Annotated in this window: 54 protein-coding genes (2 of these 54 running past the window's edge); 33 read left to right on the forward strand and 21 right to left on the reverse strand. The window is 71.9% G+C overall.

The features are described 5' to 3' along the window. From ACLQ3B_RS20465 to ACLQ3B_RS20480, 4 genes are all read right to left on the reverse strand, one after another. Nucleotides 1–3,074 carry the 5' portion of a multifunctional oxoglutarate decarboxylase/oxoglutarate dehydrogenase thiamine pyrophosphate-binding subunit/dihydrolipoyllysine-residue succinyltransferase subunit gene (locus tag ACLQ3B_RS20465; protein ID WP_425782307.1) on the reverse strand. Its footprint begins 685 nt before the window's first position, so the window shows 3,074 of its 3,759 coding nt (coding positions 1–3,074); it begins with the start codon at nucleotides 3,072–3,074; the stop codon falls past the left edge of the window. A gap of 237 nt (nucleotides 3,075–3,311) precedes the next feature. Beyond that, on the reverse strand, nucleotides 3,312–4,136 hold the full coding sequence (locus ACLQ3B_RS20470) for an ABC transporter permease (RefSeq protein WP_425782308.1): 825 nt from the start codon (nucleotides 4,134–4,136) through the stop codon (nucleotides 3,312–3,314). After that, on the reverse strand, nucleotides 4,133–5,068 hold the full coding sequence (locus ACLQ3B_RS20475; protein WP_425782309.1) for an ATP-binding cassette domain-containing protein: 936 nt from the start codon (nucleotides 5,066–5,068) through the stop codon (nucleotides 4,133–4,135). Before ACLQ3B_RS20475 ends, ACLQ3B_RS20470 begins: the two co-directional genes overlap by 4 nt. A 141-nt stretch (nucleotides 5,069–5,209) precedes the next feature. After that, nucleotides 5,210–5,854 carry a hypothetical protein gene (locus ACLQ3B_RS20480; protein ID WP_425782310.1) on the reverse strand — a complete coding sequence of 215 codons (645 nt, stop codon included), beginning with the start codon at nucleotides 5,852–5,854 and terminating at the stop codon, nucleotides 5,210–5,212. 159 nt (nucleotides 5,855–6,013) lie between these two features. On the opposite strand from ACLQ3B_RS20480, the gene ACLQ3B_RS20485 reads away from it, so the two are divergent. The 9 genes from ACLQ3B_RS20485 (at nucleotide 6,014) to ACLQ3B_RS20525 (ending at nucleotide 15,367) form a co-directional block, all read left to right on the forward strand. After that, nucleotides 6,014–6,787, forward strand: a complete 774-nt coding sequence (locus ACLQ3B_RS20485) for a GNAT family N-acetyltransferase (RefSeq protein ID WP_425782311.1) — start codon at nucleotides 6,014–6,016, stop codon at nucleotides 6,785–6,787. Further along, nucleotides 6,784–7,722 (forward strand): lysophospholipid acyltransferase family protein, encoded by a 939-nt coding sequence (locus ACLQ3B_RS20490; RefSeq protein WP_425782312.1) that lies wholly within the window; start codon nucleotides 6,784–6,786, stop codon nucleotides 7,720–7,722. Before ACLQ3B_RS20485 ends, ACLQ3B_RS20490 begins: the two co-directional genes overlap by 4 nt. 125 nt (nucleotides 7,723–7,847) lie before the next feature. Then, entirely contained in the window at nucleotides 7,848–8,672 is an 825-nt protein-coding gene (locus ACLQ3B_RS20495) for a DUF4097 family beta strand repeat-containing protein (protein ID WP_425782313.1), read from the forward strand. Continuing rightward, entirely contained in the window at nucleotides 8,669–9,280 is a 612-nt protein-coding gene (locus tag ACLQ3B_RS20500) for a PadR family transcriptional regulator (protein WP_425782314.1), read from the forward strand. The genes ACLQ3B_RS20495 and ACLQ3B_RS20500 overlap by 4 nt, the downstream gene beginning before the upstream one ends. Before the next feature lie 72 nt (nucleotides 9,281–9,352). Continuing rightward, nucleotides 9,353–10,054, forward strand: coding sequence for a response regulator transcription factor (locus tag ACLQ3B_RS20505; RefSeq protein WP_110561683.1), 702 nt, complete (start codon nucleotides 9,353–9,355; stop codon nucleotides 10,052–10,054). Beyond that, complete coding sequence (locus tag ACLQ3B_RS20510; protein WP_425782315.1) at nucleotides 10,051–11,595, forward strand: sensor histidine kinase; 1,545 nt, start codon at nucleotides 10,051–10,053, stop codon at nucleotides 11,593–11,595. The genes ACLQ3B_RS20505 and ACLQ3B_RS20510 overlap by 4 nt, the downstream gene beginning before the upstream one ends. Nucleotides 11,596–11,657: 62 nt before the next feature. Further along, nucleotides 11,658–13,298 carry a trypsin-like peptidase domain-containing protein gene (locus ACLQ3B_RS20515; RefSeq protein WP_425782316.1) on the forward strand — a complete coding sequence of 547 codons (1,641 nt, stop codon included), beginning with the start codon at nucleotides 11,658–11,660 and terminating at the stop codon, nucleotides 13,296–13,298. Nucleotides 13,299–13,482: 184 nt separating this feature from the next. Then, nucleotides 13,483–14,154 (forward strand): BON domain-containing protein, encoded by a 672-nt coding sequence (locus ACLQ3B_RS20520; RefSeq protein ID WP_425782317.1) that lies wholly within the window; start codon nucleotides 13,483–13,485, stop codon nucleotides 14,152–14,154. A gap of 157 nt (nucleotides 14,155–14,311) precedes the next feature. Then, a complete protein-coding gene (locus ACLQ3B_RS20525) occupies nucleotides 14,312–15,367 on the forward strand; it encodes a glycosyltransferase family 4 protein (protein WP_425782543.1) in 1,056 nt (351 codons plus the stop codon). 18 nt (nucleotides 15,368–15,385) lie between these two features. Here ACLQ3B_RS20525 and ACLQ3B_RS20530 read toward each other — a convergent pair whose 3' ends face one another. Then, nucleotides 15,386–16,885: a serine/threonine-protein kinase gene (locus ACLQ3B_RS20530; protein ID WP_425782318.1), complete on the reverse strand. Its 1,500-nt coding sequence runs from the start codon at nucleotides 16,883–16,885 to the stop codon at nucleotides 15,386–15,388. A gap of 166 nt (nucleotides 16,886–17,051) precedes the next feature. On the opposite strand from ACLQ3B_RS20530, the gene ACLQ3B_RS20535 reads away from it, so the two are divergent. The 10 genes from ACLQ3B_RS20535 to ACLQ3B_RS20580 all read left to right on the forward strand — a co-directional run bounded on the left by ACLQ3B_RS20535 (nucleotide 17,052) and on the right by ACLQ3B_RS20580 (nucleotide 26,953). Continuing rightward, the gene (locus ACLQ3B_RS20535; protein ID WP_425782319.1) at nucleotides 17,052–17,885 is read left to right on the forward strand and encodes a patatin-like phospholipase family protein; all 834 of its coding nucleotides are present in this window, start codon (nucleotides 17,052–17,054) and stop codon (nucleotides 17,883–17,885) included. Further along, entirely contained in the window at nucleotides 17,885–18,889 is a 1,005-nt protein-coding gene (locus ACLQ3B_RS20540; protein WP_425782320.1) for a 1-acyl-sn-glycerol-3-phosphate acyltransferase, read from the forward strand. Before ACLQ3B_RS20535 ends, ACLQ3B_RS20540 begins: the two co-directional genes overlap by 1 nt. Before the next feature lie 142 nt (nucleotides 18,890–19,031). Continuing rightward, a complete protein-coding gene (cutA, locus tag ACLQ3B_RS20545; protein ID WP_091406014.1) occupies nucleotides 19,032–19,352 on the forward strand; it encodes a divalent-cation tolerance protein CutA in 321 nt (106 codons plus the stop codon). A 48-nt stretch (nucleotides 19,353–19,400) separates the two neighbouring features. Further along, nucleotides 19,401–22,862: an SCO7613 C-terminal domain-containing membrane protein gene (locus ACLQ3B_RS20550; protein WP_425782321.1), complete on the forward strand. Its 3,462-nt coding sequence runs from the start codon at nucleotides 19,401–19,403 to the stop codon at nucleotides 22,860–22,862. A gap of 137 nt (nucleotides 22,863–22,999) precedes the next feature. Then, nucleotides 23,000–24,049 carry a fatty acid desaturase family protein gene (locus ACLQ3B_RS20555; RefSeq protein ID WP_425782322.1) on the forward strand — a complete coding sequence of 350 codons (1,050 nt, stop codon included), beginning with the start codon at nucleotides 23,000–23,002 and terminating at the stop codon, nucleotides 24,047–24,049. A gap of 470 nt (nucleotides 24,050–24,519) precedes the next feature. Further along, nucleotides 24,520–24,804, forward strand: coding sequence for a hypothetical protein (locus tag ACLQ3B_RS20560; protein WP_425782323.1), 285 nt, complete (start codon nucleotides 24,520–24,522; stop codon nucleotides 24,802–24,804). 4 nt (nucleotides 24,805–24,808) lie between these two features. Beyond that, a complete protein-coding gene (locus tag ACLQ3B_RS20565; RefSeq protein ID WP_425782324.1) occupies nucleotides 24,809–25,171 on the forward strand; it encodes a hypothetical protein in 363 nt (120 codons plus the stop codon). Between the two features lie 15 nt (nucleotides 25,172–25,186). Beyond that, nucleotides 25,187–25,576, forward strand: coding sequence for a MafI family immunity protein (locus ACLQ3B_RS20570; RefSeq protein ID WP_425782325.1), 390 nt, complete (start codon nucleotides 25,187–25,189; stop codon nucleotides 25,574–25,576). Then, on the forward strand, nucleotides 25,509–25,802 hold the full coding sequence (locus ACLQ3B_RS20575; protein WP_425782326.1) for a 4a-hydroxytetrahydrobiopterin dehydratase: 294 nt from the start codon (nucleotides 25,509–25,511) through the stop codon (nucleotides 25,800–25,802). Before ACLQ3B_RS20570 ends, ACLQ3B_RS20575 begins: the two co-directional genes overlap by 68 nt. Next, the gene (locus ACLQ3B_RS20580; protein ID WP_425782327.1) at nucleotides 25,799–26,953 is read left to right on the forward strand and encodes an FHA domain-containing protein; all 1,155 of its coding nucleotides are present in this window, start codon (nucleotides 25,799–25,801) and stop codon (nucleotides 26,951–26,953) included. The genes ACLQ3B_RS20575 and ACLQ3B_RS20580 overlap by 4 nt, the downstream gene beginning before the upstream one ends. A gap of 148 nt (nucleotides 26,954–27,101) precedes the next feature. Here ACLQ3B_RS20580 and rocD read toward each other — a convergent pair whose 3' ends face one another. The 3 genes from rocD to ACLQ3B_RS20595 form a co-directional block, all read right to left on the reverse strand. Beyond that, nucleotides 27,102–28,316, reverse strand: a complete 1,215-nt coding sequence (gene rocD, locus ACLQ3B_RS20585; RefSeq protein ID WP_425782544.1) for an ornithine--oxo-acid transaminase — start codon at nucleotides 28,314–28,316, stop codon at nucleotides 27,102–27,104. Then, nucleotides 28,316–29,131, reverse strand: coding sequence for a dimethylargininase (ddaH, locus tag ACLQ3B_RS20590; RefSeq protein WP_425782545.1), 816 nt, complete (start codon nucleotides 29,129–29,131; stop codon nucleotides 28,316–28,318). The genes rocD and ddaH overlap by 1 nt, the downstream gene beginning before the upstream one ends. A 528-nt stretch (nucleotides 29,132–29,659) precedes the next feature. Beyond that, nucleotides 29,660–30,565, reverse strand: coding sequence for a thrombospondin (locus ACLQ3B_RS20595; protein ID WP_425782328.1), 906 nt, complete (start codon nucleotides 30,563–30,565; stop codon nucleotides 29,660–29,662). 257 nt (nucleotides 30,566–30,822) lie between these two features. Between ACLQ3B_RS20595 and ACLQ3B_RS20600 the strand changes: the two genes are divergently transcribed. Further along, nucleotides 30,823–31,632, forward strand: coding sequence for an Fpg/Nei family DNA glycosylase (locus tag ACLQ3B_RS20600; RefSeq protein WP_425782329.1), 810 nt, complete (start codon nucleotides 30,823–30,825; stop codon nucleotides 31,630–31,632). Between the two features lie 67 nt (nucleotides 31,633–31,699). Here the strand turns inward: ACLQ3B_RS20600 and ACLQ3B_RS20605 are convergent, their stop codons facing one another. After that, entirely contained in the window at nucleotides 31,700–32,566 is an 867-nt protein-coding gene (locus tag ACLQ3B_RS20605) for an aminoglycoside phosphotransferase family protein (RefSeq protein WP_425782330.1), read from the reverse strand. 19 nt (nucleotides 32,567–32,585) lie between these two features. Next, nucleotides 32,586–33,044 carry an Lrp/AsnC family transcriptional regulator gene (locus ACLQ3B_RS20610; RefSeq protein WP_425782331.1) on the reverse strand — a complete coding sequence of 153 codons (459 nt, stop codon included), beginning with the start codon at nucleotides 33,042–33,044 and terminating at the stop codon, nucleotides 32,586–32,588. Nucleotides 33,045–33,137: 93 nt separating this feature from the next. Here ACLQ3B_RS20610 and ACLQ3B_RS20615 point away from each other — a divergent pair, with 93 nt between their 5' ends. From ACLQ3B_RS20615 to ACLQ3B_RS20635, 5 genes are all read left to right on the forward strand, one after another. After that, the gene (locus ACLQ3B_RS20615; RefSeq protein WP_425782332.1) at nucleotides 33,138–33,989 is read left to right on the forward strand and encodes an LLM class flavin-dependent oxidoreductase; all 852 of its coding nucleotides are present in this window, start codon (nucleotides 33,138–33,140) and stop codon (nucleotides 33,987–33,989) included. Next, nucleotides 33,986–34,411: a nucleoside deaminase gene (locus tag ACLQ3B_RS20620; RefSeq protein ID WP_425782333.1), complete on the forward strand. Its 426-nt coding sequence runs from the start codon at nucleotides 33,986–33,988 to the stop codon at nucleotides 34,409–34,411. Before ACLQ3B_RS20615 ends, ACLQ3B_RS20620 begins: the two co-directional genes overlap by 4 nt. 196 nt (nucleotides 34,412–34,607) lie before the next feature. After that, nucleotides 34,608–34,772 (forward strand): hypothetical protein, encoded by a 165-nt coding sequence (locus ACLQ3B_RS20625; protein WP_425782334.1) that lies wholly within the window; start codon nucleotides 34,608–34,610, stop codon nucleotides 34,770–34,772. A 265-nt stretch (nucleotides 34,773–35,037) separates the two neighbouring features. Further along, nucleotides 35,038–36,303 carry an AGE family epimerase/isomerase gene (locus ACLQ3B_RS20630; RefSeq protein ID WP_425782335.1) on the forward strand — a complete coding sequence of 422 codons (1,266 nt, stop codon included), beginning with the start codon at nucleotides 35,038–35,040 and terminating at the stop codon, nucleotides 36,301–36,303. Beyond that, nucleotides 36,300–37,253, forward strand: coding sequence for a carbohydrate kinase family protein (locus tag ACLQ3B_RS20635; protein WP_425782336.1), 954 nt, complete (start codon nucleotides 36,300–36,302; stop codon nucleotides 37,251–37,253). Before ACLQ3B_RS20630 ends, ACLQ3B_RS20635 begins: the two co-directional genes overlap by 4 nt. A gap of 103 nt (nucleotides 37,254–37,356) precedes the next feature. On the opposite strand, the gene ACLQ3B_RS20640 is transcribed toward ACLQ3B_RS20635, so the two are convergent. From ACLQ3B_RS20640 to ACLQ3B_RS20650, 3 genes are all read right to left on the reverse strand, one after another. Beyond that, a complete protein-coding gene (locus ACLQ3B_RS20640; protein WP_425782546.1) occupies nucleotides 37,357–38,328 on the reverse strand; it encodes a LacI family DNA-binding transcriptional regulator in 972 nt (323 codons plus the stop codon). Between the two features lie 72 nt (nucleotides 38,329–38,400). Then, nucleotides 38,401–39,780, reverse strand: coding sequence for an FAD-dependent oxidoreductase (locus ACLQ3B_RS20645; protein ID WP_425782337.1), 1,380 nt, complete (start codon nucleotides 39,778–39,780; stop codon nucleotides 38,401–38,403). A gap of 23 nt (nucleotides 39,781–39,803) precedes the next feature. Beyond that, nucleotides 39,804–40,946: a carboxylate-amine ligase gene (locus ACLQ3B_RS20650; RefSeq protein WP_425782338.1), complete on the reverse strand. Its 1,143-nt coding sequence runs from the start codon at nucleotides 40,944–40,946 to the stop codon at nucleotides 39,804–39,806. 155 nt (nucleotides 40,947–41,101) lie between these two features. Here ACLQ3B_RS20650 and ACLQ3B_RS20655 point away from each other — a divergent pair, with 155 nt between their 5' ends. Together ACLQ3B_RS20655 and ACLQ3B_RS20660 are read left to right on the forward strand one after the other, a co-directional pair. Further along, nucleotides 41,102–41,395, forward strand: a complete 294-nt coding sequence (locus tag ACLQ3B_RS20655) for a DUF6412 domain-containing protein (protein ID WP_425782339.1) — start codon at nucleotides 41,102–41,104, stop codon at nucleotides 41,393–41,395. 101 nt (nucleotides 41,396–41,496) lie between these two features. Further along, a complete protein-coding gene (locus tag ACLQ3B_RS20660; protein WP_425782340.1) occupies nucleotides 41,497–42,231 on the forward strand; it encodes a YidC/Oxa1 family membrane protein insertase in 735 nt (244 codons plus the stop codon). 11 nt (nucleotides 42,232–42,242) lie between these two features. On the opposite strand, the gene ACLQ3B_RS20665 is transcribed toward ACLQ3B_RS20660, so the two are convergent. Further along, entirely contained in the window at nucleotides 42,243–42,914 is a 672-nt protein-coding gene (locus tag ACLQ3B_RS20665) for a DedA family protein (RefSeq protein WP_425782341.1), read from the reverse strand. 69 nt (nucleotides 42,915–42,983) lie between these two features. Further along, nucleotides 42,984–43,598, reverse strand: a complete 615-nt coding sequence (locus tag ACLQ3B_RS20670) for a DUF1349 domain-containing protein (protein WP_425782342.1) — start codon at nucleotides 43,596–43,598, stop codon at nucleotides 42,984–42,986. A gap of 78 nt (nucleotides 43,599–43,676) precedes the next feature. Here ACLQ3B_RS20670 and ACLQ3B_RS20675 point away from each other — a divergent pair, with 78 nt between their 5' ends. Next, nucleotides 43,677–45,329 carry an alpha-amylase family protein gene (locus tag ACLQ3B_RS20675; RefSeq protein ID WP_425782343.1) on the forward strand — a complete coding sequence of 551 codons (1,653 nt, stop codon included), beginning with the start codon at nucleotides 43,677–43,679 and terminating at the stop codon, nucleotides 45,327–45,329. Between the two features lie 43 nt (nucleotides 45,330–45,372). After that, nucleotides 45,373–46,131 (forward strand): 3-oxoacyl-ACP reductase FabG, encoded by a 759-nt coding sequence (gene fabG, locus ACLQ3B_RS20680; protein WP_425782344.1) that lies wholly within the window; start codon nucleotides 45,373–45,375, stop codon nucleotides 46,129–46,131. Nucleotides 46,132–46,322: 191 nt separating this feature from the next. Here the strand turns inward: fabG and ACLQ3B_RS20685 are convergent, their stop codons facing one another. Both ACLQ3B_RS20685 and ACLQ3B_RS20690 read right to left on the reverse strand, forming a co-directional pair. Continuing rightward, on the reverse strand, nucleotides 46,323–46,739 hold the full coding sequence (locus ACLQ3B_RS20685; protein WP_425782345.1) for a hypothetical protein: 417 nt from the start codon (nucleotides 46,737–46,739) through the stop codon (nucleotides 46,323–46,325). After that, nucleotides 46,732–47,124 carry a hypothetical protein gene (locus tag ACLQ3B_RS20690; protein ID WP_425782346.1) on the reverse strand — a complete coding sequence of 131 codons (393 nt, stop codon included), beginning with the start codon at nucleotides 47,122–47,124 and terminating at the stop codon, nucleotides 46,732–46,734. Before ACLQ3B_RS20690 ends, ACLQ3B_RS20685 begins: the two co-directional genes overlap by 8 nt. A gap of 943 nt (nucleotides 47,125–48,067) precedes the next feature. Between ACLQ3B_RS20690 and ACLQ3B_RS20695 the strand changes: the two genes are divergently transcribed. Then, on the forward strand, nucleotides 48,068–48,970 hold the full coding sequence (locus ACLQ3B_RS20695) for a Gfo/Idh/MocA family protein (RefSeq protein ID WP_425782347.1): 903 nt from the start codon (nucleotides 48,068–48,070) through the stop codon (nucleotides 48,968–48,970). Nucleotides 48,971–49,088: 118 nt separating this feature from the next. On the opposite strand, the gene ACLQ3B_RS20700 is transcribed toward ACLQ3B_RS20695, so the two are convergent. Continuing rightward, nucleotides 49,089–49,280 (reverse strand): DUF2795 domain-containing protein, encoded by a 192-nt coding sequence (locus ACLQ3B_RS20700; protein ID WP_091405965.1) that lies wholly within the window; start codon nucleotides 49,278–49,280, stop codon nucleotides 49,089–49,091. A gap of 128 nt (nucleotides 49,281–49,408) precedes the next feature. Between ACLQ3B_RS20700 and ACLQ3B_RS20705 the strand changes: the two genes are divergently transcribed. Then, entirely contained in the window at nucleotides 49,409–50,665 is a 1,257-nt protein-coding gene (locus ACLQ3B_RS20705; protein WP_425782348.1) for an erythromycin esterase family protein, read from the forward strand. A 109-nt stretch (nucleotides 50,666–50,774) separates the two neighbouring features. Here ACLQ3B_RS20705 and ACLQ3B_RS20710 read toward each other — a convergent pair whose 3' ends face one another. From ACLQ3B_RS20710 to ACLQ3B_RS20720, 3 genes are all read right to left on the reverse strand, one after another. Then, nucleotides 50,775–52,994, reverse strand: coding sequence for an MMPL family transporter (locus ACLQ3B_RS20710; protein WP_425782349.1), 2,220 nt, complete (start codon nucleotides 52,992–52,994; stop codon nucleotides 50,775–50,777). Further along, complete coding sequence (locus ACLQ3B_RS20715; RefSeq protein WP_425782350.1) at nucleotides 52,994–53,581, reverse strand: TetR/AcrR family transcriptional regulator; 588 nt, start codon at nucleotides 53,579–53,581, stop codon at nucleotides 52,994–52,996. Before ACLQ3B_RS20715 ends, ACLQ3B_RS20710 begins: the two co-directional genes overlap by 1 nt. Nucleotides 53,582–53,683: 102 nt before the next feature. Next, nucleotides 53,684–54,118 carry a winged helix-turn-helix transcriptional regulator gene (locus tag ACLQ3B_RS20720; protein WP_425782351.1) on the reverse strand — a complete coding sequence of 145 codons (435 nt, stop codon included), beginning with the start codon at nucleotides 54,116–54,118 and terminating at the stop codon, nucleotides 53,684–53,686. A 74-nt stretch (nucleotides 54,119–54,192) separates the two neighbouring features. Between ACLQ3B_RS20720 and ACLQ3B_RS20725 the strand changes: the two genes are divergently transcribed. Continuing rightward, nucleotides 54,193–55,656: an MFS transporter gene (locus ACLQ3B_RS20725; RefSeq protein ID WP_425782352.1), complete on the forward strand. Its 1,464-nt coding sequence runs from the start codon at nucleotides 54,193–54,195 to the stop codon at nucleotides 55,654–55,656. A 31-nt stretch (nucleotides 55,657–55,687) separates the two neighbouring features. Next, nucleotides 55,688–55,912: the start of a DNA polymerase domain-containing protein gene (locus ACLQ3B_RS20730; RefSeq protein WP_425782353.1), read on the forward strand. It continues 735 nt past the right edge of the window; the window shows 225 of its 960 coding nt (coding positions 1–225); the start codon lies at nucleotides 55,688–55,690; its stop codon lies beyond the right edge, outside the window.

Here is a 55,912-nt window from a genome sequence, read left to right on the forward strand (position 1 = left end):
TCACCGGACGAGATGAACTCGTCGATCACCGACTGGGCGCCGTTGACGAAGTCGCCGAACTGGGCCTCCCAGGCGACGAGGGCGTTGATGTTCTCCACCGAGTAGCCGTACTCGAAGCCCATCGCCGCGTACTCGCTGAGCAGCGAGTCGTGCACGAAGAACCGCGAGCGGTCGCCGTCGCCGGTGAGTGACTTCAGCGGCAGGTAGTCGTCGCCGGTGCGGGAGTCGACCACCGAGGCGTGCCGTTGGACGAACGTGCCGCGACGCGAGTCCTGGCCGGCGAGCCGGACGGTGACCCCGTCGTGCAGCAGCGCCCCGAGCGCGATGATCTCGCCGAAGCCCCAGTCGATGTTGCCCTCGACGGACATCTTGGCCCGCCGGTCCAGCAGTTGCTGGATCCGCTTGTGCGGGGTGAAGCCCTCCGGCAGGTTGATGTGCGCCTCGCCGACGGCCTTGACCACCGACGCGTCGGTGGCGGTGTCGACCTGCGGCTCCGGCTCCTCCTCGCGGCGCGGCCGGTTGAGCTGGCGCGGTGCCGAGGCGGCGTCCCGGGTGGCCTTGAAGACCTTCTCCAGCTGCGCCTGGTAGTCGCGCAGCAGCTCCTCCGCGTCCTCCACGGTGATGTCGCCGCGACCGATCAGCTCCTCGGTGTAGAGCTTGCGGACCGAGCGCTTCGAGTCAATGATCTTGTACATCTGAGGGTTGGACATCGACGGGTCGTCGCCCTCGTTGTGCCCGCGTCGGCGGTAGCAGACCATGTCGATCACGACGTCCTTGTTGAACGTCTGCCGGTATTCGAAGGCCAGCCGGGCCACCCGGACCACGGCCTCCGGGTCGTCGCCGTTCACGTGGAAGATCGGCGCCTGGATCATCCGGGCCACGTCGGTGCTGTAGAGGCTGGACCGGCTGTACTCCGGGGCGGTGGTGAAGCCGACCTGGTTGTTGACCACGACGTGCACGGTGCCACCGGTGCGGTAGCCACGCAGCTGCGACAGGTTGAGCGTCTCGGCGACCACGCCCTGCCCGGCGAAGGCGGCGTCACCGTGCACCGCCAGCGGCAGCACGGTGTAGCCCTCCAGCTTGAGGTCGATCCGGTCCTGCTTGGCCCGGACGATGCCCTCCAGCACCGGGTCGACCGCCTCCAGGTGCGACGGGTTGGCCACCACCGACACCTTGACCGCGTGCTCGCCGTCCGGGGTGGTGAACTTGCCGTTCTGACCCAGGTGGTATTTCACGTCCCCGGAGCCCTGCGTGGAGCGCGGGTCCAGGTGGCCCTCGAACTCCGAGAAGATCTTCTCGTACGGCTTGCCGACGATGTTGGCCAGCACGTTGAGTCGACCCCGGTGGGCCATGCCGATGACGACCTCGTCCAGCCCGTTCTCGGCGGAGGACTCCAGCACCTCACCGAGCAGCGGGATCAGCGACTCGCCACCCTCCAGCGAGAAGCGCTTCTGGCCGACGTACTTCGTCTGCAGGAAGGTCTCGAACGCCTCGGCGGCGTTGAGCCGGTTGAGCACGTGCTTCTGCTCGTCGGCGGACGGCTTCTCGTACTTGCGCTCGATGCGTTCCTGGACCCAGCGTCGCTCTTCCGGGTCCTGGATGTGCATGTACTCGATGCCGACCCGGCGGCAGTACGAGTCGCGCAGCACGCCCAGGATCTCGCGCAGCTTCATCCGCTGCCGGCCGGCGAAGCCGTTGACCGGGAACTCGCGGTCCAGGTCCCACAGGGTGAGCCCGTGCTGGAGGACGTCCAGGTCGGGGTGCTTGCGGATCTTGAATTCCAGCGGGTCGGTGTCGGCCATCAGGTGACCGCGCACCCGGTACGCGTGGATCAGCTCGTGCACCCGGGCGGTCTTGTTGATCTGACCCTCGGAGTTGACCGCCACGTCGCGCATCCAGCGCACCGGCTCGTACGGGATGCGCAGCGCGGTGAAGATCTGGTCGTAGAAACCGTGCTCGCCCAGGATCAGCTCGTGCATCACCTTGAGGAACTCGCCGGACTGCGCGCCCTGGATGATCCGGTGGTCGTACGTGCTGGTCAGCGTGATGATCTTGCTGACCGCCAGCTCGGCGAGGGTCGCCTCGGACATCCCCTGGTAGGGGGCCGGGTACTCCATCGCGCCGACGCCGATGATCGCGCTCTGCCCCTGCATGAGCCGCGGCATCGAGTGCACCGTGCCGATGCCGCCCGGGTTGGTCAGCGAGATCGTGGTGCCGGAGTAGTCGTCCATGGTCAGCTCGTTGCGCCGCGCCCGTCGGACCACGTCCTCGTACGCCTGCCAGAACTGCCGGAAGTCCATCTGCTCGCAGCCCTTGATGGAGGGGACCACCAGGTTGCGGCTGCCGTCCGGCTTGGCCAGGTCGATCGCGATGCCGAGGTTGACGTGCGCCGGGCGGACCACCGCCGGCTTGCCGTTGGCCTCGGCGAAGGAGTTGTTCATCTCGGGGTGCTGGACCAGCGCCCGGACCATCGCGTAACCGACCAGGTGGGTGAAGCTGACCTTGCCGCCTCGCCCGCGGGCGAGGTGGTTGTTGATCACGATGCGGTTGTCCACGAGCAGCTTGGCCGGGACCGCGCGCACGCTTGTCGCGGTGGGCACGCTCAGCGAGGCGTCCATGTTCTGGACGATCTTGGCGGCGACGCCCCGCAACGGCGTGGTCTGCGGGCCGTCGGCGCTCGGCGCGGCGGCCTTGGCGGCCGGCTTGGCCGGGGCGGTCTTCTCCGGCGTGGCCTTGGGCGCGGCGGCCGGGGCGGCGGGCTTGGCCGGCGCCGACTGGGCGGCGGCCGGCTTGCTCGCGGTCGCCGGCTTGGCCGGGGCGCTCGGCTGGGCGACCGTGGCCGCTGCCTCCGGCTGGCCGTCCGGCTCGGGAGCGGCGCCGGGCTTGCCCGACGATTCGGCGCCGCGCGGGGTGGCCGCGCCAGGTGCCGGTCGGTAGTCGGCGAAGAAGTCGTGCCAGGCCGAATCGACGCTCGATGGGTCAGCGAGGTAACGCTGGTACATCTCCTCGACGATCCACTCATTCGGGCCGAAACCCGCCAGTGGGTTCTCCTGCGAAGTCTGCTGGGTCGACACGGCCGGTAATCGCCTCTTTCACGCGGGTTTGTGTGGCACGCGGTGTGTCCCGTCGCGCCCGATTAGGAGCACGCACTGGACGACTCCCAGGCTACGCCGTACCGATCCCGCAGGCATTTCCGCCTCGGTGCCGTGGCCGGTTTCACAGAAGATGCCAGAAGTTCGGCAACGCCTGCGTGCTCCGTCGACGACTGCTAAGGGTTCCGGGGTGGCGGGCGTGCCGCCACCCCGGAACGGTCAGGAGATGTCGCGTCGACGCATCAGCAGGGTGCCGACCACGCCGGTCACCACCGCGTACCCGATGAGCACGGCGGCGCCGGCCCAGCGGGGCGGGTTGCCGGGGATGTCCGCCCCGGTGACCATCAGCGACGAGGCCAGCGACGGCACCAGCAGTTGCAGGTTGTTGATCCAGTCACCCCAGCGCTCGGCCAGGATGCTGATCACCACGATGGCGCCGATCGAGCCGCCCAGGTAGAGCAGGATGCCGGTCACGGTGGCGCCGATCTGGCTGCGGATCAGCACGCCGATGCCGACGCCGAACACCGCCCAGAGCAGGTACGCGAGCAGGTTCAACCCGATCGCCCGCCAGGCCGCGTCGTTGCCCAGTTGCGAGTCCATCCCGATCGCGCTCAGCACCGCCGAACCGGCGACCAGGTTGAACGCGGTGGTCACCAGCCAGAACAGCAGCGCCAGCACGCCGGCCGCGACCAGCTTGGCGCTCATCACGGCGGTGCGGTGCGGGTTGGTGAGGAACGTGGTGGTGACCGTCTGGTGGAAGAACTCGCTCGTCACCACGATGATGCCGAGCAGCATCACGATCAGCAGACCGAAGAACTGCCCGGTGGTGAACAGGTTCGACGACAGGGCGTCCGGTTGGGCCGCCGCCGCCAGGGTGTCGGCCTGGTCGGCCGGCACGTCGCTGAGGCTCCCGTTGGTCAGGGTGTCGGCCTGCAACCAGTTGATGAGCAGGGTGAGCGCCCAGAGCGGCAGGCTGATCAGCGCGAAGATCCACCAGGTGTTGGTGGTACGGATCTTGAGTAGCTCGGATCGGACCAGGTTCATCGGATGCCCGCCTTTCCGGCCGTCAGCTCCAGGAAGACCCGTTCCAGATCGGGCCGTTCGGTGGTCAGTTCGTGCAGCTCGACCCCGGCCGCGAGGGCGGACCGACCGATCGTCGGGGCGTCCACCCCGCCGACCAGCAGCACGCCGTGCTCGTCGGTCTCGATGGTCGCCGACTGCGCCTTCAGGGCGGCGGTCAGCGCCTCGGCCTGCGGGGTGCGGACCCGGACCCGGGCGCCCTGCGCCATCGACCCGAGCACCTGCTCGACCGGACCCTGCCGGACCAACTGACCGGCCGCGATGATCACCACGTCGTCGGCGAGCAGCTGCATCTCCGACAGCAGGTGACTGGAGACCAGCACCGTACGGCCCTCGTGGGCGAGGTTCTTGAGGAACCCACGCATCCACCGGATGCCCTCCGGGTCCAGCCCGTTGGCCGGCTCGTCGAGGATCAGCACGCGGGGGTCACCGAGCATCGCGGCGGCGATGCCGAGCCGCTGCTTCATGCCCAGCGAGTAACCCTTGAACTTGCGCTTCGCCGCCGGGGTCAACCCGACCAGGGCCAACGCCTCGTCGGCCCGCTGCTTGGGCAGCCCGGCCGCCGCGCAGATGACCCGCAGGTGGTTGATGCCGGTGCGGCCCTTGTGCGCGCTGGACGCCTCCAGCACCGCGCCGACCTGCCGCAGCGGGTCGCTGAGGTCGGCGTACCGCTGGCCGCTGATGGTGGCCGTGCCGGCGGTCGGCGTGACCAGGTTCAGCAGCATGCGCAGCGTGGTGGTCTTGCCGGCGCCGTTCGGGCCGAGGAAGCCGGTCACCCGTCCCGGCGCCACGGTGAAGGACAGGTTGTTCACCGCCCGGACGCTCTTGTACTGCTTCGTCAGACCGGACACCACGATCTGACCGTCGCTGGTGGGGCTTCGCTGCCCGTCAGTCATCGTTCTCCTCCCGTGTGTGGCGTAGAGGTACGCCGTGGCACAGCGTGACGGCCCGTGGCAACAAGGTCAATCAGGCGCGATCGGTACGTTCGCCTCCGTCGCGGGGTGGAGGCCTGTCATCCCTGCGGACGACGGCCCGGTTCAGCTGGCGATCCAGGTTGCCCGAGCCGCGCCGAGCAACGCGCCGTCCGGGGCGTACAGGCTGGTGTGCACGAGCGCCTTGCGTCCATCGACGCGCAGCAACGCGCCGGTCACCACGCACTCGTCGCCCGGCCGGGGCAGCGCCGTGACCACGGCGGCGATCCGGCCCAGCAGGTACGGGCGGCCCGGCGCGAGCACCGCCCAACCGCCGGGGCAGTCCAGCGCCGCCCAGACCGTGGCGCCGCTGACCTGCGCGGGCGCGCGGAACGGCGCGGCCGTCCGGCCATCGGGCAGCCGGCCGGGGAAGATCCGCAGCCCGTCGGCCCGCTGCGGCCCGCAGACGTAACAGTCGGGGAACGGATGCTCGACCAGGCCGGGGTAGCGGGTCGCGGCAGCCACCGCCGTGTCCAGGTCCACAGGGGGTACGACGGCATCGATCACCCCGGCCGGGCGCACCTCGGCCACCAGTTCGCCGGCCGGGTCCCGGACCTCGCCGTCGAGCAGGGTCAGGTCGGTCTCCAGCGGTGGTGGCCGACGCAGCGTCACCTCGACCGGCCCACCGCCCGCCTCGGCGGCGAAGACCCCCGCGCTCCAGCCACCGTTGCCGGAGCCGGCGGGCCCGTTGTAGCGGGACTCGATGCGCATCGTCGACCTCCGATGGTGCGTGTCGGCGCCTTCGCCAGCCTGCCCGGGCAGCCTCGCACGGTCGCCGCCGGGCCTCGCCAGCGGTCTCGCCTGCCGCCGTTCATCCGATCGACACCAGTGGTCCCCGTGGATGGCAACCCGGGCACCTACACAGATCCCATGGCCGTTCTGCATGCCGCTGGCACACCCCTGAAGACCAGCGGATACACCCTGCTGATCGCCGACGACCCCACCCAGGTCGCGGCCGCGCAACGCCTGCGCCACGAGGTGTTCGCCACCGAGCTCGGCGCCACCCTCCTACCCGGCGAGGCCGGATTGGACGTGGACCCCTTCGACGCGTACTGCGACCACCTGATCGTCCGCGAGGACAGCACCGGCGAGGTGGTCGGCACGTACCGGCTGTTGCCGCCGGGGCGCACCACCCGACGCTACGCCGAGGACGAGTTCGACCTGAGCCCGCTCGACCCCCTCCGCGACGACCTGGTCGAGGCGGGTCGGTCCTGCGTGCACCCGGACCATCGCTCCGGCGCGGTGATCAACCTGATGTGGGCGGGCATCATCCGGTACCTGCACCTGCGCGGCTCCCGCTGGCTCGGCGGCTGTGCGTCGGTGCCGGTGGCCGACGGCGGGCGCACGGTCGCCGAGGTGTGGACCCAGGCCCGCGACCGGCACCTGTCGCCGCCGCCGCTGCGGCTTCACCCGTTGCGGCCCTGGTTCACCGAGGCGGCTTCCGCCGGCCCGGTCGCCGCCGCCCCGGCCGGACGGGTCGCGGTGCCGCCACTGTTGCGTGGCTACCTCCGGCTCGGCGCGTGGATCTGCGGCGAGCCGTCGTACGACAGCGATTTCGGGTGCGCGGACTTCTACGTCCTCTTCTCCCTGGACCGGATGAACCCGCGCTACCTGCGGCACTTCCTGGGCGGGGAGCAGCGGTGACCGCCGTGCCGCGCGACCTGTGGCGGCCCTCCTCGGGCTGCGACGACGACTGCCTGCCGGCGGCCGGCGAGGTGCCCACGGTGCCGATGGCTCGTCGGGTGCTCCGGCTGGTCGCCGCGTTCGGCATGCTGCTGGCCGGGATCGCGGTGGTGGTCCTGCTGCCCGTGCTCCCCAGCCGGGAACGGCAGGCGCTGGTCAGCGGCTGGGCGCGAGGCACCGCCCGCGCCTTCGGCGTCCGCCTCGTGGTCCGGGGTCGGCTGCCCCGCCGGCGCGCGCTGCTGGTCGCCAACCACGTCTCCTGGCTGGACATCCTCGCGGTGCTGGCGGTCGCGCCAACCCGGATGGTCGCGAAGCGGGAGATCCGTTCCTGGCCGGTGGTCGGTCTGCTGGCCGCGGCGGCGGGCACGGTCTTCGTGGACCGCTCCCGGCCGCGGGCGCTGCCGAGCACCGTGGGTCGGGTCGCCGACGCGCTGCGCGCCGGGCGGTCGGTGGCGGTCTTTCCGGAGGGTACGACGTGGTGCGCCGGGACCGACGCCACCGACTGTCGCCCCGGCGGCGGTTTCCGGCCCGCGACGTTCCAGGCGGCCATCGACACGGGCAGCCCGGTGGTGCCGTTGCGGCTCACCTATCGATGCGCGGCCACCGGGTCGACGACCACGGCGGCGGCCTTCCTCGGTGCGGACACCCTGCTGCGCTCGGTGGCCCGGGTGGTCGCGGCGCGGGAGCTGGTGGTCTCGGTGACGATCGCCGGCGCGCTGCACCCGGCCCGTGACGCCGATCGGCGGTTGCTGGCCCGGGCCGCCGAGTCGGCCGTACACCTGGTGCCGACGGCGGGTGCCGTGGCGCGGGCCCGGCTGCGGCCGGTGCGGACGGTGACCCCCGCCGTTGCCGTGCCGACGCCGCTCGCCGATCGGGAGCTGGACCTGGCCGCCTGAGGGGAGTCACGCCGAACGCCGAGCCGGGCGCCCACTCGCGACCTGTCTTGTGCTGTCGCGATGTATCGCGTTACATTCTCCTCCTGTTCGGCGTGCGTCCCGCGCGTCGACGAGAGGGGGACGCCATGGCCGGATGGACGGTCGAGAGCCCGCAACGGCTCACCCTGGACGATCCGGTCGCCCAGCTGGACGTTCGATTGATCAGTGGGCGACTCAACGTGGTCGCCACCGACGGACCGACCCGGATCGACGTGACCCAGGTCGGCCGTCGGCCGGTCCTGATCGACCACGCCGACGGCCGGCTCAGCATCCGTCAGGAGCGCGGTCGGGGCTGGTCGGACGTCCTGCGCTGGTTCCGGATGATCCACCGCTATCCCCGGGTGGACGTCTCCATCGCCGTGCCCGCCGACGTCCTCGCCGACCTGGGTCTGGTCGCCGGCTCGCTGGTCGTCTCCGGCCTGCGCCAACAGACCACCGTGCACGTCGTCGCCGGCCAGATCACCCTGATGGGGTTGCGCGGCAGCACCTCCGCGAAGCTCACCTCGGGGCCGGTGGAGGCGCTCGGCGTCCGTGGCGACCTCACAGTGGAGACGGTCTCCGGGGAGGTGATCCTCGCCGACAGCGCCGCCGACCGGGTGCGGGCGCAGACCGTCTCGGGCGCCATCACCTGTGATTTGGACAATCCGCGGCGCAGCGAGATCCGGTTGTCCACCATCTCGGGCAGCATCACCGTCCGGGTCCGCGCGGACAGCGACCTCGCCGTCCAGCTGAACACCGCGTCCGGCCGCATCACCAGCGGCTTTCCGCAGCTACGCACCTCGACGTTCCCACTGCCCAGCAGCGAGGGGGTGCTCGGCGCCGGCGAAGGTAAACTCTGGGCTTCCGCGACCTCGGGGAGCATCGCCCTGCTCGCCCGAGCGGTCGACGACGACGGGGAGGAGCTGCCGTGACTGCCGTGTTCAGCCACGGGCGGCTCCGGCTCTACCTGCTCAAGCTCCTCGACGACGGTCCGAAGCACGGCTACGAGCTGATCCGCCTGCTGGAGGACCGGTTCCTCGGGTTGTACGCGCCCAGCGCCGGCACCATCTACCCCCGCCTGCAACGGCTGGAGGTCGAGGGTCTGGTCAGCCACACCGCGGCCGGCGGCCGCAAGACGTACGAGATCACCGACGCCGGCCGCGCGGAGCTGCGCCAGCGGGCCGGCGAGTTGACAGCGCTGGAAACGGACATCGCCGCCTCCGTGGCGGACCTCTCCAGCCTGGCCGGCGAGATCCGCAGCGAGGTACGCGGATCGGTGCGCGACCTCAAGCGGGAGCTGAGCGAGGCCACCCGGCAGACCCGACGGGTCCGGTGGGAGTCGCCCGCCCCGCCGCCCCGACCGGAGCCGACCACCGGCCCGCAGGCCGAGCTCCTCGACGAACTCGACGGGCGGCTGGCCGCGTTCACCGCCGAGGTGAGCCGGCTGATGCGCGCCCGACAGTTCAGCGACACCCAGCTGCGCACCGCGATCCGGCTCCTCGACGGCGCCCTCGACGGGCTACGTCGCCTGCTGCGCTGATCGGCGGCGACTCACAGGGTTTTTGCAGGAAGCGTCCAGCGCTGGCGCAGCGATGTCACCGATGATGGGCGCATGCCCGCTACCCAGACCGAGGCGCGACTGCTTGTCGTCGAGGACGACCCCAACATCCTCGAACTGCTCTCCGCGAGCCTGCGGTTCGCGGGTTTCGACGTGGCCACCGCGACAAGTGGGAGCGCGGCGCTGCACGCCGCCAAGGACCACCGCCCCGACCTGGTGGTGCTCGACGTGATGCTCCCCGACCTGGACGGCTTCGAGGTCATCCGGATGCTCCGCGAGGGCGGCACGCGCACCCCCGTGGTGTTCCTGACCGCCCGGGACGCCACCGACGACAAGATCCGTGGGCTGACTCTGGGCGGCGACGACTACGTCACGAAGCCGTTCAGCCTGGAGGAGTTGACCGCCCGGATCCGCGCCGTGCTGCGCCGCACCACGACCGGCGAGCAGGCCCCGTCCCGGCTCACCTTCGCCGACCTGGAGTTGGACGAGGAGACCCACGAGGTGCACCGGGCCGGCCAGCGCGTGCAGCTCTCGCCGACCGAGTTCAAGCTGCTGCGGTACCTGATGCTCAACGCCAACCGGGTGCTGTCCAAGGCGCAGATCCTCGACCACGTCTGGAACTACGACTTCCGTGGCGACGACAACATCGTCGAGTCCTACATCTCGTACCTGCGGCGCAAGGTCGACACGACCCAACCCCGGCTGATCCACACGCTTCGTGGCGTCGGGTACGTCCTGCGCAAGCCGGCGGCGTGAACCCGATCCAGCAGGCGAAGGGACGGGTGCGCAGCGTTCCACTGCGGGTCAAGCTCGTGACCGCAGTGCTGCTGCTGGTCGCTGCGGCACTGGTGGTGATCAGCTCGCTGACCACGTTCTTCCTCCGCAGCTACCTGGTCACACAGGTCGACAACGAGCTGAGTGGCTCGGCGCGCACCGTCGAGATCGCCGCCGCGCAGCAGGGGCGTGTGGGCGTTCCGACCGACTACCTGGTGGTGGTCGCCGGCCCGACTGGCGTCCGGGTCACCGTCTACGACGACAAGCGTTTCGCCACGGCCGACCTGCCGCCCTGGCCGACGGACGCTGCGGGCTTCGAGAAGCTCGAGGGCGAACCCTTCACTGTCCGGGCGCGAGACAGCAAGGTGCGCTGGCGGATGCTCTACACCGAGCTACCCACCGGCGAGCTTGCGGCCATCGGTCAGCACCTCACCGACGTCGACCTGGCCGTCAAGCGGCTGGTCTGGATCGACCTGCTGGTCGGTGGTGCGGTGCTGATCATGCTGGCCTCGGTGGGCGCGGCGATTGTCCGGACGAGCCTCAAACCGCTGGTGGAGATCGAGCGAACCGCCGCCGCCATCGCCGGCGGCGACCTGACCCGCCGCGTGCCCGACCCGGAGGAGGGCCAGGCGGTGCCCACCTCTGAGCTGGGCCGGCTCTCCCGTGCGCTGAACGCGATGCTCACCCAGATCGAGGCGGCGTTCACCGCCCGAGCCGCGTCGGAAACCTCGGCGCGCTGGGCGGAGAGCGCCGCCCGGGACGCCGCCGCCTCCGCTCAGGCGTCCGAGGCGCGGGCCATCCGCTCCGAGGAACGGATGCGGCAGTTCGTCGCGGACGCCTCCCACGAGCTGCGGACTCCGCTCACCACCATTCGCGGCTTCGCCGAGCTGTACCGGCAGGGCGCGGCCCGGGAGCCGGAGCAGATTGCCGGCCTGCTGCGCCGGATCGAGGACGAGGCCGCCCGGATGGGGCTGCTGGTGGAGGACCTGCTGCTGCTCGCCCGGTTGGACATGGAACGGCCGCTCTCGCTGACCCCGGTGGAGCTGCCGGTGCTCGCCTCCGACGCGGTGCAGGCCGCCCGGGCGATGGCACCGGACCGGCAGATCGAGCTGGAGATCGCGCCCGAGTCGGGCCCGCTCGTCGTCTCCGCCGACGACGCGCGGCTGCGACAGGTGATCGGCAACCTGGTCACCAACGCGCTCACCCACACCCCGCCGGAGGCCGAGATCCGGGTACGGCTGCGCGCCGAACCGGGTGGCTTCGCCGTCGTGGAGGTGGCCGACACCGGCCCCGGCCTCTCGGCCGAGCAGGCGGAACGGGTCTTCGAACGGTTCTACCGGGCCGACGCTGCCCGCACCCGGCGGGCCGACGGCAACACCGGCACCGGCCTCGGCCTGGCCATCGTGGCGGCGCTTGTCGCTGCCCACCACGGCTCGGTCGAGGTGGCCGAGACGCCCGGCGGTGGAGCCACCTTCCGGGTTCGGCTGCCGCTGCTGCCGCAGGTCGACGGAGCGGGCGAGTGACTTTCAGCCAACTTCCAGGACGGTCCCAGGTTGATTGCAGTGCGGGGGGAGAAGGTAGTGCCATGACCGAGTTCGAGTCCGACCCGCAGCGCCGGCCGGCCCCCACCGACGCCGAGCCGTCGCACCCCACCGCCGAGCTGCCGCGCGACGAGCGCGTGCAGTCCGACTCCCCGACCACTCCCGTACAGGCCGTCTCGACCAGCGGTGACCCGACGGTCGTCTCGACCGCTGGTGACCCGGAGACCACCGCCGTCACCCCGGCCGCAGCCCCGGACGGGTACGCCGGCTCCTCGACGCCCGCCGGCCCGCCGGCTCAGCCCACCGGGTACGAGCCGTCGACCGGCTACGAGCGCCCGGCCGCCACTCCCTCCGCCCCGCCGTACCCGGTCTCCGGACACCCGGCGCCCGGCCAGCCCGGCTACCCACAGCCGGCCGCCGGCCACTACCCCGGCGCCCCCTGGTATGCGGGGCAGCAGTCCGGCTGGGCCGGCGGGGGCCAGCCGGGCATGGCGTACGCCCAGCACCAGCAGCACCCCGGGCAGCACGCCCAGCACCCTGGACAGCACCCCCAGCACCCCGGGCAGCACCCGGGCCAGCCGGTTCCGCCGTGGGGCCCGCAGGTCGCGCCGCCCGGCAGTGGTCCCCGGCCGGGCCGGATCGCCAAGTTCGCAGGTGCCGGCGTCGCGGTGTTCGCCCTGATGCTCGGTTCCGGCGTGGCCGGTGGGGCACTCGCGCTCGCCCTCGATGGCGACGGCGGCGGTATCACCCGCACCTACTCCGCAGCTCCCGTGATCAATGGCGCAGACCTGCCGAAGATCGCCGCGGCGGTGCAGGACAGCGTCGTCTCGATCACCACCGACAGTGGTGAGGGCTCCGGGGTGGTGCTCAGCGCCGACGGGTACGTGCTGACCAACAACCACGTGGTCGCGACCGCCGCGGGCAACGCCGTGCGGGTGGTCTTCGCCGACGGTAAGACCGCCGACGCGAAGATCATCGGCACCGACCCGAAGACCGACCTGGCCGTGGTGAAGGCCAACGGGGTCAGCGACCTCAAGCCGGCCAAGTTCGGCGACAGCGACGCCATGCAGGTCGGCGACCAGGTGCTCGCCCTGGGCAGCCCGCTCGGCCTGCAGGGTTCGGTGACCTCGGGCATCCTCAGCGCCCGGGACCGCACCATCCGGGCCGGCGAGGGTCAGCAGCAGGACCCGACCCAGCAGAGCCAGCCGGTCAGCTCGATCTCCGGCCTGCTCCAGACGGACGCGCCGATCAACCCCGGTAACTCCGGTGGCGCGCTGGTCAACACCCGGGGTGAGGTGATCGGCGTCAACACCGCCATCGCGACCTCCGGGCAGAGCACCGGCAACATCGGAGTCGGGTTCGCCATCCCCAGCAACAAGGCCAAGGACGTCGCGGGCAAGCTCCAGCGTGGCGAGAAGGTCAGCCACCCGTCGCTCGGGGTCGGTGTCAACCAGGCCGAGGGCGGCGGCGCGCTCGTCGCGTCGATCACCCAGGGCAGCCCGGCGGAGAAGGCCGGCCTCCAGCGCGGCGACGTCGTCACCCGGTTCGGCGACAAGCCGGTCAACGACTCGGACGACCTGGTCGGCGCCGTGCAGGCCGGCAAGGTCGGCGACCGGGTCGAGGTGCAGTTCAAGCGCAACGGTGTCGAGAAGTCCGCGACCGTGACGCTCGCCGAGACGTCCTGATCGCATATCTGAACCTGCTTCCTCCCTCCGGCGGCGGGTGGCGGGGCCGAGGGGGTCGGCTCCGTCACCCGCCGCTTCTTTCCGCCCGACGGCGGTTCACCCGGATCGGGTGAACCGCCGTCACCCGTCTTCCCGGCAGGTTCGGAGGGCGAGTGTCAGCGACCGGAACCGGGGGTGGGGTGCCGTGATCGAGGTGGTGGGTGTCCGCGACGACCAGCGGATCCAACGCGACGTCCTGGCCGAGCTGGCCTGGGACGCCCGGCTGCAACCGAACGAGATCGGTGTGACAGTCGACCAGGGCGTGGTCACCCTGACCGGGTTCGTGGATGGTGCCGCTCGCGGTTGGGCCGCGACGCGATGCGCACAGCGGGTTCGCGGCGTACGGGCGGTGGCAGACGAGATGGAGGTGCGGCTGCCCGGCACTCCGGGGCGTACCGACGCCGAGGTCGCCATCGCCGCCACCAGGGCGTTGGAGTGGGACAGCTTCGTGCCCGCCGAACGGTTGGACGTGACAGTGGCCAACGGCTGGCTGATGCTGCGTGGTGCTGTCGAGTTCGGGTGGCAGCGGCGTGCCGCGGAGGGCGAGGTGCGTCGACTCGACGGCGTCCGGGGAATCACCAACCTGATCGAGGTACGACCCGCGGCGCCACCGGACGCCGAGCGGCTGCGTCGGGACGTCCAGCGGGCGTTGCTGCGCACGCTCGGCGGCGAGCGGGTGACCGTCGAGGTGGACGGCGACACGCTTGTCCTCGCCGGGGTGGTCCGTTCCTGGTGGGAACGCGACCAGGTCGAGCGGGTGGCGTGGTCCGCGCCCGGGGTGCGGGCGGTCCACGACCAGCTCTTGGTGGGCGGGTGATCGTCCGCCGTGTCCGGTTTACCCGGGACGCCACCGGGAAACCGCCGCCGACCGGCTCGACCGCCGGTGCCGCCGCACCGGGGATCAACGGGGAGGACTCGTGGCCGTGAACCACCCGCCTGCGGGCCGCCCCGAGGAGCGGTCGCTGCGCATCGCGATGGTGGTTCCGCCGTGGTTGTCCGTGCCGCCGCCCGGATACGGCGGCCTTGAGCAGGTCGTGGCCGCCCTGGTGGACGCGCTCTGCGGGCAGGGGCACACGGTGACCCTGTTCGGCGCCGGCGGTGACCACGGCACAGCGGCCGACGGCTTCGTCTCCACCGTCGCCGAGGTCCAGTACGAGCGGCTCGGCGAGTCACTGCCCGAGCTGGCTCACCTGGCCCGGGTGAATCGGTTGATCAGCGCCGCCGACTTCGACGTGATCCACGACCACACCACGATCGGTCCGCTGGTCGCCGGCCGCCGGGCCGTGCCGACGGTCGCGACAGTGCACGGGAACCCCGTGGGGGAGTACGGCGACGTGCTGAGCGACATCGACTCGGGCGTCGCCCTGGTGGCGATCTCGCACGCCCAACGCCTGTTGAACCAGGGTCTGCCCTGGGCCGGCACGGTGCACAACGCGCTGGACATCCGCGGTTTCCCGCGAAAGCACACGCCCGGTGCGGGGCCGGTGCTGTGGTTGGCCCGGTTCAGCCCGGACAAGGGCCCGGACACCGCCATCCGGGCGTGCCGGGCGGCCGGGTTGCCCCTGCTGCTGGCCGGCAAGTGCAACGAGCCGGCCGAACGTCGCTACTACGAGCAGGTCGTCGCGCCGATGGTCGACGAGGATGTGACAGTCGTGCTCAACGCGGACCGGGCGACGACGCTGCGGATGTTGGTCGACGCCCGTTGCCTGATCATGCCGATCCAGTGGGACGAGCCGTTCGGCATGGTGATGCTGGAGGCGATGGCGACCGGCACACCTGTGGTCGCGCTCAACCGGGGCGCGGTGCCGGAGCTGGTTCGGCCGGGGCTGACCGGGCTCGTCGTCGACCGGTCGGAGGAGCTGCCCGCCGCGTTGCTCGCGGCGGAGCGACTCGACCCGGAGGACTGCGTGGCGCACGTCGGCCGGAACTTCTCGGTCGAGCGGATGGCGAGCGGCTACGCGGAGGTCTATCGGCGCTTCGCCCTCGGCCGGCGCGACGTCCGTGCACCGGCCCGGGTGCCGGTGCGCTGACCCACAGGTGTCGCCGGGTCAGGCGCCTGTCGCGCCCAGCTCGGCGATGGCGGCGTCGAGTCGGGACGCGTACGCCGGGCTGATGCCGCCCTCGCCGAGGCGGACGGTGACCTTGTTGCGCAGCCGGGCCACCGGTGGCGCCAGGTCTTCGCGGCCGGAGCTGACCGCCACGGTCAGGTTGCGCAGCTCGTTGCGCAGGTCGAGGGCCACGTCGTCGCGGATCTCGCCGGCGCTCAGCCCGGCGCTGATCAACCCGTCGACCCGGGTCGCGGCCTCGGTCAGGGTGCCCGGGTTCGAGGTGGGCGCGCTGGTGGTCGGCTTCCTCGACGGTGGCGTGGTGGGCGCGCTCGGCGTGGTGGGCGCGGGCGCCTCGGTGCCCGGCGGGTCGGTCGACGGGGTCGTCGTCGGGCCGGCGGAGGGCTGCGCCCGGCGGGCCGGCTGCTGTTCGGGCAGCAGGGCCACCCCGGCCAACGTCAACCCGATGGCCAGCACCAGCAACAACACAAGCCTCCGCCGGGACCAGGGCGACCCGGTGGTCGGTTCGCCCGCGCCGGGGGAGGCCCCGCCGTCCGAGGTGTCGTCGTCCAGTCGCGCCGCCGCCGGGACGCTGGCCGTCGCCACGGCGGGCGACTGCGGCGGCAGGGGCTGGGTGGGCACCCGGATGGTCGCGGTCGGCGGCTCGGTCGGCAGCGAGTGGTCGCGCAGCGCGGTGGCGACCTGCCGGGCGGTCGGTCGATCGGCCGGGTTCCGGGCGAGGCTGCGCAGGCAGATCTGGGCCACCGGTGCGGGCAGGTCCGGTAGCTCGGCCAGCGTCGGCGGCGGACCACTTGCCAGCGCGGCGCTGAGCTGTTCCCAGGTGTCCGCCGGATACGGGACCCGACCGGTGAGCGCCTCGTGCAGCAGCACGCCGAGCGAGTAGACGTCGGTGGACGGCTGGGCCGGCGCACCGTCGAGACGTTCCGGGGCCACGTACGCCGGGGTGCCGAAGGTCTCGCCGTCCTCGTCCTCGTCGGGCGCGCCGATCCGGGTGGCGATGCCGAAGTCGAGCACCTTGACGCCCGTCCCGGTCATCATCACGTTGGCCGGGGTGATGTCCCGGTGCACGATGCCGAGCCGGTGCGCGGCGGCCAGCGCGTCCGCGACCTGAGCGCCCACCTGGACCGCCTCGGCCCACGGCAGCGGCCCCTCGGTGAGCCGAAGCTTCAGCTCCTCGCCGTTGAGCAGCTCCATCACCACGAACGAGGTGATCGAGCCGTCCGGGTCGACCGTCTCGCCGTAGTCGTGCACGGAGGTCAGATGCGGGTGCACCAGCTGGGCGGCGGCCCGTGCCTCCTCACGCACCATGCCCCGAAACCGCGCGTCGGCGGCCAGTGACGGGGCGAGCACCTTGAGCGCGACGACCCGGTCCAGTACCTCGTCCCGGGCACGCCAGATGACCGACATGCCGCCGGCGCCGATCTGGTCCAGAAGTCGGTATCTGCGAGCCAGCAATCGGCCCGGATGCAGCGCTGCCTTCACGGATCGCACCTGCCTCAGGGGTGGGAGCGGTATCAGGTTGCGCGAATGTGCCCTGCCTGTCAACGCCGATGCCACCGGCCGTCGGCGGACGGTGCCTGCCGTGCGCCCGACCGCCGGTCGACGGCGGCCAAGTTGTCGGCGGCCGGCCCGTGCCAGGATGAGAGACATGGCGGCGGGACCTGTGGCGTTCGTGCTCGGCGGCGGGGGAGTGCTCGGCGCGGTCGAGGTGGGCATGTTGCGAGCGCTGTTCCGCGCCGGCATCCAACCCGACATGGTGCTCGGCACCTCGATCGGCGCGGTGAACGGCGCGCTGGTCGCCGCCGACCCGTCGGAGGCGGTGACCGACCGGCTGGTCCGGCTCTGGGCCTCACCGGAGGCGAGCGAGGTGTACGGCGACTCGGTCGCCCGGCAGTTGCGCCGTTTCGCCGCCCGCACCCACCTGCACTCACCCCGGCCGCTGCGCCGCCTGCTGGAGACCGAGTTGGGGGTGGACACCACCTTCGCCGACCTACGGGTGCCGTTCCGTTGCTGTGCCGCCCACATCGAGCGGGCCGCCGAGCACTGGTTCGACAGCGGTCCGGTGGTGCCGGCGGTGATGGCGTCGGCCTCGGTGCCGGGTCTGCTTCCGCCGATGCAGATCGACGGTGCGCACTACGTGGACGGCGGGATCGTCAACTCCATCCCGATCGGCGAGGCGGTGGCCGTCGGCGCCCGCCGGATCTACGTCCTCCAGGTGGGTCGGATCGAACGGGAGCTGACCCCGCCCCGCCGGCCGTGGGAGATCGCACAGGTCGCGTTCGAGATCTCCCGGCGGCACCGCTTCTTCCGGGAGATGGCGGCGCTGCCCGAGGGGGTGGAGGTGCACGTCCTGCCGACCGGCGGGCTCAACCCACGCGACGACACGCCGTGGGCGTACCGGGACATGGCGGCGGTGGGACGGCGGATCAGCCGCGCGTACACCGCCTCCCGGCGTTACCTCGCCACCCACCTGGAGCGGTGATGCCGCTGCCTCCCCGGTGGTTGCGTCGGCTGCTGCTCGCCCCCGTCGTCGTGCTGCTCGCCTTCCTCGTGGTCACCACGTTGCCGGTCTGGGCGCTGCTCGCCGCTGCCGCGTCCCCGCTGGTCCCGGGCCGGTTGCGCCCGCTGCGACTGCTCTGGATCGGCTGCTTCTACCTGGTCTGGGACGCCGCCGCGCTGCTCTCGCTCTTCGTGCTCTGGGTCGTCTCCGGCTTCGGCTGGCGGACCCGGTCGCCGGCCTTCCAGCGCGCGCACTACGTGCTGGCCGGCTGGTTCCTGCGGGCGCTGTTCTGGCAGGCACATTGGACACTGCGGTTGCGCATCGACGTGGTGGGCACCGACCCGGACACCGCGCTGCCCGGCCGGCCCGAGCTGGTGCTCTGCCGGCACGCCGGGCCGGGCGACTCGATCATCCTGATCCACGGTCTGGTCAACTGGTTCCACCGGGAGCCACGGATCGTCCTCAAGGACAGCCTCCAGTGGGACCCGGCGATCGACGTGCTGCTCAACCGACTGCCCAACCGGTTCATCGCGCCGACCCCGGAACGCGGCGAGGAGACGGTACGCCAGGTCGGGCACCTGGCCACCGGCCTGGACGACAACGACGCGTTCGTGATCTTTCCCGAGGGCGGCAACTTCACCCCGAAGCGACGGCTGCGCGCCATCGCCCGGTTGCGCTCCCTCGGGTTGGAACGGATGGCCCTGCGCGCCGAGCGGATGCGCCACGTGCTCGCCCCGCAGCCCGGTGGGATGCTCGCCGCGCTGGACGCCGCACCGGACGCCGGGGTCATCTTCGTCGCCCACACCGGACTGGACCGGATGCTCACCGTCGCCGACGTGTGGCGGGAACTGCCGATGGACAAGCGGATCGTGATGCGGTTCTGGTCGGTGCCGCCGGAGGACGTACCGACCGGACGGCAGCAGCGCATCGACTGGCTCTTCGACTGGTGGGCGCGGATCGATGCCTGGATCGCCGCGAACCGGTGAGCGCGAGGAGTGCAGCGAAGCGGAGCCCCGCAGTCGCGAGCGAAAGGCGGGCCCGGTGAGCGCGAGGAGTGCAGCGAAGCGGAGCCCCGCAGTCGCGAGCGAAAGGCGGGCTCAGCGGCGTATGTCCGCGTAGGGTGCGGGCGTGGACGAGATCTGCGTGGTGACAACGGTGGTGGACGCGCGTTCGGTCGCCGACGTGTTGGCGGCTGCGGCCGTCGCCGGCAGGCTCGCCGCCTGCGCCCAGGTGGGTGGCCAGGTGGACAGCACCTACTGGTGGCGGTCCGGGATGGAGACCAGCACCGAGTGGTCGGTGCAGTTCAAGACCGCACCGGATCGGCTCACCGCGTTGCTGGACCAGATCCGGGTCAGCCACCCCTACGAAGTGCCGGAGATCCTGGTGTCCAGGGTGGAGAGCGGAAACCCCGACTACGCCACCTGGGTGTACGAGCACACGCGATCCTGAGTACGCGCACTCTGGGTCGTACCCCGGTCGGCTGTCGATGATGACCGGGTGGACGACACCCGTTACCCCTGCCCCGCCTGCGGTGCGCCGGCCGATCTGAGCACCGGTTGCTCCGGCTGCCGGCGTGCGCCCGACCCGATCGCCGCCGAGGTGGTTCGGCTGAGCCGCGAGGTCGCCGAGCTTGAGCCGGAGGTGGAGCGGGCTCGCCGCGCGTACACCGAGCTGGCCGGACGCCTGACGGCCGTGTCGCGACGGCGGGCCGAACTGGCGGCGGTCGTCCGTGCGGGGTTGGCGACCTCGGTCGGGGCGCGCCCGACGTCTCTGCTCGGGCCGGCGCCGTCGATCGGCCCAGGCCCCGGGGTGGCGGCGGATGTGCCGCCGGGTGCGGCGGAGACCTCGACCCGGACGGTCCAGGGTCTGCTCTTCGTCCTCGGTGGACTCCTGCTGGGCACCGCGGCGGTGGTGTTCACCGCGGTCGCCTGGGCGGCGGTGGGGGTTGGCGGGCGGGCGTTGATCCTGGCGGCGTTCACCGCGCTCGCTCTGGGCGTGCCGCTGCTGGCGGTTCGTCGAGGGCTGCGCGGTACGGCGGAGACGTTCGCCGCGGTGGGGTTGCTGCTGGTGGTGCTCGACGGTTACGCGGCCTGGTCGGTGGACCTGGCCGGGGTGGCCGGCTGGCCGGGCAGCCGGTACGCCGCGCTGGTCGGGGGGGCCAGCGCGGCGGTCGCCGTTGCGTACGGCCGGTGGAGTGGGTTGACGGGGCCCTGGTTCGCCGCCCTGGTGGCCGCCCAGCCGGCGTTGCCGCTGCTCGCCGCCGAGTCCGGGCCGGGTGCGGCCGGGTGGGCGTTGGTCCTGCTCGGGGTGGCGTTGCTGAACCTGGCTGTGTTGGCCGCGCTGCGCGGCCGGGCAGGGGCGGCGCAGCTCGTCGGCCGGGTGCTGGCCGGCGTCGGCCACGTCGCCGCGTTGGTCGGCGCCGCGGCCTGCGCGGTGGTGCCGTTGGTCGCTGGGCGGGCGGGGGGCTCGCCACTGCTGGCCGGGTTGCCGCTGTTGCTTGTCGTGCTGACCGGGCTCGGTGCGGCCTGGCTCGTCGGGGGGCGGGCGCTGCGGGCGGTGGCGGCCGGGTTTGTGGTGCCGGTGCTCGCCGCCGCGCTGCTGCGTCCGGTGGCCGAGGTGCGGCCGTCCCTGCTGCTGCTCGCGGCGGCGACGGTGGCGATCGGGCTGGCCGCTGCGGTGCGGCTACTACCGGTGGCGGCGGACGGTGGCCGCGGTTGGCGCGGTGGCCCGCGGGCCGGTGCGCTGTTCGTCGCGGCGAGCACGGCGCAGGTCACCGTGCTGATCACCATCGGGCTGGCGGTCGCAGCCGTCGGCCGGTCGCTGCCTCCCTGGGGCGGGGCGGGGACGGGGCCGGACCTGCGCTGGGGTTGGCAGCTGGCACCTGCCGTGGCGATGGCGATCGGCGCGACGGTGCTGCTGCTGCCCCGCAGCGCGCGGGCGGTGCTCGCCACGGCCGGCGCGGTGGCGGTGCTGTTCGCCGTGCCCGCCGGCTGGTCGGCCTCCTGGCCTCAGGTGCTGGCCGTCGATCTGGTCGGCGGGGTCGTGCTGCTGCTCGCCGTGCTGGCTCGTCCGACCATCCCCTCGGTGGACCTGTGCACCCGTGCGCTCGGCGGTGCCGTCCTGCTCGGGCACGGGTTGCTGGTCGCCCTGGCCGCCCCGACGGGTGCCCTGGTGGCGCTCGGCGTTCTCACAGTGGTCGGGTTCGCGCTGGCCGTCCGACGGGGGGCCGGCGCGTACCGGGAGGTGGCCGGTGTGGGTCTGCTGGTGGGGCAGCTCGCGCTGCCCGGGATCGCGGCGGTGGCGCTGCTCGCCGCGGGCGCGCCGCCCTGGTGGCAGGCCCGGCTCGCGCTGGCCGCCGCCGGGCTGCCGCTGGTCGCGGCGCTCGCGGCGCGTCGCCACCGGGTGGAGCTGACCGGGTACGCGGTGACCGGCGCCGCCGTCGCGGTGAGCGTGCCCGGCCTCGCGCCGCTGGTCGGGGCGGGTGACGAGCCGCTCGCGCTGTACGCCGCGCTGGCGTCGCTGGGCGTCGCGATCGTCGTCAGCTGGCTGCCGTCGGCGAGCACCTCCGGCTCGGCGGCCCCCGGGGACCGGCCGACGGTCGACGAGCGGGAGCCGGCCCGGTCGGCGCTGTTGCTGGCGGCGGGCGGGGCGCTGGCGGTGGTCGCCGTCCTGGCGGCCCTGCCGACGGTGCTGACGGCGTTCGTGTCGCCCTACGACGGCCGGGACCGGGTGTGGTCGGGGGTGCCCACGGTCGTCGCCGACCCGACGGTGCTCCCGGTCGGGTTCGCGCTGGTCGTGCTCGCGGTGGCCGCGGCGCTGGTCGGTCGGCGGGCCGACCGGCCGGTGCCGTCCGCGCTGCCGTTCGTCGCGGCGGCGCTGCCGGTGCTGCTCATCGCGATCGGCGCGCCGTGGCCGGTGCTGCCGGCGGCCGTCCTGCTCGCCGGCCTGGCCGCGCTCCTGTTCACCGCGCTGGCCGCGACCCGCCCAGCCCTCGCACCGATCGCCGTGCCGGTGGGTGTGGTGCTGGTGGCCTCCGGTGTGCTGGGTCTGCTGGCCACCCGGGCCGGGACGCTCGCGGCCGAGGGGGCGCTGCTGGTGACGGCGGTCGCGGTCGCCGTCGGGGCGCGCAGGTTCGGGGTACGGGTCGCCGGCTGTCTCGCCGCCGTGGGCGCGGCGTCCGCGCTGGCGGTGACCGCCCCGCTCGCCGGTGGGCTGCCGTTGCGGGCCGCCGCGTACCCACTGCTGGTGGTGGCCGCGTTGGTGCTGGCGGCCGCGGCCCTCACCCCGGCGCGGGCCCGACCGGGACGAGTGCTGGACGCTGCCGCGCAGGCCGTCGCGCTGGTGGCGGTGGTGCTCGCCGTCGAGGTGGCGCGGCACCTCGCCACCGTCTGCGTGCTCTGGGGTGTCGCCGTCGCGCTGCGACTGCTGCGCCGGGGTGAACCGGCCGGTCGGCGGTGGGTGTTCGCCGGGATCGCCGCCGGCTGCGAACTGCTCGGGGCCTGGGTGCTGCTGGCCGCCGGTGGGGTGACCGTGCTGGAGGCGTACACCCTGCCGGCCGCGGCGCTCGCCGTCGGCGCGGGTCTGCTGGCGCTGCGTACCCGGCCGGGGCTGACCAGCTGGCCGGCCCTCGGCCCGGGCCTGGTCGCGGCGATGCTGCCCAGCCTCGTGTCGGTGCTGGCCGGGCCGGAGCCGCAGCCGTGGCGGCGACTGCTCCTCGGCGCGGCGGCGACAGGCGTGGTGCTGGCCGGCGCGGCCCGCCGATGGCAGGCGCCGGTGCTGCTGGGCGGCGGGGTGCTGACGCTGTTGGCGCTGCACGAGCTGGCCCGGGGGTGGGATCTGCTGCCCCGGTGGATCTATCTGGGGGTCGGTGGGCTGGCGCTGGTCGGGCTCGCCGCCACCTACGAGCGGAGGCGACGTGACCTGGCCCGACTGCGCGCCGCGGTGGGTCGGCTCGGCTGAGTCGAACCAGTAGGGGTAGGGCCTGCCCTACCCCCCATTCGGGGGTTGTCGGGTTTACTCAGCGCTATCGCAATCGGGACACTTGACAAATAAGCCCGAACCACCCCGGTACGGGCGCAAGCGGAACGGGAGCAGCGATGGCGCTCGGAGCGGTGGCGGAACCGCCGGTACGACGGCGAGGTAGTGACTACGCACAGTTGTCCCGACGGATCAGCCAGGCGGGCCTGCTGGAGCGGCGCCCCGGCTGGTATGTCACCCGCATCGTGCTCACCCTCGGTGCCTTCGTGGCCGGCTGGGTGGCCGTGTTCCTGCTCGGCGACTCCTGGTGGCAGCTCCCGCTCGCGGCCGTGATGGCGGTGGCCACCACCCAGGTCGCGTTCCTCGGCCACGACGCCGGGCACCGGCAGATGTTCCGTCGGCGTGGCCCCAGCGAGTTGGTGGGGCTGTTCGCCGGCAACGTGGCGGTGGGGATCAGCTACGGCTGGTGGGTCGACAAGCACAACCGGCACCACGCCAACCCGAACCACGAGGACGAAGACCCGGACGTCGGCGCGGGAGCCCTGGTGTGGACGCCCGAGCAGGCGTTGGAGACTCGGGGGTTCGGCCGTTGGATGGCTCAACGGCAGGCGTACTTCTTCTTCCCGATGCTGCTCCTGGAGGGCCTGAGCCTGCACGTGGCCAGCATCCGGGCGATCGTCGGCCGGGAGGACGGCAAGTACACAGTCCCGATGCGGCACCGGGCGGTCGAGGCGGCACTGCTCGTCGCGCACACCGCCGCCTACGTGGCACTGCTGTTGGCGGTCATGTCACCGGTCAAGGCGCTTCTCTTCGCCGTCGTACACCAGGCGCTGTGGGGCCTCTACATGGGCTGCGCGTTCGCGCCGAACCACAAGGGCATGCCGATGCCGACCGCCGAGGACGAGCTGGACTTCCTGCGTAAGCAGGTGCTGACCTCCCGCAACGTGCGGGGCAGCCGACTGGTGGACACCGCGCTCGGCGGTCTCAACTACCAGATCGAGCACCACCTCTTCCCGAACATGCCCCGCGCCAACCTGCGCCGGGCCCAGCCGATCGTCCGTGCCTACTGCGTCGAGCAGGGCATCCCGTACGCCGAGACCGGGCTTGTCGAGTCGTACCGGCAGGCACTCGGTCACCTGCACGAGGTGGGGCGGCCGCTGCGCGGCTGAACGCGGCACTGATCGGTGGGGTGGCATCTGATGATGCCGCCCCACCGATGTGTTTCTGGCCTCCGGTAGGTCCGGACGTTCGCATCCCGCCCACCATTGCCACCACGTGAACCGAATTGCCGCAGGTCAATGGTTGCCACGGTCAATCGGGGCTTGCTAGGTTCACGAGGGCTGAGGGACGGGTCCCTCGACGCGGATGGCCTCCCCCGTGTTCGCCTACCGTTTCCACTCCACTTCATGTTCTTCCTGGCGAATGGTGACGTTCGGGAGGTGGCCAGCGGACTGAGCGTGCGAGACGACATGCTGATTCGCGAATCCGATGGCCGCCTACTGGTGTGGTCCCATCCCGGCATCGTTCCAACTACCGTGGCCACGCCCGATGCAGGGGGGAGCGGCGGAAGGTGAGCCGCTCGTGGGCTGCCCCCTCGGAGGTTGACCCTGGTTCAGCCACCGCTGCCCAGCTTGGGCTGATGCGTGATCTCGTCGGTGGAAAGATCGCCGGGCCGGATTTCGCGCGGGCGTGGTTAGCCGCTCGTCGTCGTGCGCTGGACGCCGGGGAACGTCTTCGTGAGAGGTTCGATCGGGTGCTTACGGACGTGTTCTATTCGCTTGATGGTTACGCGATCGATCCAACTCTTCGCGATCCCGATGACGTTACGGACGAGGAACTCGTCACGGAGGTTCGGATGGCACTCGATCATCTGGACTCGCTCGATCTTTCGCGGAGACACCGCGGTTGGTCGGAGGGTGCGTGAAGAGGTGGACGCGTTGGAGCGGAGCCTTCTGTGGCTCGGGATCGAGGACTACACGGGGCTCTGGCAGGCCGTCGCGGAAGCGCGCGGTGACCGCGAGCCGCGTACGGCCCACGATGCTCTGGTGCGGGCGCGTCGGACCATCGAGTCTCTGTTGGCAGCCGATTTCGTCGAGCTGTTCCGCTGCCCCGAGCCGCTGGCCAATGAAACCGTCGAGCGTGTCCCGGCGGAGGAGCAGCCCGGGATTCTGGGCGCGAACGGTTCCTGGGCGGTGCCGGAGGAGGGCGGGGTGTCGGTTCGCTACGCCACCACCGATCGTGGCTTCGCCGTTTACCAGAAGGAGGTGGGATGGTGGCTGTCCCTGAAGTGACGGCAGGAGGGTGCGGTGCAGCGCTACCTGTACCTACGGGATCTCATCTCCCGCCTGCTTGAGGATTCTCCGCTGACGTCGGAGGAAGTTGTCGACGACGTCCGTCATCTGATGAGCGTGGGGGAGGAAGAGCTGGCATTCGACACGATGTGCTCCTGGATCTACGAGGATTCCCTCCCCATCACCTCGGCATACCACGACCGCCTCGTGGCGGCGGCTCGCGAATTGGCACGTTGCACTCCATTACCCGACTCGACGAACTCGTCGAAGGCTAGGCCGCCGACCTCCGCCGGTGGCGTGTCCGGCTCGTCGGCCGTGCCACCGGTAGGGTCTGCTCATGGCAGAACTGCTCACCGCGGACGCGGTGCGAGAAGAGCTGACCCGGTTGCCCGACTGGTCGGGTGACCCGACCGGCATCGGTCGTACGACTCAGCTCGGCAGTTTTCCGGTGGCCATCGCGGTGGTGGACCGGGTGGCGGCGGTGGCCGAGGAGCTCGACCACCATCCCGACATCGACATCCGATGGCGGACCCTGACCTTCCGCTGTGTCACCCACTCGGCCGGTGGGGTCACCCACCGGGACATCGAGCTGGCCCGGCGGATCGACGACATCGTCCGGAGTGCGGCATGAGATTCGAGATCAGCAAGGTTCTGGATGCCATCGAGGGTCGGGTCTGCACGGACCCGTCACTGGCCCGAGCCGTGGTCGACCTGGCCGAGGTGATCCGCTACCAGGACATCGACGGTGGTCGGCCAGCCAGCCTGCTGCGCCTCGGCATGGTCATCGACGCGCTCTCCCGCGAGTTGGAGGAGGACAGCGTCCAGGTCTACGCGGTGGTGCACCGGGCGTTGCTCTCCGACGCCGACCTCACCTCGAACGAGCGGATGGTCGTCCGCCGCTGGGCCGACGACGGCCTCGTCGAGGTGCTCGACAACCCGGGTGACCGGATGTTGGAGGTCGCCGACCTGCTCGGTCTGCCGGTGCTCAGCCGGGTCCGCTTCGACGGGTTGCGCGGTCGGTTCCCGTGGCTGGTCGAGCAGCCCGGTCGGGTGGTCGCCCCGGTGCCCGGCGCCGGCGGGCCGGTGTTCATCGCCCACGTTGGTGGTGGGCACTCGCCGGTGGCCGGCAAGCGTTCGCCGACAGGCGCCAAACTGCTGGCCCGCCAGTGGCGCTGCCCCGAGTCGGGCTGCGCGCTGTTCGGCGGCGGTGGTGGGGGTGGCGCGTTCGCCGACCTGGCCGGGGGTGCCGACCGCAGCCCCGCCGCGCAGCCGCCGCCCGCGCTGCGCAACGGCGTGCCGACCTGCCCCCGGCACGGCGCACGGCTCGGTGACGCCGGCCCGCGTCCGCGTACCGAGGTGCTCGCGGTGCGCGTCGGCGGCCTGGTTCGGCGGCGGTTCGTGCTCAGCGAGGAGCAGCCGATCGTGGCCGGTCGGGCTCCCGAGCAGGACGGCGGGATCATGCTCGGGCAGTGGCTCAACGACGAGGCCCGGCGGTGGATCAGCCGTGGTCACGTCCACTTCGAGTTGCGGGTCGGCGAGGTCATCGTGACCGACGTCAGTACCAACGGCTCCGGCATCCGCCCGGCCGGCTCGATGAGCGAGTCGGACCGGATCCCGCTGGCCCCGCAGCAGTCCCGGGTGCTGGGCGAGAACGACATGGTGGAGCTGTACCCGGGGGTGCAGATCGGCCGGGCCGAGGAGTTGCCCACGGGTGCCCCGTTCACCCCCACCTCGGTGATGGCCGAGGCCCCGACCATGGCCATGCGCCTACCCCGCCCCTGACCCCGCCCGCGCGCCCCGGCCCCGACCCCGACCCCGACCCCGGCCCCGGCCCCGGTTGATCATGAAGTTATTGCCCGGCACCGCGGCGTGTCGTGGCAATAACTTCATGATCAACGCTGGTTGGGCGGGGGCGGGGGCGGGGGCGGGGTCAGGCGGCCAGCACCTCGGCCAGCCGGGTCACCGCCAGGTCGATCTCCTCCTCGGTGATCACCAGCGGTGGGGCGAGCCGGATGGTGGAGCCGTGGGTGTCCTTGGCGAGCACGCCGCGCGCGGCGAGCCGCTCACACGCCTCCCGACCGCTCATCAGCGCCGGGTCGATGTCCAGGCCGGCCCACAGGCCACGGACGCGTACCCCGACGAGGCCCTTGCCGACCAGCCCTTCCAGGCCGGCCCGTAGCCGCTCACCCAGCTCGGCCGAGCGGCGCTGGAACTCGCCGGTGGCCAGCAGCCGGACCACCTCGATCGCCACCGCACAAGCCAGCGGGTTGCCACCGAAGGTGGAGCCGTGCTGACCGGGCTTGAGCACGCCGAGCACGTCGGCGTTCGCGGCCACCGCCGACACCGGCACGATGCCACCGCCGAGCGCCTTGCCGAGCAGGTACATGTCGGGCACGACGCCCTCGTGGTCACAGGCGAAGGTCGCGCCGGTACGCCCCAGACCCGACTGGATCTCGTCGGCGATGAACAGCACGTCGCGCTCGGTGCAGACCTGGCGTACGCCCGGCAGGTAGCCCTCCGGCGGCACCACCACACCCTGCTCACCCTGGATCGGCTCCAGCAGCACGGCCACCGTGTTCTCGTCGATCGCGGCGGTCAGCGCGGCCAGGTCGCCGTACGGCACGACGGTGAACCCCGGGGTGTACGGCCCGAAGTCGGCGCGGGCGTCCTCGTCGGTGGAGAAGCTCACGATGGTCGTGGTCCGCCCGTGGAAGTTGCCCTCGGCGACCACGATGTTGGCCTGCCCGGCGGGCACGCCCTTGACCTGGTAGCCCCACTTGCGAGCCACCTTGATCCCGGTCTCCACCGCCTCGGCGCCGGTGTTCATCGGCAGCACGAGGTCCTTGCCGCACAGCTCGGCCAGCTCCCGGCAGAAGTCGGCGAACTGGTCGTGGATGAACGCCCGGCTGGTCAGCGTCAGCCGGTCCAGTTGGGCGTGCGCGGCGGCGATCAGCTGCGGGTGCCGGTGACCGAAGTTCAGCGCGGAGTAGCCGGCCAGGAAGTCCAGGTAGCGGCGGCCGTCCACGTCGGTGAGCCAGGCGCCCTCGGCGGACGAGATCACCACCGGCAGCGGGTGATAGTTGTGCGCTGTCCAGCGCTCGGCGTCCCGGACCGCTCCCGGCGTCCGCAGCTTGTCATCCACGATCACTTGCTTGCCTTTCCCTGACGGAGTCGCAGCGTGCAGCACTTCGGTCCGCCGCCGGCCTTGAGCAGCTCGGACAGGTCGACCCCGATGGTCTCGTAGCCCCGGTCGCGCAGCTTGGCGGCCAGGTCGGTGGCCTGCGCGGGCAGCACCACGTGCCGCCCGTCGCTGACCGCGTTCAACCCCAGAACCTCGGCGTCGGCCATGGTGGCGTGCACCGCGTCGGGGAAGAGGCGGCGCAGCACGGCCTGGCTGCCCGGCGAGAACGCCTCGGGCAGGTACGCCACGGTCCGCTCGTCCAGCACGGTCAACGCGGTGTCCAGGTGGTAGAAGCGCGGGTCGACCAGTTGCATGGTGATCACCGGGTAGCCGAAGACCTCCTGCAACTGGGCGTGTGCGGCGTGCGCGGTGCGGAAGCCGGTGCCGGCCAGCAGGTGGTCACCGGCCAGCAGGACGTCACCCTCGCCCTCGTTGACGTGCTTCGGGTCGTACATCTCGAAGCCGGCGGCCTCGAACCAGGCCCGGTACGCCGGCGCCTCGTCGGCGCGCTGCGGGTCACGGAACTGCACGGCCATCGCCTTGCCGTCGATCACGGTGCCGCCGTTGGCGGCGAAGACCATGTCGGGCAGGCCGGGCACCGGAGTGATCTCCTCGACGGTGTGGCCCAGGTCGCGGTACGTCTGGCGCAGCTGCTCCCACTGCCGGACGGCCAGCGCGGCGTCGACCGGCGCGCTCGGGTCCATCCAGGGGTTGATGGCGTAATCGACGGCGAAGTACGTCGGCCGGCACATCAACAGGCGCTGGCTGGTGGCGTCCATCGTCATTGTCCTGCTCCCAGGGGTCGGGCGCGCCCGGCCACCGTGGCCCACGGGCTGGCGCCGTTGCTCAACGTTATGCGGCGTCAGCGGCAGGATCCACCACTGAGAGTTGCGCAGACCGAAGATTCGTTGCGTCTGGGGGCTCTTCGGTCACGAATCGTTGCGTTGAGGGCTGCCTGGGTCGGAATTCGTGTCCCAGCCAACTGGCGCAGGTCTCTCGAGCGGCCTTTGCTCTGCTTCACCGGGCGCAACAGCCGACGTCCGGATACCGGGCGTGCGATGTTGCGTGGAGTGAAGCAGAGCAAAGGGGCATGCAGAGGTGGTCGGGCCGTCGCTGAACCAGGGTCTGGTTGGCGGCCAGCGAGCCAATCCGCCCGGAAACTGCCGGCCCCCGGAAACACTTCAGGGGCGGCGAACCGCCGCCCCTGAAAGGGTGTCGCCCGGCCGGTGAACCACCGGATGAGGTCGGGCTGCCGGCGAACCGCCGGCTGTTCGCCGGTGCATCACCGGCGAGCGGAACAGTGCCCGCTAGAAACGATCCACAAACTGTGAGTCAAGCCACTCTCGGAAGCGCTGCACCCAGTCCCCGTCGGTGGTCGGCCAGTCGAACTGGCCGGTCATCGCGAGCACCCCGATCACGACCGCGGCCAGCCCAATCAGCACGCCGAAGAGCGCGTCGGTCTTGCCGGCGACGTGCCGACGGCGGGTGGCCATCAGGCCGAGCACCGAGAGCACCGCACCGAACGCGCCGAGCCCGATGCCGTACCCGGCCAGGGTCCCGGTCAGCACGAACATCGCACCGGCGACCGAGACGATCAGGCCGAGGGTGGCGAGCAGGCTGGCCCGCGGCTTCGGGCCACGCGTCACCGGCGGCTCGGGCGTGGTCGTGTCGGGGGTCGGGTCGACGGGGCGGCCCGTGGTGGCCCGCTCGGTGGTGACCCGGTCGGTGGTGTCGGGCCGACGGGTGGTGCTGTCGAGGTCGGCGTCCCGCTCGGCGGTGCGCGCCGTGGTCGGGGCGACGGCGGGCCGGGGCTCGGTCCCCACCGTGTGGGCGGTGCGGGGCTCGGGTGCGACCGGGCGGGCCGTGTTGTTCAGGGGCTCGGGTGCGACGGGACGGGTCGTGCCGTTGACGGGCTCGGGTGCGATCGGACGGGCGGCGCCCCGGGATTCGGCCTCCACCGGTCGCGCGGTGGCGGCTCGGGCCACCGCCGCCCGCTCGTTGGCCCGCCGCTCGGCCTCGCTGACCTGCCCGCCGCTGCTGCCGTACGTCGTCTGGTTGGCGTCCCGGTCGGTGACCACCGGGCGACCGACGCCATCGTCGGATCGGCCCGTCTCGGTGAGCGGGGCGTCGCGGCCGTCCACGCGGCCGTCGAGGTTCTCGTCCCGCGTCGGCGCCGGCTCGGACCGGCGGGACAGCGAAGGAATCCTGACCACTACACACCTCCTGATGAATGCGTGGTGGCCGACGAAGAGGGTGGCACCCACGCGGTGTCGCCCCTCGAATACCCACCTGGGCGTTTCCTGACACCAATCCTGGGTACGGCCGCCGAGAACAGCCCCGCCTCGGCGTCGAACCTGTCTTGTTCGACTCGGTTTTCTGAAAGTCGCGGTGTCCGGCTCATCGGGACACCGCGATTCCCTGAAACCCGAGTCGATCAACACGGCGGACAGGCTGGCTATCCTTGGCACCTGTGCCAGAGGGACACACGATCCATCGCCTGGCGGCCCGGCACGCCGAGCTGTTCGCCGGGGACAAGCTGCACGCCGCGAGCCCGCAGGGCCGCTTCGCCGACGGTGCCGCCCGGCTCTCCGGGACCGTGCTGGAGGGCACCGAGGCGTACGGCAAGCACCTGCTGCACCACTACGCCGGCGACCTGACGCTGCACGTACACCTCGGGTTGTACGGCAAGTTCGCCGACGGGCCGGGGGAGCCGCCAGAGCCGGTCGGTCAGGTGCGGCTGCGGCTGGCCAGCGACCGGCACTGGCTCGACCTGCGCGGGCCGACGGCCTGCGAGCTGTTCACCCCACCCGAGGTGGCCGCGCTGCGGGACCGCCTCGGGCCGGATCCGTTGCGCGGCGACGCCGACCCGGAACGGGCGTACGCTCGGATCGCCCGCAGTCCCACACCGCTCGCCGCGCTGCTACTGGACCAGTCGGTGGTGGCCGGCACCGGCCTGATCTTCGTGACCGAGGCGCTCTTCCGGGCGGGGCTGCCGCCCACGATGCCGGGCCGGCAGCTGACCAGAACCGGCTGGGACCCGCTCTGGGCCGACCTGGTCGGGTTGATGCGGCTCGCCGTGGAGCACGGCCGGATCGACACGGTCCGCGACGCGCACCTCCCGGAGGCGATGGGCCGTCCGGCGCGGGTGGACCGGCACGGTGGCGAGGTGTACGTCTACCGCCGCCCCGGCGCCCCGTGCCACGTCTGCGGCACCGAGATCAGCCGCGGCGCCCTGGCCGGCCGCAACCTCTACTGGTGCCCCACCTGCCAGCCCACCTAACCCTGTGGACGAGGGTCACGTGGGGGGATGCGTCGGGGGTTGGGTGAAGCTCGGGTGTTGGCCGGCTTCAGTTGCTGTCGAGCAGCCAGCGGACCACGTCGATATTCTGCGCAGAGACGGTGTCGTCGGCGACGCTCCAGGCCAGCGTGTGACCGATCGTCCAACCCTGGACCCGGTTCCGGTCGAGCCCCAGCTCGGCGCTGAGCCGGTCCAGTCGGTGCCGGACGGCGGCCGGTGAGTGGCCCAACTCGGGGCCGCGCACCAACGGCACGACAGTGAACTCCCGCTCGCCGGTCAGCGGTTTCGGGTCGATCACCAGCCACGGTTCTCGGTCGGCGGCGAGCACGTTGCCGGCGTGCAGATCCTGGTTGACCAGCACCTGTTCGCCCTGGCTCGATGCCAGGCCGGTCAGCAGGTCGAGCGCCGCGTCGAGTAACCGCCGCTCGTACGGCCGGCCGGCTCGTTCCCAGGCCCGGGGCATCCGGTCGACCCAACCGGCGGCCTCCTCGGCCAGTGGCGTGAACGGCGCGCCGGCCGGCCGCCAGAGCCGGGGGAGTAGTCCGGTCATCGCGTCCAGCGCGAGGTCCTGCGGAAGGTCGTGCAGGGGGGTCCCGGGTTGACAGCGTTCCACAAGCAGGGCGCGCCGCCCAGGGTCGTGGGCGAGCAGACGGATCGCCCCGTCGCCGGCCCAGTGGGCCAGCGCGTCAGCCTCGTGCCGGCTCTCCTCGTCGGGGTACTGGAGCTTCAGCACCGCAGCCGTGCCGTCGGGCAGGTCGGCCGGGAGTGCCAGTGAGGCGTACGCGTACCGGAAGGGTGGGCCGAGCCGCAGCGACCACCGCTCGGCGCACTCTGCCAGCCACGTCGGGAGGGCGGTCAGCCAGGCGCGGCCGGCGGGTGATCCGCGTACCCAGTCGAGCCCTTCGGGTAGATCCATCCGGCCGTCCACGACGCCGTCAGGACCGGGGCGGCGTCGGGCGCGGGCCACGATAGGGCAGGGTGGCGCTGTAGACCACGTTCGTGGTGGTGCTGCCGAACCCGGCGAGGTCGTTGACGATCTGTTCGAGGTGCGCCATCGACGTCGCCGCCACCTTCAGCACGTAACAGTCGTCCCCGGTGGTGCGCAGGCACTCCAGGATCTCCGACCGTCGGTCCAGTAGTCGGTGCAGCGGTTCGTGCCGGCTGCCTGGGTATTTGAGCCGGACCACCGCCAGCACCGCGAAGCCCGCCTTGGACAGGTCGACCTCGGCGCGGTAGCCGCTGATCACGCCGGTCGCCTCCAGCCGTCTCACGCGTTCGGTGGTGGCCGACGCGCTCAACTTGACCCGGCGGCTGAGTTCGGTGATCGGCAAGCGGCCGTCGCCTTGCAACTCGGTCAGGATCGACCAATCGAGATCGTCAAGATTCTCGGCCATTGGCCCAATCTACCGGTGAATCAACGGTAGATGGCGGCGCAGGCAGGGATCATGGGGTTCCCACGCTGGGTCCACAGTGGCTAGCGTGAACGGGTGCAGATTGGTGTGAACGTCCCGAACTTCGCCCCGGGTACCGACCCCGACGTGCTGCGGCGGTGGGCGCAGACGGTCGAGGGTCTCGGCTTCGACCTGCTGATGGTCTCCGACCACATCGCGGTGACTCCGGACGTGGCGGAGCAGTATCCGGCGCCGTTCTACGAACCGTTCACCACGCTGTCCTGGCTGGCCGGGGTGACCAGCCGGGTGCGGCTGGGCACCACCGTCCTCATCGTCCCGTACCGGCATCCGCTGCTCACCGCCCGGATGGCGGCGAACCTCAACCGGCTCAGCGGCGGCCGGCTCGTCCTCGGTGTCGGCGTCGGCTGGGCCCGGCAGGAGTTCGAGGCGCTCGGCGTGCCGTTTCGGCGGCGCGGTGCGCTGACCGACGAGTACCTGCAGGCCATGCACGCGGCCTGGCAGCACACCGAGGACTACGACACCGATGCGATCCCGATCTGGGTGGGCGGCAACAGCGAAGCCGGCATGCGCCGCGCGGTGCTGCTCGGTGACGCCTGGCACCCGCTGCGGGTCACGCCCGGACAGCTGGCCGAGGCGGTCGGACGGCTGACGGCCATCGCCGACGAACTCGGTCGCCCGGTGCCCGCGTTGGTGCCGCGGATCGCGCTCCAGGAGACCCGAGAACCCATCACCGCCCCGGACCGGCTCACCGGCGTCGGCACCATCGATCAGATCGTCGCCGACCTTGACGAGCTTCGCGCGCTCGGTGCGGAGACGGTGGTGCTGGACCCGTTCAACGGCGATTTGGCCGAGATCCGCCAGCCCGAACGCGCCTGGCGGACCCTTGCGGCCGTGGCCGCACACCACAAATCCCAGGAGGACCGATGACCCCCGACGACGAGAAGTTTCTCCGCCACGCCGTGGAGATCGCCAGCCGGGCAGGGGCTTCCGGCGAACGGCCGTTCGGCTCGTTGCTGGTGGACGCGGCCGGCGTCGTCCTGATCGAGGACCACAACACAGTGGTCTCCGACGCGGACATCAGCGCCCATCCGGAGTTGAAGTTGGCCCGCTGGGCCGCTCGGGAACTCTCTCCCGAGGTGGCCGCCGGCACCACCATGTTCACCAGTTGCCAGCCGTGCGCCATGTGCGCGACGGCGATCGACCGGTCCGGCCTCGGACGGGTGGTGTACGCGCTGTCCAGCGAGCAGTTCGAGGAGGTCAAGCCGGTGACCCCGCCGCTGCCGCCGGTTCGGTACGAGGGGCCGGCCCTGTTCGACGAGGCGCGCCAGCCGATCGACAACTACTACTGATCCGAGCCCGTCTCGGCGTCCTGGCTGAGCCGACGCGGGGTCGCCGCGGGTGCTCGGGCGGTGTCGCGGACGCGTGCGCGCCACAGGTCGTCCTGGGTGCCGGTCTTGTGCCAGAGGTGGGCGACGCCGTCCGGGCCGAGGTCGTCGAGGGATACGAGGAAGTCCGTGGACAGCGCACGCAGGTGACCTGACCCTCATGATGGCGCTGCTGCTGCGGCCGTTACCCGGCCTGCGCGCCGAGCTCACCCAACGCAGTGTGGACCGCTACCTGATCATCATGCTCGAGGGCCTGCGTGCCGGCCCGGACAGCCAGGACCTTCCCCCCGCGGAGATCGGCCTGGTCGACCTCGGGGGCGCCTGACGAGGGCAGGGGCGCGGGCAGCGCGGCGACCGGGTGACTGCCCGGCTCGGTGTGACGTAGCCGGAATTGACAGTCGACCGGCTGCCGGAGCAGGGTTGACAAGTGACAACGATGTCAACGGTCAAATGGGAGGAAAAGCTCCCGTCGCGCATTCGACTCGGCCAGTCGTTTCGTGGCGTACCGTTGGCGGTTTTGCGGCGCGGACCTGGTCCGTCCGCCGATCCTGGCCGTATGTCCCTTTCCTACCCGACGGTGACCAGCTGAGATGACCGACGTGCCCCGCTCCGACGCCGTAACGACCCCCGCTCCGGTGGGGTCGCCAGACCTGCCCGATCTGGACGAGTTCCTCGTCGACCAGACCCGGACGCTGCTCGACACCGCACGCCGCTCGGTCCGGCCCGATGGCGGCTTCTGGTGGCTCACCGACGACCGCACCCCGGATCGCGGCGAACCGGTCCACACCTGGATCACCTGCCGGATGACCCACGTGGCCGCCCTCGCCCATCGCAATGGCGACCCGGACGCCGCCGCCCTGGTCGACCACGGGATCGCCACGCTCAGCACGCTGCTGCGCGACGACCGGTACGGCGGCTGGTTCGGCGCGGTGGACCAGCAGGGAGCGCCCGTCAACGACCGCAAGGCCGGCTACGACCACGCGTTCGTGCTGCTCGCCGCCTCCAGCGCCGCGCGCGTCGGACGGCCCGGCGCGGACCGGTTGCTCGCCGACGTGCTGGCCGTCGTGCGGGACCGGTTCTGGGACGACGACGCCGGCGCGGTCCGCGAATCGTGGAACCGGGACTGGACGGTCACCGAGGACTATCGGGGCGCCAACAGCAGCATGCACATGGTCGAGGCGTTCCTCGCCGCTGCCGCCGCCACCGGTGACGCGAGCTGGGCCGACCGTGCCCTGCGGATCGCCACCCACCTCGTGCACGGTGCGGCGGCCCGGCACGACTGGCGGCTGCCCGAGCACTTCACCACCGACTGGACGCCGCTGCCCGACTACAACCGGGACCAGCCCGCCGACCCGTTCCGGCCGTACGGCTCCACCATCGGGCACTGGCTGGAGTGGGCCCGGCTGCTGCTGGAGTTGGAGGCGGTCCTGCCGCAGCCACCCCGCTGGCTGCTCGCCGACGCCCGTGCCCTGTTCGCCGCCGCCGTGCGTCGCGGTTGGGCTGTCGACGGCGCGGACGGCTTCGTCTACACCATCGACTGGGACGACCGCCCGGTGGTGCGCTCCCGGATGCACTGGGTTCTCGCCGAGGCCGTCGGTGCGACGATCACCCTGCACCGCCGCACCGGGGACGCGGTCTACCTCGACTGGTATCGGGTCTTCTGGGCGTACGCCCGCCGTAGCCTCATCGACCAGACCGGATGGCGGCACGAGTTGGACGCGCAGAACCTGCCGGCCGACACGGTCTGGCACGGCCGACCGGACGTCTACCACGCCTACCAGGCGGTACTGCTGTCCCGCGCGGCCGACGGGCTCGGTGGCCCCGGCCCGCTCGCCCCAGGGGAGGTGGCCGCGTGATCGTCGTCGCGGGTGAGGCGCTCATCGACCTGGTCGTCACCACCGAGGGGCAGCGGCCCGTGCCGGGTGGCTCCCCGGCCAACGTCGCGGTCACCCTGGCCCGGCTCGACCAGCCGGTACGGCTGCTGGCCCGGCTTGCCGACGACGAGTACGGTCGGCAACTCGTCGCGCATCTGAGCGCCAACCGGGTGGACCTGGGCTGGGCGGTCCGCGCCGAGGAGCCCACGTCGGTGGCCGTGGCCACCCTGAACGCAGCCGGGCAGGCCAGCTACGAGTTCCGGCTGGCCGGCGCGGCGGACTGGCAGTGGACGCCGCAGGAGCTGCCCGAGCTGGCTGGCTCACCGGCGATCGCGCTGCACACCGGGTCCCTCGCGCTCGCGTTGGCACCCGGTGGGGCGGTGCTGGAGGGCCTGCTCGCCCGGGAACGCCGACGGGACGGGCTCACCGTCTCCATCGACCTCAACCTGCGGCCGAGCATCGTCACCGACCGGGCGGCGGAGCAGGAGCGGGTGCGCCGACAGGTTCGCCTCGCGCACCTGGTCAAGGCCAGCGACGAGGACCTGGCCTGGCTCTACCCGGAGCGTTCGGTGGCCGACGTGATGACCGAATGGCGTGCGGCCGGCGTGTCCTGCGCGGTGGTCACCCGGGGCGGGGAGGGCGCCTGGCTGCTCGCACCCGACGGCTCGCTGCACGAGGAGCCAGCGGTCCGGACCACAGTCGTCGACACAGTCGGTGCCGGCGACTCGTTCACCGGTGGGCTGCTGGCCGCACTGGCCGACCTCGACGCGCTCGGTGACCGGCCGGCCGACCGGCTCGCCGCGGTGACCCCGCAGCAGTGGGCGGAGGTGCTCCGGCAGGCCGCCACGGTGGCCGCGTTGACCTGCGCCCGCCGAGGGGCTGCCCCACCGACCCGCGCCGAGGTCCAGGCCCTGCTGAACCCCACGACCTGACCGGCTCCGCGCCCCGTCGATCATGGACCTGTGGTGGGCGTTTGACTGCACTTCGCGGCATACGCGAGGCACCACAAGTCCATGATCGACCCGGGATGGGTGGTTAGGGCAGCAGGCCGCGCCTCAGGAGCCTGGTGGGGAGGACCGTCGTTGACGGGGGGGTGTCGTCGCCGGCTACTCGTTGGAACAGGCGCTCGGTCGCGACTCTTGCCAACTCCCGGGTGTCGTACGCGACGACGGTCAGCGGTCGGGGCATCAGGTGGGCCAGTTCGAAGTCGTCGAAGCCGACAAGCGCGGCGTCACTGCCCCGCCGGTGCAGCTCCTGAAGCGCACCCACGGTGAGCCGGTTGTTGGCGCAGAAGAACGCGGTGGGCGGCTCGGGCAGGTCGAGCAGCGCGGCGACCGCCCGCCCGGCCTCCTCGGGGGCGATGAGCCGTTCGCGGACCAGCGACTCGTCCGGCTCGACCCCGGCCGAGTCCAGTGCCGCCCGTGCCCCGGCCAGCCGCTCACGCATGGTGGGCACGCTCGGCGCGCCGAGGAGTAGGCCCACCCGTCGGTGCCCCTCGTCCAGCAGCGCGCACACCCCGGCGTGGCTGCCACCCCGGTTGTCCAACAGCACGGCGTCGGCCTGCAGCCCCTGCGGCGGCCGGTCCAGGAACACCACAGGCATGCCCAACTCGACCTCGCGACGCAGGAACGAGTGGTCGAGGCCCGCCGGCACCACCAGCAGACCGTCGACCCGGCGCTGGGTGAAATCCTGGAGCAGAGCGCGTTCCCGCTCCGGGTCCTCCTCCGACGACGCGGTGATCAGCATGGTGCCGTGGGCGGCGGCGATCTCGGCGGCGACACTGGCGATGGTCGCGTAGAACGGGTTGGCGATCTCCTCGATCAGCAGCCCGACTGTGGCGTTGAGCTGCCGGGAGCGCAGGTTGCGAGCGATGTCGTTGCGCCGGAAGCCCAGCTCGGCGATGGCGGCCAGCACCCGGCCGACCAACTCCTGGCCCACCGGCTCGTCGTTGACGACCCGGGAGACCGTCTTCAGGCTGACGTCGGCACGCCGGGCCACGTCGACCATCGTCGGGCGTCGACGCACGGTCGGCCGGGTCGGGGTCTGGGTCACGGGGTGGTCCTCCACGGCGGGCGCGGGTCAACGGCCGAGGGCGGCGAGCGCGTCGACCGCTTTTCGGGCGGCGATGAGCACCGGATCCCACACCGGCGCGTACGGCGGAGCGTAGCCCAGGTCCAGTGACGTCATATCGTCCACCGTCATGCCGTTCCAGAGTGCCACGGCCAGCGTGTCGATCCGTTTGGCCGCCTCGGACCAACCGACGATCTGCGCGCCCAACAACCGGCCGCTGGGACGCTCGGCGATCAGCTTCACGGTCATCGGCCGGGCACCGGGGTAGTAGCCGGCCCGGTTGGTCGACTCGGCGATCACCGAGACGAACTCGAAGCCGGCCGCCCTGGCCTCGCCCTCGCGCAGGCCCGTCCGACCCACCTCCAGGTCGCAGACCTTTGTCACGGCCGTGCCGATCACCCCGGTGAACGTGGCGTACCCGCCGCCGATGTTGATCCCCGCGACCCGGCCCTGCTTGTTGGCGTGCGTGCCGAGCGGCACGTGCACCGGCATCCCGCTGACCCGGTGCAGGGTCTCCACGCAGTCGCCGGCCGCCCAGACCCCGGAGACCTCGGGCACCCGCATCCGCCGGTCCACCCGGATCGCGCCGGTCGGCCCGAGGGGCAGCCCGGCCGCCTCCGCGAGCGCGGTGTTGGGGCGTACGCCGAGGCCCAGGACCACGAGGTCGGTCGGCATCGGCCCCTCGGCCGTGACCACCGCGGACACCCGCCCGTCCCGCTCCTCCAGACCGGTCACCGGCAGACCGGTGCGGATCGTCATGCCGAGGCCGCGCATGGCGTCGGCCACCAGCTCGCCCATGTCGCTGTCCACCGTCGCCATGGGTTGGTCGCCCGCCTCGACGAGGGTCACCGAGAGGCCGCGTTGGATCAGGGCCTCGGCGATCTCGACACCGATGTAGCCGCCGCCGACCACCACGGCCCGGCGCGGCCGCGGGTCGGCGTCCAGCCAGTCGCGCAGCGCCGCACCGTCGTCGAGGGTCTGCATGCCGAACACGCCACCCGCGTCGGTGACCGCCCACGCTGGTTTCACAGGCACCGCGCCGGTGGCATACATGAGGTCGTCGAAGCGCTCGCGGACCTCGCCGCCGCCCTCCAGGTCCCGGGCCACCACCTCGCGGCGTTCCAGGTCGATGGCAGTGACCTCGTGGCGCATCCGCACGTCCATCGCGTACTTGGTGCGGAACGTCTCCGGGGTCCGGGCGATCAACGCCTCGGGGCCGGACACCAGGCCACTGATCCAGTACGGGATGCCGCACGCCGAGTAGGAGGTGAAGTGGCCGCGCTCGAAGACCACGATCTCCAGGTCGCCACCGTCACGGCGGCGTCGGGCCTGGGACGCCGCCGACATTCCGGCGGCGTCCCCGCCGATGACGATCAGCCGTTGCGCCACGGGCTCATCCTGTCACGCGGTGATCAGCCGCGGGTCTGCCGTGCGACGTCCTGTACCACGTCGGTGAGACGGCCGGTGCGCTCGAACACGGCGCGTTGCCGTGCCGCGCCGCTGCCGTGCCGACGCAGGCCACCCAGCAGGTCGGTCACCTCGGCCCAGTCGCCGTGCTCCTCCAGCGCCGGCCGCATCCGCTCCACGAACCGGTCCAACAGCTCCCACGCCGGGCGCAACTCACCGTTTGTGACGTCCACGGCCTCGCCCTCCAGCCCGTCGTGGGCGGCCCGCCAGTGCGCCCCGACCAGCAGGTGGTGGTCGGTCTGCAACGCCGGCCGGCCGGCCTCGGCATCCGCCATGGCGGTGGCCACCAGCGCCCGGACCAGCGCGGCGACCAACACCGCGTCGTCCACCGACGGGCAGACGTCGCCGATCCGCAGCTCCACCGTCGGGTACTTCGCCGACAGGCGGGCATACCAGTAGAGCATCCCCTCGTCGAGCATCACCCCGCTGGAGATCAACTGGCGGATCAGCCGCTGGTAGTGCTCGTGCGACTCCAAAAACGGCGTCGGCGCCACCGACGGCCAGCGCTCCCACTCCACCGAGCGCCAACTCGCGTATCCGGTGTCCTCGCCACGGGAGAACGGCGAGTTGGTGGTCACCGCGTGCAGCATCGGCAGCCACGGCCGTACGTGGTTGAGCACCTGCACGCCGGTATCCGGGTCGGGCACCCCCACGTGCACGTGCATGCCGTTGTTGCCGGGGCCGGGAACGAGCAGCCGGAACCTCTCGATCATCCGGTCGAAGCGGGGCTTGTCCACCACCGGTGGCACCGGGCCGTCGACCGGGCCGGTGCCGATGGCGAGCAGGCGTACGCCGGCCCGCTCGGCGGCGTCGGAGAGGGCCCGACGCAGGACGCCGAGGGAGTGCCGGATCGACGAGAGCTCCAGGCCGGGCGGGCTGCCGATCTCGATCTGACTGGTCTGGAACTCCCGCTCCACCTGTCCGCGAAGTTCGGCCGGCACCTGCTCCATGACCAGGTCCACGGCCGGGACCGCAGCCCCGGTGTGCGGGTCGACGAGTAGGAACTCCTCCTCGACACCCACGGTGAGCAACCCGGTCGCCCCAGCCATGTCGCTGGGCGCCTCCGCCACCTGACCGGTCATCGACATCACCCGTCCGTTCCTACCGTTCGCGGGCCGTCCGCGTCGGTCCGCCGTTGGTTACCCAACGTGGCGAGGCCGGGAAACGTGTCGGTGCCACGTCGTACTCGGGCGGGCCGTCGGATCCGGCGGGGTGACGTGACACGGGGTCCTATGCTGAGCCCGTGCCGGTGCTGCTGGGCTATGTCGGGGTCGCGTGGATGTCCGCGTTCGCCCAGCTCACCCTGCTCGCGGGCCGACCGGTCGACCTGCTCGCGGGCGCCGCGTTCACCGCTCTGGTGCTGCTCGCGGTGGTGCTGGCGGCGCGGGTGCACGACCGGGCGGGCGCGCCCGGTGCCGGGCCGCGGTGGGCCGGCCTGCGGGCCCGCTCCCGAAGTCGCCGAATGCCCCGCCAGATCGACCCGGACGCCGCCGGTCGGCCCCGTCCCCGTGCCCCCGGGCACCCCTCGGCCGCGTAGCGCCTCGCCGCCGCGCGGCCGATCCCGCCGTCACCGGCCCCCCTGCTGAGCGGATGCCGCCCGGGGGAGGGCCTCACCGGAATCGGACCGAGGGGTTTCCCATGCTTGCCTTCGCACCACTGCACGACGCTGTCGCCGCCGCCGGCAGCGCGTTGTCCTGGCTCACCGAGCTGCTCGAACCACTGGCCGGCGGTGCGGCGACCGCCGCCGCCATCGTGCTCTTCACCCTTGCCGTCCGCCTGCTGATCTCGCCACTGACCGTCGCGCAGGTCCGCGGCGAGCGGCGCCGCGCCGCGCTCGCCCCACAGGTGCGGGAGCTGCAGCAGCGGTACGCCGACGACCCGGCGACGCTTCAGCGCGAGGTGTTCTCGTTGTACCGCGAGGCCGGCGCGAACCCGATCGCCGGCTGCCTGCCGTTGCTCCTCCAGGCGCCGTTCCTGCTGGTCCTGTACCGGTTGTTCAGCACGCGTGAGGGCGGCACCGGGTTGCTGGACGAGCGGTTGGCCGGCGTGCCACTGGGTCACCATCTGAGCGACGGGTTGGGCGGCGCGGCCGCGCCGCTGTTCGGCGTACTGCTTGCGGTGTTGCTGGCGGTGGCCTGGTGGTCGTCGCGGCGGGCCCGTCGGGCGTCGGCGGCGGTGGGCACGGTGGCCGGTACGCCGACCGAGGGGCCGGGGGCGGCCACGCTCGGCCGGCTGCTGCCCCTGCTGCCGTTCACGACAGTGCTGGTGGCGCTGGTGCTGCCGCTCGCCGCAGTGATCTACCTGGTGACCACGAGCGCGTGGTCGGCGCTCGAGCAGGCGGTACTCCGCCGCCCACAGGCGGTGCCGGCCTGAGCGTGCGCGGATCACCGACCGGCGGTCACCGACCGCCGGTCGTCGCGCTCCCGACGCTTGCGGACCTTACGGATCACCCAACTGGCCACCATCACGACGAAGACCGCGACGATCGCGTAGTTGAACCAGTCGCTGTAACGCTCGACGTCCTGCCAACGGCTCCCCAGCGCGTAACCGGCCCCCACGATGAGACCGTTCCACACCCCGCTGCCGATGGTGGTGAGCAGGATGAACTCACCCAGCGGCATCCGGTTGGCCCCCGCCGGCACGGAGACCAGGCTGCGGACCACCGGCACCACCCGGCCGATCAGCACCGCCCACCGACCGTGCCGCTCGAACCACTTGTCGGCCTTCTCCAGGTCGTCGCTGTCCACCAACGGGATGTGGTCCAACCAGCGCTTGAGCCGTTCCTCGCCCAGCGCCGCGCCCAGCCAGTAGAGCACCAACGCCCCGAAAAGCGAGCCGACAGTCGCGGCCAGCACCACGACGAGGACGTTGAACTTGCCCTCGTGCGCCAGGAAACCGGCGAGCGCCAGCACGATCTCGCTGGGGATCGGCGGAACGATGCTCTCCAGTGCCACCAGCAGCGCCACGCCGACCGGGCCCATCACCTCGATCACCGATGCCACCCAGCCGGTCAACCCGGTGAACTCGGACGGGTCGCCAGCCTGGGCGTACGCCATGGTCGTCCTTCCGGTCGGCTGTCGGGGATCGGATGGTCATACCCAGTCAGGCCCGAACTACACCTGCGCTCAGTGCTCCGGGTGCAGCGCGGCGTCCGCCGGTCCCTGCCGCCAACCGGTGAACACCACAGTCAGACCGGCGCGGGACGGCGCGCAGCAGAACGGGCCGGCCATCGCGTCGGCCGTCGGGTCCAGCGGGGCGAGCCGGACCAGGCGCCACGGCTCGTCGTCGACCCGGGCGCGGACGGTCAGCGCGTCACCGGCCCGGCTGACCCGGACGGTCACCTCCCGGCCCGCCCAGTCCGGCACCGGGCCCACCGACCAGTCGGAGAACTCCCGGGTCACCACCGCCCCGAGCTGCACCTCGCCGTCGCTGATCTCGACACCGGCCTTGGTCCAGGTCCGTTCGTCGACGCGCACGTACGCACCGGCCTGGTCGAACTGCGCGGAGAAGTCGAGCCGGAAGCTCACCTCCATGGCGGCCCCCACCGGCAGCGGCGCCAGCAGGGCCGGGCCGTTGTCGTGGACGAAGCCGTAGCTGGTCCTGCGCCAGAAGTCGCTGTCCGCCGCCGGCTCGACGACCAGCTCACCGGCCGGGCCCTCCTGTACGCGTACCGGCGGGTGCAGCCAGGTGCCCCGGGACCAGTCCAACAGTTCGCTCGGCGGTACGAGGTCGTTCTCCATGACGGCACGGTAACCAACGCCGCCGCACGGCCGCCGGACGGGTTTGCCGCGGTGACCGATCGGAGATGTTCCTCCGACATGGGTGACCGTTGGTATTCCGAAGCCGTCGTCTACTGCCTCGACATCGACACGTACGCCGACTCGGACGGCGACGGGGTCGGTGACATCCGTGGCTTGATCGGAAGGCTGGACTACCTGGCCCGGCTCGGGGTGACCTGCCTGTGGCTGCACCCGATCCACCCGTCGCCCAACCGCGACGACGGCTACGACGCCACCGACTTCTACAACGTGGACCCGCGCTTCGGCAGCCTGGGGGACTTCGCCGAGCTGCTGCACCAGGCCCAGAACCGGGGCATCCGCGTGATCATCGACCTGGTGGTCAACCACACCTCCGACGAGCACCCGTGGTTCCAGTCCGCCCGCTCTTCGCCGGACTCGCCGTACCGGGACTGGTACGTCTGGTCCGACACCGAACCGGACGACCGGCACCAGGGCATGGTCTTCCCCGGCGAGCAGGACGAGACCTGGAGCTACGACCGGACCGCCAAGGCGTGGTTCTACCACCGGTTCTACAAGTTCCAGCCGGACCTCAACTTCGCCAACCCGCAGGTCCGGGCCGAGATCAAGAAGATCATGTCGTTCTGGCTGCAGCTCGGCGTCTCCGGCTTCCGGATGGACGCGGTGCCGTTCATCATCGAGCTGACCGAGCCGGGCAACCCGAACTCCCCGAAGGACTTCGAGTTCCTCACCGAGATGCGCCAGCACGTCCAGTGGCGCCGCGGCGACGCCGTCCTGCTGGCCGAGGCGAACGTCGAGCCGGACCAGCTACCGACGTTCTTCGGTGACGCCAGCGGTTCCGGCAACCGGATCCACATGCTCTTCGACTTCATGCTCAACGGGCGACTCATGCTCTCCCTGGCTCGGCAGGACCCGGAGCAGTTGATCGACGCGTTGCACGACACCCCGAAGCTGCCGGTCGGTGGTCAGTGGGCCACCTTCCTGCGCAACCACGACGAGATCGACCTGTCCCGGCTGACGACCGAACAGCGCAACCAGGTGTACGCGGAGTTCGGCCCGGACGAGAACATGCGCATCTACGACCGGGGCATCCGCCGCCGTCTCGCCCCGATGCTCGGCAACGACCGGCGGCGCATCGAGCTGGCGTACGCCCTCCAGTTCTCGATGCGCGGCACGCCGGTTCTGCGCTACGGCGAGGAGATCGGGATGGGCGAGGACCTGTCGTTGCGCGGTCGGGACGCGATCCGTACCCCGATGCAGTGGTCGTACCAGCCGAACTCCGGCTTCTCCACTGCGGACCCGGAGAAGCTGATCCGCCCGGTCATCGACAAGGGTGAGTTCGGCTACCAGAACGTCAACGTCACCGCCCAGCGGGGCGACCCGAAGTCGCTGCTCGCCTGGTTCGAGCGCATGATCCGTACGCTGCGGGAGGCCCCGGAGATCGGCTCCGGCTCGACCAGCCACATCGACGTGCCGGTGCCGCCCGGCGTGCTGACCCACCGGGCGGACGGGCCGACCGGGACGATGGTCTTCGTGCACAACCTGGGCACCGACGACGTCGAGGTGGACCTCAGCAGCCTCGAACCGGAGGCCGACCTGCCGATCGACGTGCTCGCCGACCGTGGCTACGGAGAATTGGGCAAGCTCGGCGCGGTGAAGGTCTCCGGCTACGGATACCGGTGGATTCGCCTATGCCGAGGGCCGGCCTGTTGAGGTTAAGCTCCTCCGATCGACCCCAAGTTACCGGGAGGTAATCATGTCGGAGGAGTCCCGCGTCGCCATCGTCACCGGAGCCGCACGCGGCATCGGCGCGGCCACCGCCCGACGGCTGGCCGCCGACGGAATGGCGGTCGCCGTGGTCGACATCGAGGAGGCGGCCACCAAGGAGACGGTGGACGCCATCGCCGCCGCCGGCGGCCAGGCGCTCGGGGTGGGCGCCGACGTGTCCGACCGGGACCAGGTCGAGGCGGCGGTGAGCCGTATCGCCACCGAGTTGGGCGCGCCCACCGTGCTGGTCAACAACGCCGGTGTGCTCCGCGACAACCTGCTGTTCAAGATGACCAACACCGACTGGGACACCGTGATGGGGGTGCACCTGCGCGGCGCGTTCCTGTTCAGCCAGGCCGCCCAGAAGCACATGGTGGACCGTAGGTGGGGGCGGATCGTCAACCTCTCCAGCACCTCCGCGCTGGGCAACCGGGGCCAGGCGAACTACGCCGCAGCCAAGGCCGGTCTGCAGGGCTTCACCAAGACTCTCGCCATCGAGCTGGGGCCGTTCGGGGTGACCGTGAACGCGGTCGCACCCGGCTTCATCGTCACCGACATGACCGCCGCCACCGCCGCCCGCATGAAGGTCGACTTCGACGACTTCCAGAAGCACGCCGCCGCCGAGATCCCGGTCCGTCGCCCCGGCCGGCCGGAGGACGTCGCGCACACCATCTCGTTCCTGGCGAGCGAGGGCGCCGGCTTCGTCTCCGGCCAGGTCATCTACGTCGCGGGCGGCCCACGGGACTGACCTCGCACCGCCGACGAGGGCGCCCCTGCACGGCGGGGCGCCCTCGTCGTGGGTCTGCGTCGGGTCCTCGCCGGGGTGTGCTCCAGGTCCTCGGCGGGATCCTGGTCCGGGTGTGCGCCGGGTCCTGGTCCGGGTGTGCGGCGGGTCCTGGTCCGGGTGTGCGGCGGGTCCTGGTCCGGGTGTGCGGCGGGTCAGGCGGGTGCGCCGCGGGTGCGCCACAGCCAGATCAGGCCGAGCACCGGCAGCACCAGCGGGATGTAGCCGTACCCGCTGCCGAACTGCGACCAGACCGTCTCGTCCGGAAAGAGGTCCTTGTCGACCACGCTCAGGACGCCGACCGCGACCACCCCGACCAACTCCACCGAGCAGCACGCCAATGCGACCCGACGGCCGGCGTGCCCGGCGCGGGCCAACCCCACCGCCGCCACGATGTAGATGAGCGCGGCCACCCCGGAGAGCAGGTACGCCACCGGCGCCTCGTCGAACTTGGTGGCGATCTGCAGACCCGCCCGACTCGTCGCCGCGATGGCGAAGAGCAGGTAGACCGCGATCAACAGCCGACCCGGGCCGGAGTTCGTACGCTGCCGAGCCGACCCTGTCTCAACCACCGAGCACCTCCCAGGTCTGCTGCAAGCGGACCACCACCACCGGGGCCACCAGGCAGACCGCGCACACGATCGCCGAGCCCCACCGCGTCGGTTCCATCCGGGCCAGCACCCAGGCCAGTGGCGGCAGGCACACCAGCGTGACCAGGTAGCCGAAGAAGGCACCGGGCTCGCCGGGCCGATCCCCGCCGCCGACCGCGACGAGCGCCAGCACGCTCAACACCAGCAACGCCACTTCGAGTACGGCCAGACCGACGAACTGCACCCGGTCCGGCGGCCGCTGACGTACCGCCGACACCAGCGCCCACACCGCCACGAGCAGCGACAGCACGATCGGCACGGTCGCGACGATCCCGTCCACCGGAGAGTCGGCGCCCACGCTGGTCACCGGACCCACCCGGTCGTTGCCTCGGTCACCGGCACAGCCTACTAACCGTCGTAGTAAGCAGGTGCCTCCGCCTGGCTGACGTGCCTGGCCGCCCGGTCTGGCCGCGCTTGGTCTGGTAGCGCTTGGTCTCGGCGCTTGGTCTGGCTGCCCGGTCTGGCCGCGCTTGGTCTCGGCGCTTGGTCTGGCTGCCCGGTCTGGCCGCGCTTGGTTCGGCCTCCCGGTTCGGCCTCCCGGTTCGGCCTCCCGGTTCGGCCTCCCGGTTCGGCCTCCCGGTCCGGCCTCCCGGTCTTGCCGCGCTTGGTCTCGCCGCTCGGTCTGGCTGCGCTTGGTCTGGCCGCCCGTGTGGCGCCGTCGGCGTCTCTGCCACTGGGCCGGCTGCCGCCCGCGGCACGTCGGCCGCGTCCTGGCCGCGCGTCGTGAGATCTTGGGCAGTTTCCGTTAGCTCGTAACTGTTCAGGCCGAACGGAAAGTGTCCAAGATCTGCGCGGGACGCCGTCGAACCCGCCATCCGCCTCCCGGTCGCCCCGGCAGCGCGGCATCCCCAGCAGCGGCCAGCGGCCAGTGGTCAGCGGCCAGCGGCCAGTGGTCAGCGGTCAGCGACCAGCGGCCAGTGGTCAGCGACCAGCGACCAGCGACCAGCGGCCAGTGGTCAGCGGGCAGCGACCAGCGACCAGCGACCAGCGGGCAGGTTTCGACAGCGGGACAGGGCCGTATGCGCCGCTCGCTTCAGAGCTGCGCTGCGGATGGGGCGCGCCGGTTGCCGGGCGCGGCGCCCCACCCCTGGGGCAGCTCTACAGGCACCCGCCGCACCAGGTCACCCCACAGCGGCACGGACCGTGAGCTGCTCCGGTTGTTCGACCCGCCGCCGGTGCCCCCGGTGAGGCGACTAGCGTGGATCAGGTCCGTGGCGTTGCTGCGGGGTGGGGAAACAGCGGAGGTACACGTGCTGCGGTTCGGCTTGTTCGGCACCGGTCACTGGGCGATCGAGACGCACGGGACGGCGCTGCACGCACATCCCGACGCGGAGCTGGTCGGAGTGTGGGGTCGCAACCCGGAGCGGGCCTCCGCACTCGCCGAGCGGTACGGGGTGCCCGCCTACGCCGACGTCGACGCGCTGATCGAGCAGTGCGAGGCGATCGCCGTCGCGCTGCCGCCGGACATCCAGTCCGACATCGCCGTCCGGGCCGCCCGCGCCGGTCGGCACCTGCTGCTGGACAAGCCGTTGGCGCTCAGCGTGGCCGACGCCGACCGTGTCGTGGCCGCCGCCGAGGAGTCGGGGGTGGCCTCGGTCGTCTTCTTCACCCAGCGGTTCCAGCCGAACGTGACCGCGTTCCTCGCCGCCACCGCCGCCGCCGAGGGCTGGCAGCACGGTCGGACCACCGCGTTCGCCTCGATCTTCCAGGATGGTAGCCCGTACGGCGGCTCGTTGTGGCGTCGGGAGCACGGGGCACTCTGGGACATCGCCCCGCACGCGCTGTCGATCCTTCTGCCGGTGCTGGGCCGGGTGACGCAGGTGGCGGCGATGGACGGCCCGAGCGGAATGGTGCATCTGCTGCTCACCCACGAAGGCGGTGCCACGAGCAGCGCCTCGCTGTCCCTGGATGCCCCGACCGAGTCGATGGCCCGGGAGTTCGTGTTCTACGGCGAGAACGGCATCGAGGACGTCCCGTTCGGCGAGAACGACGCCGCCACCGCGTTCGGCGTCGCCATCGACCAACTCGTCGAGCAGGTGCGGGCCGGCACGCGGGACCACCGCTGCGACGTCCGCTTCGGCCGTGAGGTGGTAGGCATCCTGGCCGCCGCCGAACTCGCCCGTGCAGAATCCCGCACCATCCAGATCCCCTAACCCCCACTGAACCCTGGCTCACCCCACCTCGGCCCCCGGTGATCATGAAGTTAGCGGCGCGACACGCCGTGCCAGATGGCAATAACTTCATGATCACCGAAGTCGGGAGGTTGGGTGGTTAGGTGGGGGTGGAGAGGGCGGCGTTTAGCTCGTCGGGGGAGTTGAACTGCTCGGGTGGTAGGGCCTGCAGCATCTGCAACATCGCCGTGCTGGCTCCGTTCTCCTGACCCCAGCGGATCAGGTCCTCGCGGGAGACCGGGTAGTCGAGCCCGGCGAGGTACTCCTGCAACTGAACCCCGGTGACGGTCATGTCGGCCGGCTACCCGCTCGCGGTGGTCGTACACCGGAGTGGTTGGCTCCCACGACGGCCTGGCGGCCGGCGTGTCGGCCCGCGACGCGCCCACGGTTTGCCGCAGCGGCGGCCGGGTAGCCGCTGGCATGCTGGTTCAGCGGCTCGGCGCGCCGAGCGATTTCGACCCGTTGCTGGAGCGCGTTCGTGACGCCCGGGTGGTGATGATCGGCGAGTCGACCCACGGCAGTTACGACTACTACCGGTTGCGGGAGCAGCTCACCCGCCGGTTGATCGCGGAGTGCGGCTTCTCCTTCGTCGCCGTTGAGGGTGACTGGCCGGACTGTGATCGGGTGCATCGCTCGGTGACGGCCGCGCCGGGGGGCGCGCTCGAACCGCAACTCGCGCTCCACCAGTTTGAGCGATGGCCGACCTGGATGTGGGCCAATGCCGAGGTGGGCCGGTTCGCCAGTTGGCTGCGGGCCTGGAACGTGGAGCGGCCGGAGGAGCAACGGGCCGGGTTCCACGGCCTCGACGTGTACAGCCTCTGGGAGTCGATGCAGGCGATCTTCGACTACCTGGGGGAGGAGGACCCGAAGTCGCTGGAGGCGGCGCAGGACGCGTACCGGTGTTTCGAGCCGTACGGCAAGAGGGTCGAGGAGTACGGCATGGCCAGCCGGTTCGTCTCCGCCCGCTGCGAGGAGGAGGTCGTCCGGTTGCTCGCCCGGACTCGCGAGCATGCCCTCTCCGACGGTCCGGATCGCTTCTCGGCCTGGCAGAACGCTGAGGTGGTGGCCGGCGCCGAGCGCTACTACCGGGCGATGGTGGCCGGCGGGCCGGACTCGTGGAACATCCGCGACACCCACATGCAGGACACGCTGGACCGGCTGCTGGACCGGTACGGCCCCGACGCCCGGGGCGTCGTCTGGGCGCACAACACGCACGTCGGGGACGCGCGGGCCACCGACATGGCCGCCGACGGGATGATCAACATTGGCCAGTTGGCCCGGGAGCGGCACGGCGAGGACGCGGTGGCCCTGGTCGGCTTCGGCAGCTACCGGGGCACGGTGATCGCCGCACCCCGTTGGGGTTCGCCGCCGGAGGCGATGGTGGTGCCCCCGGCTCGGGAGGGGTCGATCGAGCGGCGGCTGCACGAGCTGATGCCGGAGCGGGCGGTGCTGATCTTCGGCGGCGACGACCAGCCGGGCTGGGTCACCGACACCGTGGACCACCGGGCGATCGGGGTCGTCTACGACCCGTCGTTCGAGTCCTGGGGCAACTACGTGCCCACCCGGCTCGGCGACCGCTATGACGCCTTCATCTGGTGCGACGACACCACAGCTCTGCACCCGCTGCCGGTGCCGGCGGCCCCGGGCGAGATGGAGACCTACCCGGCGGGCGTCTGACGCGGGGCGATCGCGTGGATCATGGAGTTGTGGTGCCGGACGAAGGCCTCTGATCGGGGCACGACGGGCACCACAACTCCATGATCGACCGTGGGGGTGGGGCGGGGGGTCAGACTCGGGTTGGGGTCTGCTCCTCCAGGTGGGTGCGCAGGCCCTCGCCCTCGATGTCCACGTTGGGCAGGGCGCGGTTGAGCCAGCGGGGCAGCCACCAGGCGCGGTCGCCGAGGAGCGACATCACCGCCGGGACGATTGTCATCCGGACCACGAACGCGTCGATGGCGACGCCGATGGCGAGCGCGAAGCCCATCGATTTGATCACCGGGTCCTCCAGGAAGACGAAGCCCCCGAAGACCGACATCATGATCAGCGCGGCGGCCGTGACCACCCGGGCGCCGTGCCCCATGCCGCTGATGGTGGCCTGTCGGGCGGTCTCACCGTGGACGAAGTCCTCCCGCATCCGGGACACCAGGAACACCTCGTAGTCCATGGCGAGCCCGAACAGGATGCCGATGAGCAGGATCGGCAGGAAGCTGATCAGCGGGCCGGGCGTGTCCAGGCCGACGAGGTCGGCGAGGTGCCCCTGCTGGAAGACCGCCACCGTGATGCCGAACGTGGCGGCGACGGTGAGCAGGAAGCCCAGCGCTGCCTTGACCGGCACCAGCAGCGAGCGGAACACCAGCATCAGCAGCAGCACCGAGAGCCCGACCACCAGCAACAGGTAGATCGGTAGCGCGTCGGACAGTTTCTCGGAGACGTCGATGCCGATGGCGGTGACGCCGGTGAGCAGCACGTCCGCGTCGGGGATCCCGCTCACCGCGCCACGGATGTCGTGGACCAGGGTTTCGGTGGCCTCGTCGGTCGGGCCGGTCTTGGGCACCACGCCGAGCAGCGCGGTCCGTCCATCCGGGCTGAGCTGGGGCGGTGCCACCGCGAGGACGTTCTCGGTGCGCTGGAGCAGGGCGGTGACCTGCGGCACGGCGGCCGCGGTGGCCTGTGACGTGTCACCGGCGACCACCACCGCGAGCCGGCCGGTGAAGCCCGCTCCGAAGCCCTCGACGGTCAGGTCGTTCGCCACCCGGGCGGGTGAGCCGACGGCGGCCGTCGCGGCGCCCGGCAGGGCCAGCCGCATGTCCGGCGTGGGCAGCGCGAGCAGCCCCAGGCCGAGCAGGCCGACCAGGATGACCGGTACGCGGAACCGGGTGATCAGTCGCGCCCAGCGGAAGCCGAACCCGTTGCGGTCTTCGGTCGTCGTCGCGGCCGGCCGGTCGGTGACGTCGGTGTCGTCCTCGTCGGCGGCGGTGCCGTCGGCGGGAACGGCGCGCAGTCGGCGGGGGAGCACCCGGCGACCGGCGAAGCCGAGCAGCGCCGGCTGGAGGGTGATGGCGACGAGGACGGCGACGGTGACCGTGCCGGCGGCGGCGAGACCCATCACGGTGAGGAACGGGATGTTCACCACAGCGAGCCCGGCCAGGGCGATGACCACTGTGGCGCCGGCGAAGACCACGGCCGAGCCGGCGGTGCCCACGGCGCGGCCGACCGCCTCCTCCGGAGACAGGCCGTCGAGCAGGTTCTGCCGGTGCCGGGAGGTGATGAAGAGTGAGTAGTCGATGCCGACCGCGAGACCGAGCATCAACGCCAGGATCGGCGCGGTGCTGGTCAGCTGGACGACGCCGCTCAGCGCGAACAGTCCGGCCATGCCGACGCCCACGCCGATCAGCGCGTTGAGCATCGTCATACCGGCGGCGACCAGGGAACCGAACGTGATGATCAGAACGATCGCGGCGACCAGGACGCCGAGCGCCTCGGTGGAGCCGATCTCCGGCTCGCCGCCGAGCACCTCACCGCCGGGGGCGACCTGCCAACCCTGTGCCTTGGCCGCTGCGCCAACCTGCTCGTACGCGGTGCGCTGCGCGTCGGTCACGTCGTCCCCGCCGGTGGCGAACTGGACCTGGACCAGCGCGTACCGGCCGTTGGGCGAGACCGCGCCGACCTGGAGCGGGTTGACCGCGCCAACCACGCCGGGCAGCGTCGACGCCTGCTGGACGAGCTCCTGCACCACGGCCTGACCCTGCGGGGTGGCCAGTTGGCCGTCGGCGGGCGCCTTGACCGTGATGGTGCCGGTGGCGCCGCTGGCCGCGGGGAACTGGTCGGCGAGCAGATCGAGCGCGCGCTGGCTCTCGGTGCCGGGCATCGTGAAGTTGCTCGCCGTCGGGCCGCGCAGGGTCGCCGCGGCCAGGCCGGCGACGACGAGTACGACGAGCCAGAGCGCGACGACGAGCCGTCGCCGGCGCAACGCGCCCCGGCCGAGCCGGTAGAGCAGGGTGGCCATCAGGAGTCCTTGTCCTCGGTCGTGGGTGGATGGGGCAGGGGTGCGTCGACGGGTTCGACGGTCCGTCGGGCGAGGGTGAGCAGGGCGGGGCGCAGTTCGTCGTCGGGGATGTCGGCGAACTCGGCGCATGCCTCGGAGATGCCGGCGAGCAGCACCAGCGCGGCGATCCGGGCGCCCGGCCGGTCGGAGTGCCCGGCCAGCGCGTCCCGCAGCCGATCGGAGATCTGCTGGATGTGCGCGAAGGCCGGTTGGCACAGCAGCTCCGGGAACTCGCCGCGCAGTACGGCGATCTCCCGCCGGAAGCGGACCGCGAGGTCGACGAAGCCAGTTGCGGCGACCTCCTGGGCGGCCGTGCCGGTCAGCCCGTTGAGCTGGTCGTCGAGGCCGCGGAGCACCTCGATCGCGGGGGCCATCAGCTCGGCGAGCAGGGCTTCCTTGTTGGCGAAGTGGTAGAGCACGGTGGCCTTGGAGCAGCCGACCTCCCGGGCGATGTCCTGCAGGGAGGTGCCCCGGTAGCCGGTGACCGTGAACTGCCGCGCCGCCGCGGCGAGGATCTCGCCGTGCGTGTCGGGTGCCGCTCTGACCATGCGTGGTCCACCTCCCGCAGACCAGCATGCCTGACCGATCGGTCAGACCCTGACCGATCGGTCAGACGGAAGCGGTGGCGTTCGCCACACCACTTGCGGGTTTTACCCGGTGTGCTGGGTGTCGTACCTGGTCCGCGCCTCGGCGATGGCCCGGCGGTGCCGCTCGGCCCAGCTGGTCAGCGCGACAAGTGACTCGTAGAGCTCCAGCGCCATCGGGGTGGCCCTGTACTCGACCTTGGGCGGGACGGTCGGATAGACGGTGCGGTGCAGCAGGCCGTCCCGTTCCAGGTTACGCAACGTGAGCGTGAGCATCCGGCGGCTGATGCCCTCGACGTGCCGCTCCAGCTCGGTGAAGCGCACCGGGCCGTGCGAGGCGGCCACCAGGATGCCGATGCTCCACTTGCCGCCGACCCGGTCGAGCACCTCGCGGACGGTGCACGCCCGAGCCTGACCCGGGGTGAACGGCACGTTCTCGGCCGCGCAGGTCAGCTCGGCCTCGACCAGCGCGGACACATCGCTGTTCCTCTGGGACATCAAAGTGCCTCCTTCCGCTCCCGTTCATGGTCACAGACGATGACCTCGGTAACAAACCGTGCACCAAGGAGGGTTCCATGGAGCGTGTCGTCCCATCCCGCTGGCCGGCGCTGCTGGTGCTCTGCGCCGGCAGCCTGATGATCATCTTGGATGGCACCGTCGTAGCGGTGGCGCTGCCCGCCGTACAACGCGACCTGGGCTTCACGGCCCCCGGCCTGGCCTGGGTGGTAAACGCCTACCTGGTCGCGTTCGGCGGGCTGCTCCTGCTCGCCGGCCGCCTCGGCGACCTACTCGGCCGGCGCGGGGTCTTCCTGGCCGGCGTCGCGCTGTTCACCCTGGCCTCGTTGGCCTGCGCGGTCGCCACCGGGCCGGCCCTGCTGGTGGGAGCGCGGTTCGGCCAGGGCGTCGGCGGGGCGCTGGCCATGGCCGTCAGCCTCGGCATGATCGTCCGGCTCTATCCCCAACCGGCCGAGCGGGCCCGCGCCATCGCCGTCTTCAGCTTCACCGGCGCGGCCGGCGCCTCGGTCGGCACGGTCGCCGGAGGGGTGCTCACCCAGGCCGCCGGGTGGCGGACGATCTTCCTGGTCAACGTGCCGATCGGAGCGGCCATCCTCGTCGCGGCCCTCCGCCGACTCCCGGCCGAGCGCGGGATCGGCCTGCGCGCCGGCCTGGACGTGCCCGGCGCGCTGCTCGCCACCGCCGGTCTGATGGCCGCCGTGTTGGGCATCGTGGGAACCGGCGAACACGGCTGGACCAGCCCTCGGACGCTCGGCGCGGTGGCCCTCGCGGCGCTGCTGCTCGGCGGGTTCGCGCTGCGCCAACGGGTGGCGGCGACCCCGCTGGTGCCGTCCCGGGTGCTGCGCGTCCCAGGTCTGGTGGCGGCGAACGCCGTGCAGTTCCTCATGGTGTCCGCGTACTTCGGTTTCCAGTTCCTGCTCGCCGTGGAGCTGCAACTGGTGCTCGGGCTGGACGCGGCCACGACCGGCTGGGCCTTCCTGCCCACCCCGGTGGTGATCGCCGTGGTCTCGCTCGGCCTGGCCGGTCGGCTGATCGCCCGCTGGGGCGCCCGGACCGTCCTGCTGGTCGGGCTGGGCCTGGCAACCGTCGGCTTCCTGCTGATCGCCCGGCTGCCCACCGACGGCGCCTACCTCGCCGACGTACTCCCGGCGATGCTGGTCTTCGGCATGGCCGGCGGCCTGACCCTGCCGGCGGTCACCACAGTGGCCATGGCCGGCGCGACCGACACCGACGCCGGGCTCGCCTCCGGCCTGGCCAACACCACCCAGCAGGTTGGCGGCGCCGTCGGCCTGGCCGCGCTGGCCACCCTGGCCGCCGCCCGCAGCGACGGGCTGCGGGCCGCCGGCTGGGCCGAGACGGCCGCGTTGGCCGGTGGCTACCGGGTGGCGTTCACCGTGGCCGCCGTCCTGGTGGCCGCCGCGTTGCTGGTGGCACTGACCACGCTGCCCGGCACCCGACCCACCCGGACCGATCGGCAGGGCAGGTTGACCGCCGGCACCGGGCCGATCGGCAGGGCAGGTTGACCGACGGCGGCGGGGCCGCGAAGGTGGTCGGGTGAGTGAGGCTGACGAGACCCGGGACGGCGTGGCCCTGACCAACCTGGACCAGCCGCTGTCCGACCGCGATGACGCGACGAAGCGTGACCTGGTCGACTACCTCGACGCGGTCGGGGACCGGATCCTCCCGCACCTGCGGGGCCGGCCGTTGTCGGTGATCAGGGTCCGCCCCGGCCAGCCGCCGTTCATGCAGAAGAATCTGCCCCGGTACACCCCGGACTGG

The organism is Micromonospora sp. DT53 (assembly GCF_049841535.1).
GTDB lineage: Bacteria > Actinomycetota > Actinomycetes > Mycobacteriales > Micromonosporaceae > Micromonospora.

Bases quoted from the DNA above. Each gene is read 5' to 3' on its own strand.
- ACLQ3B_RS20700 (WP_091405965.1), bottom strand. From the start codon at position 49,280: ATGACCGTCACCGGGGTTCAGTTGCAGGAGTACCTCGCCGGGCTCGAC.
- ACLQ3B_RS20605 (WP_425782330.1), bottom strand. From the start codon at position 32,566: ATGGATCTACCCGAAGGGCTCGACTGGGTACGCGGATCACCCGCCGGC.
- ACLQ3B_RS20535 (WP_425782319.1), top strand. From the start codon at position 17,052: ATGGCGGCGGGACCTGTGGCGTTCGTGCTCGGCGGCGGGGGAGTGCTC.
- ACLQ3B_RS20575 (WP_425782326.1), top strand. From the start codon at position 25,509: ATGGCAGAACTGCTCACCGCGGACGCGGTGCGAGAAGAGCTGACCCGG.
- fabG (WP_425782344.1), top strand. From the start codon at position 45,373: ATGTCGGAGGAGTCCCGCGTCGCCATCGTCACCGGAGCCGCACGCGGC.
- ACLQ3B_RS20705 (WP_425782348.1), top strand. From the start codon at position 49,409: ATGCTGGTTCAGCGGCTCGGCGCGCCGAGCGATTTCGACCCGTTGCTG.
- ACLQ3B_RS20610 (WP_425782331.1), bottom strand. From the start codon at position 33,044: ATGGCCGAGAATCTTGACGATCTCGATTGGTCGATCCTGACCGAGTTG.
- ACLQ3B_RS20715 (WP_425782350.1), bottom strand. From the start codon at position 53,581: ATGGTCAGAGCGGCACCCGACACGCACGGCGAGATCCTCGCCGCGGCG.
- ACLQ3B_RS20580 (WP_425782327.1), top strand. From the start codon at position 25,799: ATGAGATTCGAGATCAGCAAGGTTCTGGATGCCATCGAGGGTCGGGTC.
- ACLQ3B_RS20475 (WP_425782309.1), bottom strand. From the start codon at position 5,068: ATGACTGACGGGCAGCGAAGCCCCACCAGCGACGGTCAGATCGTGGTG.
- ACLQ3B_RS20725 (WP_425782352.1), top strand. From the start codon at position 54,193: ATGGAGCGTGTCGTCCCATCCCGCTGGCCGGCGCTGCTGGTGCTCTGC.
- ACLQ3B_RS20480 (WP_425782310.1), bottom strand. From the start codon at position 5,854: ATGCGCATCGAGTCCCGCTACAACGGGCCCGCCGGCTCCGGCAACGGT.
- ACLQ3B_RS20560 (WP_425782323.1), top strand. From the start codon at position 24,520: ATGCGTGATCTCGTCGGTGGAAAGATCGCCGGGCCGGATTTCGCGCGG.
- ACLQ3B_RS20515 (WP_425782316.1), top strand. From the start codon at position 11,658: ATGACCGAGTTCGAGTCCGACCCGCAGCGCCGGCCGGCCCCCACCGAC.
- ACLQ3B_RS20505 (WP_110561683.1), top strand. From the start codon at position 9,353: ATGCCCGCTACCCAGACCGAGGCGCGACTGCTTGTCGTCGAGGACGAC.
- ACLQ3B_RS20660 (WP_425782340.1), top strand. From the start codon at position 41,497: ATGCTTGCCTTCGCACCACTGCACGACGCTGTCGCCGCCGCCGGCAGC.
- ACLQ3B_RS20485 (WP_425782311.1), top strand. From the start codon at position 6,014: ATGGCCGTTCTGCATGCCGCTGGCACACCCCTGAAGACCAGCGGATAC.
- ACLQ3B_RS20495 (WP_425782313.1), top strand. From the start codon at position 7,848: ATGGCCGGATGGACGGTCGAGAGCCCGCAACGGCTCACCCTGGACGAT.
- ACLQ3B_RS20665 (WP_425782341.1), bottom strand. From the start codon at position 42,914: ATGGCGTACGCCCAGGCTGGCGACCCGTCCGAGTTCACCGGGTTGACC.
- ACLQ3B_RS20640 (WP_425782546.1), bottom strand. From the start codon at position 38,328: ATGGTCGACGTGGCCCGGCGTGCCGACGTCAGCCTGAAGACGGTCTCC.
- ACLQ3B_RS20710 (WP_425782349.1), bottom strand. From the start codon at position 52,994: ATGGCCACCCTGCTCTACCGGCTCGGCCGGGGCGCGTTGCGCCGGCGA.
- ACLQ3B_RS20670 (WP_425782342.1), bottom strand. From the start codon at position 43,598: ATGGAGAACGACCTCGTACCGCCGAGCGAACTGTTGGACTGGTCCCGG.
- ACLQ3B_RS20625 (WP_425782334.1), top strand. From the start codon at position 34,608: ATGATGGCGCTGCTGCTGCGGCCGTTACCCGGCCTGCGCGCCGAGCTC.
- ACLQ3B_RS20555 (WP_425782322.1), top strand. From the start codon at position 23,000: ATGGCGCTCGGAGCGGTGGCGGAACCGCCGGTACGACGGCGAGGTAGT.
- ddaH (WP_425782545.1), bottom strand. From the start codon at position 29,131: ATGGACGCCACCAGCCAGCGCCTGTTGATGTGCCGGCCGACGTACTTC.
- ACLQ3B_RS20540 (WP_425782320.1), top strand. From the start codon at position 17,885: ATGCCGCTGCCTCCCCGGTGGTTGCGTCGGCTGCTGCTCGCCCCCGTC.
- ACLQ3B_RS20630 (WP_425782335.1), top strand. From the start codon at position 35,038: ATGACCGACGTGCCCCGCTCCGACGCCGTAACGACCCCCGCTCCGGTG.
- ACLQ3B_RS20470 (WP_425782308.1), bottom strand. From the start codon at position 4,136: ATGAACCTGGTCCGATCCGAGCTACTCAAGATCCGTACCACCAACACC.
- ACLQ3B_RS20650 (WP_425782338.1), bottom strand. From the start codon at position 40,946: ATGTCGATGACCGGTCAGGTGGCGGAGGCGCCCAGCGACATGGCTGGG.
- ACLQ3B_RS20675 (WP_425782343.1), top strand. From the start codon at position 43,677: ATGGGTGACCGTTGGTATTCCGAAGCCGTCGTCTACTGCCTCGACATC.
- ACLQ3B_RS20525 (WP_425782543.1), top strand. From the start codon at position 14,312: ATGGTGGTTCCGCCGTGGTTGTCCGTGCCGCCGCCCGGATACGGCGGC.
- ACLQ3B_RS20620 (WP_425782333.1), top strand. From the start codon at position 33,986: ATGACCCCCGACGACGAGAAGTTTCTCCGCCACGCCGTGGAGATCGCC.